Source organism: Pseudomonas sp. WC1, from assembly GCF_050586565.1.
Lineage (GTDB): Bacteria > Pseudomonadota > Gammaproteobacteria > Pseudomonadales > Pseudomonadaceae > Aquipseudomonas.
Genome location: NZ_JBOBDQ010000019.1, coordinates 1 through 57671, shown reverse-complemented (window position 1 = coordinate 57671; position 57671 = coordinate 1). Strand labels below are relative to the sequence as shown.

Annotated in this window: 44 protein-coding genes and 3 pseudogenes (1 of these 47 running past the window's edge); 24 read left to right on the top strand and 23 right to left on the bottom strand. The window is 65.0% G+C overall.

Annotation, left to right across the window (positions count from 1 at the left end; all coding sequences use genetic code 11):
* The 8 genes from ACQ4OD_RS11335 to ACQ4OD_RS11300 all read left to right on the top strand — a co-directional run.
* On the top strand, positions 1–709 hold the 3' end of the coding sequence (locus tag ACQ4OD_RS11335; RefSeq protein WP_430944311.1) for a flavin monoamine oxidase family protein. The gene continues 848 nt to the left of window position 1, outside the view; 709 of the gene's 1557 nt are visible here — the last part of the coding sequence; the start codon falls outside the window, past its left edge; its stop codon occupies positions 707–709.
* A 93-nt stretch (positions 710–802) separates the two neighbouring features.
* Positions 803–1297 (top strand): RidA family protein, encoded by a 495-nt coding sequence (locus tag ACQ4OD_RS11330; RefSeq protein ID WP_198755415.1) that lies wholly within the window; start codon positions 803–805, stop codon positions 1295–1297.
* A 56-nt stretch (positions 1298–1353) separates the two neighbouring features.
* Positions 1354–3804 (top strand): TonB-dependent receptor plug domain-containing protein, encoded by a 2451-nt coding sequence (locus ACQ4OD_RS11325; RefSeq protein ID WP_430944310.1) that lies wholly within the window; start codon positions 1354–1356, stop codon positions 3802–3804.
* Positions 3804–4754 carry an aliphatic sulfonate ABC transporter substrate-binding protein gene (locus ACQ4OD_RS11320; RefSeq protein ID WP_198755417.1) on the top strand — a complete coding sequence of 317 codons (951 nt, stop codon included), beginning with the start codon at positions 3804–3806 and terminating at the stop codon, positions 4752–4754. Before ACQ4OD_RS11325 ends, ACQ4OD_RS11320 begins: the two co-directional genes overlap by 1 nt.
* A gap of 234 nt (positions 4755–4988) precedes the next feature.
* Complete coding sequence (locus tag ACQ4OD_RS11315; protein WP_430944309.1) at positions 4989–5765, top strand: 2OG-Fe(II) oxygenase; 777 nt, start codon at positions 4989–4991, stop codon at positions 5763–5765.
* A 5-nt stretch (positions 5766–5770) separates the two neighbouring features.
* Positions 5771–6520 (top strand): tRNA-dependent cyclodipeptide synthase, encoded by a 750-nt coding sequence (locus ACQ4OD_RS11310; RefSeq protein ID WP_198755418.1) that lies wholly within the window; start codon positions 5771–5773, stop codon positions 6518–6520.
* A gap of 70 nt (positions 6521–6590) precedes the next feature.
* On the top strand, positions 6591–8135 hold the full coding sequence (locus ACQ4OD_RS11305) for an MFS transporter (RefSeq protein ID WP_430944308.1): 1545 nt from the start codon (positions 6591–6593) through the stop codon (positions 8133–8135).
* Positions 8122–9462 (top strand): LLM class flavin-dependent oxidoreductase, encoded by a 1341-nt coding sequence (locus tag ACQ4OD_RS11300; protein WP_430944307.1) that lies wholly within the window; start codon positions 8122–8124, stop codon positions 9460–9462. Before ACQ4OD_RS11305 ends, ACQ4OD_RS11300 begins: the two co-directional genes overlap by 14 nt.
* 154 nt (positions 9463–9616) lie before the next feature.
* Here the strand turns inward: ACQ4OD_RS11300 and ACQ4OD_RS11295 are convergent.
* The 3 genes and pseudogenes from ACQ4OD_RS11295 to ACQ4OD_RS11285 form a co-directional block, all read right to left on the bottom strand.
* Positions 9617–9803: pseudogene (locus ACQ4OD_RS11295) on the bottom strand (hypothetical protein); the annotation flags it as partial.
* Between the two features lie 70 nt (positions 9804–9873).
* A complete protein-coding gene (locus tag ACQ4OD_RS11290) occupies positions 9874–10860 on the bottom strand; it encodes an RHS repeat-associated core domain-containing protein (protein ID WP_430944306.1) in 987 nt (328 codons plus the stop codon).
* 111 nt (positions 10861–10971) lie between these two features.
* Positions 10972–11133, bottom strand: coding sequence for a hypothetical protein (locus ACQ4OD_RS11285; protein ID WP_277504162.1), 162 nt, complete (start codon positions 11131–11133; stop codon positions 10972–10974).
* Between the two features lie 139 nt (positions 11134–11272).
* Between ACQ4OD_RS11285 and ACQ4OD_RS11280 the strand changes: the two are divergent.
* Positions 11273–11611 (top strand): annotated as a pseudogene (locus ACQ4OD_RS11280) (maltotransferase domain-containing protein); the annotation flags it as partial.
* A gap of 141 nt (positions 11612–11752) precedes the next feature.
* Here ACQ4OD_RS11280 and ACQ4OD_RS11275 read toward each other — a convergent pair.
* The 7 genes from ACQ4OD_RS11275 to ACQ4OD_RS11245 form a co-directional block, all read right to left on the bottom strand.
* Positions 11753–12667, bottom strand: coding sequence for a fatty acid desaturase family protein (locus ACQ4OD_RS11275; protein WP_232967935.1), 915 nt, complete (start codon positions 12665–12667; stop codon positions 11753–11755).
* 88 nt (positions 12668–12755) lie between these two features.
* Complete coding sequence (locus ACQ4OD_RS11270) at positions 12756–13823, bottom strand: GNAT family N-acetyltransferase (RefSeq protein WP_430944305.1); 1068 nt, start codon at positions 13821–13823, stop codon at positions 12756–12758.
* Between the two features lie 438 nt (positions 13824–14261).
* On the bottom strand, positions 14262–15557 hold the full coding sequence (locus ACQ4OD_RS11265; protein ID WP_430944304.1) for a histidine decarboxylase: 1296 nt from the start codon (positions 15555–15557) through the stop codon (positions 14262–14264).
* Between the two features lie 81 nt (positions 15558–15638).
* Positions 15639–16388 (bottom strand): 2,3-dihydro-2,3-dihydroxybenzoate dehydrogenase, encoded by a 750-nt coding sequence (dhbA, locus tag ACQ4OD_RS11260; protein WP_110703388.1) that lies wholly within the window; start codon positions 16386–16388, stop codon positions 15639–15641.
* A complete protein-coding gene (locus tag ACQ4OD_RS11255; protein WP_258600923.1) occupies positions 16388–17254 on the bottom strand; it encodes an isochorismatase in 867 nt (288 codons plus the stop codon). Before ACQ4OD_RS11255 ends, dhbA begins: the two co-directional genes overlap by 1 nt.
* Before the next feature lie 17 nt (positions 17255–17271).
* Positions 17272–18873 carry a (2,3-dihydroxybenzoyl)adenylate synthase gene (locus ACQ4OD_RS11250; protein ID WP_430944303.1) on the bottom strand — a complete coding sequence of 534 codons (1602 nt, stop codon included), beginning with the start codon at positions 18871–18873 and terminating at the stop codon, positions 17272–17274.
* A gap of 26 nt (positions 18874–18899) precedes the next feature.
* A complete protein-coding gene (locus ACQ4OD_RS11245) occupies positions 18900–20072 on the bottom strand; it encodes an isochorismate synthase (RefSeq protein ID WP_430944302.1) in 1173 nt (390 codons plus the stop codon).
* A gap of 128 nt (positions 20073–20200) precedes the next feature.
* On the opposite strand from ACQ4OD_RS11245, the gene ACQ4OD_RS11240 reads away from it, so the two are divergent.
* Entirely contained in the window at positions 20201–24493 is a 4293-nt protein-coding gene (locus tag ACQ4OD_RS11240; protein ID WP_430944301.1) for an amino acid adenylation domain-containing protein, read from the top strand.
* An 89-nt stretch (positions 24494–24582) separates the two neighbouring features.
* Positions 24583–25902, top strand: a complete 1320-nt coding sequence (gene basC / locus ACQ4OD_RS11235; protein ID WP_198754196.1) for a putative histamine N-monooxygenase — start codon at positions 24583–24585, stop codon at positions 25900–25902.
* 375 nt (positions 25903–26277) lie between these two features.
* Here the strand turns inward: basC and ACQ4OD_RS11230 are convergent, their stop codons facing one another.
* On the bottom strand, positions 26278–28383 hold the full coding sequence (locus tag ACQ4OD_RS11230) for a condensation domain-containing protein (RefSeq protein ID WP_430944300.1): 2106 nt from the start codon (positions 28381–28383) through the stop codon (positions 26278–26280).
* A 218-nt stretch (positions 28384–28601) separates the two neighbouring features.
* On the opposite strand from ACQ4OD_RS11230, the gene ACQ4OD_RS11225 reads away from it, so the two are divergent.
* The 8 genes from ACQ4OD_RS11225 to ACQ4OD_RS11190 all read left to right on the top strand — a co-directional run bounded on the left by ACQ4OD_RS11225 (position 28602) and on the right by ACQ4OD_RS11190 (position 38877).
* A complete protein-coding gene (locus tag ACQ4OD_RS11225) occupies positions 28602–29120 on the top strand; it encodes a sigma-70 family RNA polymerase sigma factor (protein ID WP_046855607.1) in 519 nt (172 codons plus the stop codon).
* 120 nt (positions 29121–29240) lie between these two features.
* Complete coding sequence (locus ACQ4OD_RS11220; RefSeq protein WP_430944299.1) at positions 29241–31028, top strand: ABC transporter ATP-binding protein; 1788 nt, start codon at positions 29241–29243, stop codon at positions 31026–31028.
* Between the two features lie 2 nt (positions 31029–31030).
* Complete coding sequence (locus tag ACQ4OD_RS11215; protein WP_430944298.1) at positions 31031–32800, top strand: ABC transporter ATP-binding protein; 1770 nt, start codon at positions 31031–31033, stop codon at positions 32798–32800.
* On the top strand, positions 32797–33741 hold the full coding sequence (locus ACQ4OD_RS11210; protein ID WP_139671017.1) for an ABC transporter permease: 945 nt from the start codon (positions 32797–32799) through the stop codon (positions 33739–33741). The genes ACQ4OD_RS11215 and ACQ4OD_RS11210 overlap by 4 nt, the downstream gene beginning before the upstream one ends.
* On the top strand, positions 33741–34676 hold the full coding sequence (locus tag ACQ4OD_RS11205; protein ID WP_102682064.1) for an iron chelate uptake ABC transporter family permease subunit: 936 nt from the start codon (positions 33741–33743) through the stop codon (positions 34674–34676). The genes ACQ4OD_RS11210 and ACQ4OD_RS11205 overlap by 1 nt, the downstream gene beginning before the upstream one ends.
* Positions 34673–35455, top strand: a complete 783-nt coding sequence (locus tag ACQ4OD_RS11200; RefSeq protein ID WP_139671015.1) for an iron ABC transporter ATP-binding protein — start codon at positions 34673–34675, stop codon at positions 35453–35455. The genes ACQ4OD_RS11205 and ACQ4OD_RS11200 overlap by 4 nt, the downstream gene beginning before the upstream one ends.
* Positions 35452–36414 carry a siderophore ABC transporter substrate-binding protein gene (locus ACQ4OD_RS11195; RefSeq protein ID WP_139671013.1) on the top strand — a complete coding sequence of 321 codons (963 nt, stop codon included), beginning with the start codon at positions 35452–35454 and terminating at the stop codon, positions 36412–36414. Before ACQ4OD_RS11200 ends, ACQ4OD_RS11195 begins: the two co-directional genes overlap by 4 nt.
* A gap of 225 nt (positions 36415–36639) precedes the next feature.
* Positions 36640–38877 (top strand): TonB-dependent receptor, encoded by a 2238-nt coding sequence (locus ACQ4OD_RS11190; RefSeq protein ID WP_430944297.1) that lies wholly within the window; start codon positions 36640–36642, stop codon positions 38875–38877.
* A gap of 81 nt (positions 38878–38958) precedes the next feature.
* Here ACQ4OD_RS11190 and ACQ4OD_RS11185 read toward each other — a convergent pair whose 3' ends face one another.
* Positions 38959–39855 carry a LysR substrate-binding domain-containing protein gene (locus tag ACQ4OD_RS11185; RefSeq protein ID WP_139671009.1) on the bottom strand — a complete coding sequence of 299 codons (897 nt, stop codon included), beginning with the start codon at positions 39853–39855 and terminating at the stop codon, positions 38959–38961.
* Between the two features lie 121 nt (positions 39856–39976).
* Between ACQ4OD_RS11185 and ACQ4OD_RS11180 the strand changes: the two genes are divergently transcribed.
* The gene (locus ACQ4OD_RS11180) at positions 39977–41308 is read left to right on the top strand and encodes a serine hydrolase domain-containing protein (protein WP_430944296.1); all 1332 of its coding nucleotides are present in this window, start codon (positions 39977–39979) and stop codon (positions 41306–41308) included.
* Between the two features lie 35 nt (positions 41309–41343).
* On the opposite strand, the gene ACQ4OD_RS11175 is transcribed toward ACQ4OD_RS11180, so the two are convergent.
* The 9 genes from ACQ4OD_RS11175 to ACQ4OD_RS11135 all read right to left on the bottom strand — a co-directional run bounded on the left by ACQ4OD_RS11175 (position 41344) and on the right by ACQ4OD_RS11135 (position 48719).
* A complete protein-coding gene (locus tag ACQ4OD_RS11175) occupies positions 41344–41847 on the bottom strand; it encodes a fimbrial protein (RefSeq protein ID WP_430944295.1) in 504 nt (167 codons plus the stop codon).
* An 8-nt stretch (positions 41848–41855) separates the two neighbouring features.
* A complete protein-coding gene (locus ACQ4OD_RS11170; RefSeq protein ID WP_102681998.1) occupies positions 41856–42362 on the bottom strand; it encodes a fimbrial protein in 507 nt (168 codons plus the stop codon).
* A complete protein-coding gene (locus ACQ4OD_RS11165; RefSeq protein ID WP_430944294.1) occupies positions 42359–42844 on the bottom strand; it encodes a fimbrial protein in 486 nt (161 codons plus the stop codon). The genes ACQ4OD_RS11170 and ACQ4OD_RS11165 overlap by 4 nt, the downstream gene beginning before the upstream one ends.
* 10 nt (positions 42845–42854) lie before the next feature.
* The gene (locus ACQ4OD_RS11160; protein WP_158247484.1) at positions 42855–43448 is read right to left on the bottom strand and encodes a fimbrial protein; all 594 of its coding nucleotides are present in this window, start codon (positions 43446–43448) and stop codon (positions 42855–42857) included.
* An 8-nt stretch (positions 43449–43456) separates the two neighbouring features.
* Positions 43457–44200, bottom strand: a complete 744-nt coding sequence (locus ACQ4OD_RS11155; protein ID WP_102681995.1) for a fimbria/pilus periplasmic chaperone — start codon at positions 44198–44200, stop codon at positions 43457–43459.
* Positions 44201–44226: 26 nt separating this feature from the next.
* On the bottom strand, positions 44227–46704 hold the full coding sequence (locus ACQ4OD_RS11150; protein ID WP_430944293.1) for an outer membrane usher protein: 2478 nt from the start codon (positions 46702–46704) through the stop codon (positions 44227–44229).
* Between the two features lie 41 nt (positions 46705–46745).
* On the bottom strand, positions 46746–47291 hold the full coding sequence (locus ACQ4OD_RS11145; RefSeq protein ID WP_430944292.1) for a fimbrial protein: 546 nt from the start codon (positions 47289–47291) through the stop codon (positions 46746–46748).
* Between the two features lie 70 nt (positions 47292–47361).
* The gene (locus ACQ4OD_RS11140; RefSeq protein ID WP_102681994.1) at positions 47362–47916 is read right to left on the bottom strand and encodes a fimbrial protein; all 555 of its coding nucleotides are present in this window, start codon (positions 47914–47916) and stop codon (positions 47362–47364) included.
* 176 nt (positions 47917–48092) lie between these two features.
* Complete coding sequence (locus ACQ4OD_RS11135) at positions 48093–48719, bottom strand: response regulator (protein ID WP_430944291.1); 627 nt, start codon at positions 48717–48719, stop codon at positions 48093–48095.
* A gap of 199 nt (positions 48720–48918) precedes the next feature.
* On the opposite strand from ACQ4OD_RS11135, the gene ACQ4OD_RS11130 reads away from it, so the two are divergent.
* The 3 genes from ACQ4OD_RS11130 (at position 48919) to ACQ4OD_RS11120 (ending at position 54752) form a co-directional block, all read left to right on the top strand.
* Complete coding sequence (locus ACQ4OD_RS11130) at positions 48919–50130, top strand: EAL domain-containing response regulator (RefSeq protein WP_430944324.1); 1212 nt, start codon at positions 48919–48921, stop codon at positions 50128–50130.
* A 90-nt stretch (positions 50131–50220) separates the two neighbouring features.
* Complete coding sequence (locus ACQ4OD_RS11125) at positions 50221–53871, top strand: response regulator (protein WP_430944290.1); 3651 nt, start codon at positions 50221–50223, stop codon at positions 53869–53871.
* A gap of 59 nt (positions 53872–53930) precedes the next feature.
* A complete protein-coding gene (locus ACQ4OD_RS11120; RefSeq protein ID WP_430944289.1) occupies positions 53931–54752 on the top strand; it encodes a hypothetical protein in 822 nt (273 codons plus the stop codon).
* A 13-nt stretch (positions 54753–54765) separates the two neighbouring features.
* On the opposite strand, the gene ACQ4OD_RS11115 is transcribed toward ACQ4OD_RS11120, so the two are convergent.
* Together ACQ4OD_RS11115 and ACQ4OD_RS11110 are read right to left on the bottom strand one after the other, a co-directional pair.
* Positions 54766–55491 (bottom strand): methyl-accepting chemotaxis protein, encoded by a 726-nt coding sequence (locus tag ACQ4OD_RS11115; RefSeq protein ID WP_404940929.1) that lies wholly within the window; start codon positions 55489–55491, stop codon positions 54766–54768.
* 135 nt (positions 55492–55626) lie between these two features.
* Positions 55627–55806: pseudogene (locus ACQ4OD_RS11110) on the bottom strand (HAMP domain-containing protein); the annotation flags it as partial.
* Positions 55807–56662: 856 nt separating this feature from the next.
* Between ACQ4OD_RS11110 and ACQ4OD_RS11105 the strand changes: the two are divergent.
* Positions 56663–57400, top strand: a complete 738-nt coding sequence (locus ACQ4OD_RS11105; protein ID WP_430944288.1) for a hypothetical protein — start codon at positions 56663–56665, stop codon at positions 57398–57400.
* Positions 57401–57671 lie beyond the last annotated feature (271 nt).

The following is a 57671-nucleotide window of genomic DNA, read 5'->3' as shown; positions in this document are numbered from 1 at the left end:
CCAGCGCCACCTGCAGGATGTTCTGCGCCTGGGGGCCGAGGTGGGCTCGATCCGCAATTTCGAGGATCGGGTGGAGATCGGTTACCAGCAGCAGGGTCAGCCACAGCGCATCACCAGCGACTATGCGGTGATCGCCTTGCCGCTGCCGCTGCTGGCGAAGCTCGACAGCAACTTCAGCGCCCAGGTACGCCAGGCGATCGCCGCCGTGCAATTCGGCCATGCCAACAAGGTGGCCTGGCAGTCCCGCCGGTTCTGGGAGACCGACTACCAGATCTACGGTGGCCTGTCGTTCATCAATCAGGCGTCTTCCGGCCTGTGGTACCCCAGCGGTGGCTTCAACCAGGCCGAGGGCATTCTCGTCGCCGCCTACAACAACGGCGAAACCGCCCGCCAGTTCGCCGACAAGTCGGTCGCCGAGCAGATCGCCCTGTCGCGCCAGGCCGTGGAGCTGCTGCACCCTGGTCACGGCCACGAGCTGCGCAAGCCGTTGGTGGTGGACTGGGGGCGCATACCCCACAGCCTCGGGCCGTGGATCAGCCTCCCGCTGGCCGACGCTGACTACGACCTGCTCAACCAGGCTCAGGGGCGGGTGCACCTGACCAGCGATGCGCTGGCCCACAGCGGCATCGGCATCTGGCAGGAAACCGCCGCCAGCGCCGCCCGGCGGGTGGTGCGCAACCTGTGCGAGCGTGCCCAGGGCACCGCGTAGGCCCGGCAGACCGCCTGAGCAATACACACCGAAAACCATCTGCCAGGTAGCGGACCTCCGAGGCTGGCGCCTACACATCAGTGGAGCTTCGCCATGCCTTTCAAGCACACCCTTCTGGGGTTGGGGGTCCTGTTCGCCGCGGCCAGCCAGGCCGCCGATATCGAGCGCGTCCCCTCGACCTATCCCAACTCGCCGATCCTGCAGTCGGCGACCCTGCCGCCGGGCACGGCGCTGACCTTCGTCTCGGGCATCCTGCCCGACCCGGCCGACCCCAAGGCGGCCAAGGATGAACTACGCGCCAATGGCGACACCGAGGCGCAGACCGTGGCGGTGCTGCGCAAGGTCGAAGCCGCCCTGGCGCCGCGCGGGCTCGGCCTGGGCGATGTAGTGCAGCTGCGGGTGTACCTGGTGGGCGACCCGCGATTGCAGGGGCGCATGGACTTCGACGGCCTGCAGCGCGGCTTCCGCCAGTTCTTCGGCAGTGAGCGCCAGCCGTTGAAACCGACCCGCACCACGGTGCAGGTGGCCGGGCTGGTATTGCCCGGCGCCCTGATCGAAGTCGAGGCGGTCGCCGCCAAGGCCCGTTGAGCCCCCGAACCCGAGAGCGGCGGCCGGGCCATGGCCGCCACAAGGAATATCCGCAGATGCCCAAGACCTTCAAGCTTTCCCCCGTGGCCACCGCCCTGGCCCTGAGCCTGGCCGGCGAGGCCATCGCCGCCGAAGACCCGGCACTGTCCACCGTGGTGGTGACCGGCGTGCGCGGCAGCCAGCAGCGCACCGTGACCGACAGCCCGGTGCCGGTGGACGTGATCTCCGGCGAGCAACTGCGCACCAGCGGCCAGAACGGCCTCAAGGACATGCTCACGCGCCTGTTGCCCTCGTTCAACGCACCCACCATCAACGGTGGCGGCACCGCCTTCCTGGTGCGCGGCATCAGCATGCGCGGCCTGGGCGGCGACCAGGTGCTGATCCTGGTCAACGGCAAGCGCCGGCACAACACGGCGATGATCAACAACAACGCGCGTGTCGGCACGGCCGCGGTGCCGGTGGACCTGGACCTTATTCCCACCGCGGCGATCGAGCGCATCGAGGTGCTGCGCGACGGCGCGGCGGCGCAGTACGGCTCCGACGCCATCGCCGGGGTGATCAACATCATCCTCAAGCAGGACGCCGAGGGCATCACCTCCGACAGTTCCGTCGGGCAGTACTATGCCGGGGACGGCACCAGCGGCCATGAGGCGGCCAACGCCGGCTTCGGCCTGGGCGACGGCGGCTTTCTCAACCTGTCGTTCGACGCCAAGGTGCAGGAACCCTACGAACGCGCCGGCGCCGTGCGCGGCAACTTCACCACCCTGGCCAACGGCGAGCCCGACCCGCGCCTGAGCGAACGCCACGGCTGGGGCGAGGAATACGGCCTGGGCCGCGACCGCACCTACAGCGGCGCCTACAACCTGGAACTGCCCCTGGGCGAGGCACTGAAGCTGTACTCGTTCTCCACCCTCAGCTACCGCGACGGCAAGAAGGTCCTCGGCCACCGCGCGCCCACCGACATCACCGCGACCAACTGGCTGCCCAACGCGCCCTATCCGAAAGGCGGCCAGGCCACCCGCGAAGTGGAGGAGACCGACTACCAGTTGCTCGCCGGCCTCAAGGGCCTGGCCGCCAACTGGGATTGGGACCTGTCGACCACCTATGGCCGCGACAAGGCCAAGCTGTACATCGACAACAACCTCAACCTGTCCAACGACCCGTTGCTGAGCCAGCGTCGCTTTCACCTGACCGACGAGATCTTCGACCAGTGGACCACCAACCTGGACTTCAGCCGGGCCCTGGACATTGGTTGGAGCAGCCCGCTGGAAACCTCGTTCGGCGTCGAGTACCGCTGGGAGAAGTACCAACTCACCGAGGGCGAACCCAATTCCTACAACTATGGCGACTACGTCATCCCAAGCGGCCCGCTGGCCGGACGGCGTCCGGACCCCGGCCTGTTCTCGGTCAACGGCACCACGCCGGAGGATGCCGGGCAGATGATCCGCCATAGCGGTGCGGCCTACGTCGACTTTGGCCTCAACCTCACCCCGCAGTGGTACAGCGCCTTCGCCCTGCGCTACGAGCGCTACAACCAGGAGGTCGGCGAGACCGTCAGCGGCAAGTTCACCACCCGCTACGAGTTCGCTCCGGGTTATGCGGTGCGCGCGGCGGTGAGCAATGGCTTCCGTGCGCCGTCTCTGGCGCAGAACGTGTTCTCTTCGACCAGCTCGGTGACGATCTTTGGCGCCGGCGGCAGCACCAGTACCGCACGCACCAAGCAGATGCGCCCCGGCTCGCCCGAGGCCATTGCCCTCGGCGCCCAGACCCTGGAACCGGAGAAGTCGCGCAACTACAGCCTGGGCTTCACCGCCGAGCCCACCGAGCGCCTGCGCCTGACTGCCGACTTCTACCTGATCGACATCGACGACCGCATCCTGCAGACCGGCGTGCTCACCGGGCCCGCGGTGTCGCAAATCCTGGTGGCCAACGGCCTGTCGCCTGACTTGTCCGGGCAGTACTTCGCCAACGCCGCGGACACCCGCACCAAAGGCGTCGACCTGGTGGCCGAGTACCGCCAGCCGCTCGCCGAGTACGGCACCGTGCGCTGGAGCCTGGCCTACAACCGCAACAAGACCACCATCCGTGACCTGGCCGACACCCCGGCGAGCCTGTCGAGCCTCGGCGCAGGGTACGTGCTGTTCGACCGCCAGCAGCAGATCGACCTGACCAAGGCCACACCCAAGGACAAGTGGATCCTCAACAGCAACTACAAGGTCGACGACTGGACGCTGAACCTGACCCTGACCCGCTACGGCGAGTACACCGAAGGCTCGAACATCCCGGCCAACGACCGCACCTACAGCGCCAAGTGGATCACCGACATCGACGTGGCCTACGACCTCACCCAGAACATCACGGTGGCGCTGGGCGCCAACAACCTGTTCGACAAGTACCCGGACAAGATCGGCATCGTGCCCTGGGCCGGGACCTACGAGTACGGGATGTTCTCGCCCTATGGACTGGGTGGGGGATACTACTATGGCCGCGTGAGCCTGGCGTTCTGATGAGTCATTTATTCAGTGGGCGTCACATGCTGACGGGGTTGCTGTGCCTGGTGCTGGGGGGCGTTCACGCAGACGAAACCCTGCGCGTCTCCAGCCAGAAGAACTCGATGCAGGTGCTGCTGCAGGCCGCCGGCGAGCTCGACGATGTACCGTACCCCCTGGAGTTCGCCGCCTTCGGCGCCGCCGCACCCACCGCCGAGGCCCTGGCGGCCGGCGCGGTGGATATCGGTACCCTGGGCACCGCGCCGTTCGTGTTCGCCACTGCGGCCGGCGCCGGGCTCAAGACCGTCGGGGTGGTGCGCCTGCAGGTGACGCCCACGGCGGTGGCGATCGTCGTGCCCGAAGCGTCGCCATTGAGCGACGCGGCGTCGCTGGTGGGCCGGCGCATCACCACCACCCGTGGCTCCATCGGCCATTACCTGGCGCTGGCAGCGTTGCGCGCCACTGGCCACAGCGGCCGCGACGCCACGTTCGTGTTTCTCCAACCAGGCGAGTCACGCAGCCTGCTGGCCAACGGCGGCGCAGACGCCTGGGCCACCTGGGACCCGTACACCAGCATGGTCCAGCTCGAAGGCGGCACGCGGGTGCTGGTCAGCGGCGAAGGCTTGTTCGCCGGCAACATGCTGCTGGTGGCCAACCCTGCGACGATCCGCGACAAGCCGGCGCAACTGCGGGATTTCCTGCGCCGGGTTGGCCGCGCCTGGGACTGGGCCAACGCCCATGTCGAGGAGTTCTCGGCGATTCAGGCCCGCCAGAGCGGGCTGCCGCTGGAGGTGCACCTACGCTCGAACCGATTTTCACAGCCACGCCAAGTTGCGGTGGACGACGCGCTGGTCAGGGACTTGGCCGACACCGCCCGGCTGTACCAGGACGAGGGGGTGATCGGCCCGGGCTTCGTTGCCGAACAACAGGTGGACAAACAGTTCAATGAAGCACCGGAAGTTCAGTGAAAGTTATCCGCAGTACGTAACTTAAGTTGTAATTTTTATAATGTTCATGCGTATCTCTGATAATGGCTTAAGTTGTTCTGTAATATTTTGAAAAAAGTTTTGATGCTAGAGAAAAACGATATTTCACAAGTGCTTGCTGCTTGTTGAAGATGGCCTGGCGACCATCGGAAGTCGCCGGTTAGCCGCCATTCACAGGTGCAGTCAAACCGTTCAGGAATACGCGAGGGAGTGTTCATGCTGACGATTACCACGGTCGAGGAATTGACCGCCGCACAGTTAGACGATGTGATTCACGCCCGCACACTGGGCATCCTGATCAAAGGTTTCGCACCCGCCGACACCGTGGCCTTGGCCCTGGAGCGCCTGAGTCATCACGAGCTGCGTGGTGCCTTCAGCGAGCAGACCGAGTTCGTGCGCCTGGGCAAGGCCTACATCGAGATCAGGGACGAGGCCAGCCGAGCCGAGTACCACGGCCAGGCCATCGCCAATATTCGCAAGATCCGCAGCGCCTTCGGCCCGCTGGCATCGCCCATCGACCATCTGCGCCTGCTGCTCGACGAGGTCTGGCCCAAAGGGGCGCGGCTGCTGGATGTGAACGGGCGCAAGTGCTTCGTCGGCATCGCCCGCTTCCAGGGCAACAACGTCGACCTCACGCCGCATACCGATGACCTGGCCCGCAATGCCCCGGCCGACCACCAGCCGCGGCTGCTCACCCAGCTGTCGACCAACATCTACCTGCAGATCCCCGAGGACGGCGGCGAGCTGGAGATCTGGAACCTGCACCCCGACGAGGCCGAGTACGAACGCCTGCGTGGCCAGCGCGCCTACGGTATCGAGCGCCACCTGCTGCCGCCAGCGGACCTGGTGGTCAAGCCCGAGGCGGGTGACCTGATCTTTCTCAACCCGCGGTTGATCCACGCGGTGCGCCCCTCGGCCACCAGCACCCGGGTCACCCTCGGCGTATTCATCGGTTATTTCGGCGACGACCAGCCTTTGGCCTACTGGAGCTAAGCAACATGAGCAATGTGGAAGCGATCAACCTCAAAGCCTATTTCAACAAGGGCGGCGAAGCGCTGGACTTCACCGGCAAGCGCTGCGTGCTGGCAGTCAGCGTGGGCCAGGAATACCACGAGGAGCAGAAGCTCAGCTCCACCGTGCACCTGATCAACAAGTCCGGTTTCAGCCAGGTGAAGGTGGTGGTGGCCGACACCTTGCAGCGCCACAACAAGCACGGCAAGTCGCCGGGCGAGGCGCTGTCGGCGTCGATTCGCGATGGTGACGCGTGGCTGGCGCGCAACCGCAAGTACCTGGCCGGATTGGAGGCGCCGGTAAGCATCAGCCGCTGGAACCAGGAGCTGGCCTCGGACCGTTACGCCGAGCTGCGCCAGCAGGTGAACCAGCTTTATCGGGAAAGCGAGGAGCTGCGCGCCGCCATCGAAGCCACCATTGGCGTGTTCATCGAGCGTCTGCGAGTGCGTGACCCCGAGGCGGACCTGGAGCGCGCCGCCGCCCAGTGCCGCGAGTACATCCTCGAGGAAGTGCCGATCATCCTGCCGCAGTGGGCCGAGCAGGGGTACGACTACGTGATCTACCCGCAGCAGATGACCGACGCCATGGCGACCGCCCGGCGCCTGCTGGTCGAGCCTCACGCGCCAGACCGCGTGCACTGGCTGCCGCTGAAGTTCAAGAAACGCGGCATTCCGATTCCCTTCACCCTGCCAGGGGTGGTGCATCCGGCCTGGGCCGCCAGCGCCATTGCCATCTGACCTTTAGCCACGCAGGCCCCACGCCACACGGACGATGGCCTTCACACTGAAATCCGGAACAGGAGTTTCCATGGGCGTTTTTGCGCAACAGCAACGCAAATGGTGGGCTTTGCTCGGTGTGAGCATCGCCAGTTTTCTCGGCTGCGTCGACTTCACCATCGTCAACACCGCGCTGCCGGCGTTGCAGGCCGACCTCGGCGCCTCGGTGGGCAGCCTGCAATGGGTGATCAACGGCTTCATCCTGGCGTTGTCCAGCAGCATGGTGCTGGTGGGCAGGCTGGCCGACCTGAAAGGCCGCCGGCGGGTACTCAACCTCGGGCTCACGGTCTTCGGACTGGCCTCGCTGGCGGCAGGGCTGGCCAGCACCATCGATACGCTGGTGGCCGCGCGGATCGCCCAGGGCCTGGCCTGCGCGGTGCTGTACACCGCGTCGGGGGCGATCGTCGCGGCCACCTTCGCCAGCGAGGAACAGGGCAAGGCGTTCGGCGTGCTGTTCGGTGTCAATGGCATCGGCCTGGCGGCGGGGCCGGTGTTGGGCGGGCTGATTACCAGCGCCTTCGGCTGGCAATGGATCTTTCTGGTCAACGTGCCGTTCGTGTTGCTCAGCCTGGCGATCATCGCCGTGGCGGCGGACGAGTCGCGGGCCGGCGAGGACGGCGCACGGCTCGACTGGCTGGGGGCGGCGTTGCTGCTGCTGGGTTTGCCGAGCCTGGTGCTGGCCATCGTCCAGGGCGCCGACTGGGACTGGACCTCGGCCAGTACCCTGGGCCTGCTGGGGGTGGCGCTGCTTGCCCTGCTGGCCTTCGTCGCGGTCGAGTTGCGGGTCGAGGCGCCGATCATCGACTTGCGCCTGTTCGCCAACCGCCGCTTCGTCGCGGCGGTCACCGCCAGCTTCGGCCTGGCAGTGTTCTATTGCGTGGCATTTTTCGTGATGCCGTTGTACCTGGCGTTGATCCGTGGTGAGAGCGTGCAGACCAGCGGCCTGCTGTTGCTGCCGACCACGCTCGGCGTGGCGTTGCTGTCGCCGTGGGTGGGGCGCCTGGTGGACCGCAAGGGCCCGACATTGCTGGTGCAGGCCGGGTTACTGCTGTTCGTGCTGTCCGCCGTGCTGCAGGCGGCATTCGGCGAGCAGACTTCGTTGCTGCACCTGCTCGGCGCCTTCGCGGTGATGGGGCTGGGCTGGGCGTGCATCCTCGGGCCTTCGACGGTGCTGGGGATCTCTTCGGTACCGCAGCAGGTGAGCTCGGTGGCCATGGGGTCGCTGATGACCCTGCACAATGTCGGCGGTGGGCTCGGCCTGGCGGTCGGGGTGGGGCTGTACCGGGCGGTGGCGGCCGATACCTTGTCCGGCGCCACGGGCGTACCTGCGCAGACCGCTTGGCTGGCCAGGGCGGCGGCGGCGCCGGAGCAGGGCGCGGCCCTGCTGGGCGAGCACCTGGGGCAGGGCGGCGACGTCCTGCAGGGCTGGGTGCATGCCGCGTTTCTCGACGGCTACCAGGCGTTGATGGTGTTCCTCGCCGTCAGCCTGTTGCTGGTCTGGGGCACGGTGATCCTGCTGCTGCGCACGACAAAAGCACCTGCGCCTGCCCAGGAGCCCAGCCATGGCAAGGCGTGACGGCCGCCTGCGACTGGGGGCTTTTCTCTCCGGCGCCGGCGCCCACGCCGGCAGTTGGCGACACCCGCAGGCCGACGCCGATGCCTCGATCAACTTCGAGCGCTATCGACAGTACGCCCAGACCCTTGAGCGCGGATGTTTCGACGTGCTGTTCCTCAACGACAACGTCGCCGTCGGCGAGCTGGATCCACGGGTGCTGCGCAGCAGCGCCCACAGCCTGCGCTGGGACCCGCTGACCCTGCTGCCGGCACTGGCGGTGGTGACCCGCCACCTTGGCTTGATCGCCACCGCCAACACCAGCTTCAACGAGCCGTACAACATCGCCCGCACCTTCGCGTCCCTCGATCACCTGTCCGCTGGCCGCGCCGGCTGGAACCTGGTCACGGGATTGATCGGCGGCGAGAATTTCAACCACGCGGCGCACGTGTCCCATGCCGATCGCTATGCCCGTGCCGGGGAGTTCTTCGACGTGGTCACCGGGCTCTGGGACAGCTGGGCGGACGATGCCTTCCCGCTGGACAAGGCCTCCGGCACCTGGCTGGAGCCCGCGCGGATGCGGGTGCTCGACCACCAGGGCGAGCATTTTCGCGTGCGTGGCCCGTTGAATGCGCCACGGCCGTTGCAGGGCTGGCCGGTGATCGCCCAGGCCGGCTCCTCTGAAGCCGGAAGAGCGTTGGCGGCGCGCAGCGCCGAGCTGGTGTTCACCGCCCAGCAGACCTTGACCGAAGGCCGGGCATTCTACGCGGACATCCACCAGCGCCTGGCCGTGGCCGGTCGGCCGTCGCAATCATTGCTGGTGTTGCCGGGCCTGGCGCCCGTGGTGGGGCGCACGGCCAGCGAAGCGCAGGAGAAGCACGAGCAACTGCAGGCGCTGGTGGATCCGGAGGCGGCGCTCAAGGCACTGTCGTTCCTGCTGGATATCGGCATCGACCTGGAGCGGCTGCCACCCGATGCCCCGGTTGTGCTGCCGGCCCCGTTGCCAGTGACCGAACGGCACAAGAGCCGCCAGCAGCTGGTGGTGGACCTGATCCGCCGCGAACGGCCCACCGCCAGACAACTGCTGGCCAGGCTCGGCGCAGGCGGACACCGGCTGCTGGTGGGCACGCCCGGACAGATTGTCGAGGAGATGGCCTGCTGGTTCGAGGAAGGCGCGGCGGATGGCTTCAACCTGCTGTTTACCCATCTGCCGGGCGGGCTGGATGATTTTGTCGGGCAGGTGGTGCCGGAGTTGCAGCGGGTGGGCTTGTTCCGGCGCGAGTATGAGGGGCGTACGTTGCGGGAGAACCTGGGGTTGCGGTATGTGCCGAACCGGTATTTTTCGAACTGAGCGTGGCACCTGTGTGGGCTTGACCCGCGATGGCGCTAAAGCTATCGCGGGGCAAGCTGCTCGGGACTGTCAGATTTTCTGTGTGCGGGCCGGTAATGGCCTGCGTCAGGCAGGCCCTGACTCTCACCAGGTCGGCCTGATGAACCGATCTCCGTCGGGGAGAACGCCGGGTGCGCCAGGATGCGGCGCAGGAAGATAATGTTGGTCTTCAGCCCCCCAATGGCGAACTCATCAAGCATCGCCAGCAGTCGCAGGCGCGCCTGTTCGTGGTCCTGGCCCCAGGCGATCAGCTTGCCCAGCATCGGGTCGTAGAACGGCGATACCACGACGCCCTCGCTGACTAGCAGCTGGCGCATTTTGGAATCGGATTTCCATAGTGTGAGTAGGGTCGTGTTTTAGAAGTATTGAAGGCTAGCTAAGAAAGTTTCGTAACCGATCCATGAAGTCGCTGATGAAATTTCTCAATCCCTGCCCGAAACGAGGATAAAAGGTTATCGGTTCAGGGTTCGGGTGGGGTGCCGTACGAATTGTCATAGAGACGAGATTCCCCTGTGAGTCGAACGCATGACTGACTGGTACCTGTTTTTGGTAAGTAGTTACTGGCCTGTTGGCTAGCCGGGCTAGAACCAATCCTGGGGGCTTGACAGGATTGAAGTTATGATCCTCATACCAACTACCAGCATGGCAGCGAATGAGATGTATCGGTCCATTGGATAGTTCTATGTTTTCTCTCTTCATTTCTGCTAATAGCGCTTTGGGTTCGAACCCTCCAATTGTGCTGGTTCTAGGGCGCCCATGTCCGGCGATTACTGTCATGTTATCGGTGTTGTGAATTATAGTGATGGCCCTAGCCTTAGGCGTTTCGCCAGTCAACTCTCCAAGGTACCGCACCGAGCCATCAGTCTTCTGAAAAGGAATAATGTGCGGTTTTCGCCGATGCCCTGAAGGGTCGCTGAAATTTATTGGATCCCCGGATGCAAATGCGTAGCTGTTGATCCCCCCTAGATCGAAAGGGCTTTCACTGTCCGGGCTACAAAATCTCATCAGAGTTGGTACATAAGAGCGCTGCCCCTTGCCAAGTAAATAATGGAGAGTAGGTTCCTCGGGGCGCTCACCCTTGAAAGCGATCGGTAGCAGTTCCTCGCGTCCAGCTGTGCCATATACGCTGAACATGCTGGATTGGACCCTGGCCACATAAAATGTTCGCATGGGAGTGTGTTGCAAATCGCAGGCGGCAAGGTTGACGAAATTTTTATCGGCTGTAGTGACTAGCCAACCAACCGGTAAGCCACCGTGGCTTAAAATTGAAGTCTGACGTTCTTCCTCAAGAATCGTGGTGCGATTGTTATCAAGGTAAAAGAATCGCTTCACATGAAGCTTCCTGTCGACCATTGGCATACCCTGACTTCTCAATTAGTTTTCTTCGATAGGACATTTTTGCCGTAACTCATAATCACGGCATGTCGTGGGGCTATCAACTGGCAAATTTATCAGTTCTCCGGTCTATCCTTAGGCGTTCACCGGCGGCTCCAGGCTCGGCGGGTCGCCCACCGTAGGCGGCACGGTCGGCTTGATCGGCAGCTCGTCCGGGTCCTCCTCGGGCACCGGCGGCGGCAAGGTCGGATCGTCGATGTTCGGGTCGGGTGTCTCCGGTGGAATGGGAATGTTCATGGGCCTGGCCTCGCGGGATGAATGAAGAGGTGTCGCAGGATTTGACCGGGGCTTGCGCCCTGCGCTCATTCTTTTTGAACCCTCGCGCTTGCGCACGGCTCTGAACTCTTTCCGCCACCAGCCCAAGGGAGCATGGTCGATGTCTGGTAACGAGCCGTTCGAAAGCGTGCCCATGGCGGGCGATCACCCGGACCAGGCCCCCAGCCGGCGTTTGCACTGCGTGGTCATGCATTCGCCGGGCAACGACCTGTGGCTGGCCGACTTCACCCCCACCGAGCTGGGCCTGCACCTGTTCAGCATCGAGGCCTAGATCGGCCCCTGGGCCACCTATTGCCAAGAAATACAAATTGTTGCTGCACCCCGACGCCGCACGTCTGATGGGGAGGCCGAGCACCGCAGCTACCTCACCCGCAGTCGCGAATTCCCGCTGGACGTGGACCGCGAGGCGACCCAGTTTGCCAGCTGGTATGAGCTGTTCCTTCAGGTTCGCGCGCAGAGCGTGTTGGGGCTGCGAAGTGCCAGGCGGTAGCAGCGATCTTGAAATCGAGCGCCGCCCGCGCGGCGCATCGCGGGGCAAGCCCGCTCCCACGCAGCCCCGTGCTACTTCAGAGGGGGCAGCTCAACCCCGCTGATCGAAGAAATGCCCCATCAGCTGCAACAACGGCCGGCGTCGGTTCTTCACCGCGAACTCCCATTCATGCGTCTGCGACGGCGCATGGCCGAGCTCATGCTCGCCCAGCAGCTTCTGCACCTTGGCCAGGCGGTACCAGGGCACCGAGGGGAAGGCATGGTGGACGATGTGCAGGTTGAAGTTGAGGATCACGAAACGCGACCACAGCGGCAGGCTCTTGCAGTCGTGGGACACGCCGTCCTGCTCCCAGAACTGCAGGCGATCGGCATCGCGGGCGAGCAGCGGGGCCTCGGCGTGGTGCGGCAGGTTGAGCAGCTCGACCATGAAGAACAGGAACACCCAGGTGATCAGGTAGAACAGCACCAGGTCCAGCAGGTGCCCCAGGCTCCAGGCCAGCACGGCCGCCGCCAGGTAGCCGGCCAGGTACAGGCGGGCGAAGCGGATCTCCTTGAGGATCCGCGGCGAGCTGTCGCCCTTGGCCTTGGCGATGAAGGGCGCGCGCCAGTTGAGCAGGAAGTGGTTGGCGGCGATCATCGGGATCCAGTGCTTCCAGACGAACTCCAGGGTGCGCTCCTGCTTCTTGGTCATCACCGAGAAGCGCTCGATCATGCCGCGGTTCTCCGGATCGTTCAGCGGGTGCGCGGTCCAGGTGTGGTGGGCCATGTGGAAGCGCCGGCGGACCAAGAACGGCAGGGCGATCAGCCAGCCGTTGCAGTGGCCGATGAAGTCGTTGAACCGGCGGTTGGCCGAGGCGGCGCCGTGGGTCGCCTCGTGCATGATCAGGTAGAGCTGCACGGTGGCCAGACCGGCCAGCGCCAGGCCCAGCAACTGCAGGGCAGTGGAGTCGGCGAGCCAGAGGTTCCAGGCCACCGCCAGCAGCAGCAGGTCGGCAAACCACAACATCACGGTCCAGGGTTCCCGGGCACCGTCGGGGATCTGTTTTCTTACACTAAGCCATTGGTCCTTGGTCACTTGCTGAAACTCCGATCGGTTAGCTGGCGGCCCGGGAAGCCGGGGCCGCGGGTAGGCTGCAGAGGTTGTTGGCCAGGTGCGCGTAGGCCAGGTCGAAGCGGGCGATGTCATCATCGAAACCGTGGCTGCGCGGCGCCACGGCGAAGTCCTGGAACACCAGCTGGATGCAGTCGTAGCGGCTGCCGTTCTCCAGGTGCCAGGCCGGCAGGTAGGCGGTGATCGCAAAGCCCAGGCGGCGTAGGCTGGCCAACAGCTCCAGCTTGTCGGCCAGGATCACCAGGCCGACGTACTCGGCCTGGGAATATTGACGCAGCAGCGCGCCCAGCTCGGTCAGCACGGCGTGGGTCGAGGCATAGCGGCCGCACTGGCCCGACAGCATCAGCGCGGCGGCCTGCGGGTCGTGGCTGTAGCTGAGCTGGCCATGGCGTTCGGCGCCGATCGGGCCGCTGAGGTAGGTGTCCGGGTAGCTGCCGGGGGCAACGGCAAGCTGCAGGGCGGGGTAGAGCAGCCTGCGGATATAGTCGGCGGCGCGGGTGGTCACGTACCAGGGGGCGACGTGCGCAAAGCGGGCCTGGGGGACGGGGTGGATGGCGGTCAGGTGATACTCGCGCAGGCCATCGACCTTGTCCGGGCCACCGTCATGGCCCACCAGCACGGCGGGGCGGATCTTCTTCATGACGCCGTGGCTGGCGATGTTGCGGGTAATGTAGAAGCCCAGTTCCATGGGTGCTGGCCGGTGCGTCTCGAAACCGAGGCGGACCAGGCTGGAGATGGCGCCGGTCCTGCGCGCGTCAGGGTGAATCACACCGTGGCACACCTCCCACGACTGGTTCCACGGGCGGCGGGCGATGCAGCAGCAGCCGACCAGGTTACCCTCGGCCTCGGCGACGAACCACTGCTGTTGCCCGCTGCTCATCGAGTAGCGGATGTAGGACGAGCTCTGGCAGGGGTGGGTGGTCTGCCCATAGACCTGCTGGAACAGCGCGGCGAGGGATTCGATATCGGCGGGGTTGGCTGGGCGATAGCGTAGTGTTTCGGTTTCCGGCAACGGCGCAACGGCCGTTTGCGGTGAACGGGTCGCAGTCATGACGCACCTATTGTCTTTATTGAAGGCGAACGAAGGCAGTGACCGCCCAGGGCAGGTCACGGGTACGTGTCGTTTTTGGCGCTGCGGTCAGTGGCGAGGATGTCGTCGGTTGACGGCGGGGCTGGCGGGGGCGAGCAAAAGGCAAGGCAGGGCGGGTTTGAACGGAGCGTCATCCGTGAGCGTGGCCATTACGCAACTCCTGTACATGGCGGGGTTCTTGTCCGAGGCAAACAGAAATCCTTCCCGTTGCCAAGAAACCGACTATAGAGCCATGCCATGGGCTGTCAAACGCGCACGGAGGGTCGCCTGCGCGGTGGCCTGTGCGGGGCGGGCAAGGGGCGGATCAGCCCGCCCCCGGTTTTTCGGCACGCCAGGTTCCAGGGTCATGTGTTGTAGGCACAGGCTTACATGCTTACGCCCGAAATGACGACTCGGCGTTCAGCTATCGCTGCCCTTGGGATGGGCGATGTTGCGTTGCGGTTCAGGTTTCCCCAGGCCCGGTGCAGGCACGCGCAGTGGCTGGCCGGCAGTGCTGTAGACCTGGGTGCGAGTGGCCAGTCCGTCGACCAGGGCGCCTTGCAACGGTTGCCTGGCCGGCGGCTTGCCACGGGCCTTGAGGTCGGCGATCACCTCGTCGACCAGGGCATCTATCTGCGTGCTGTCCCGGTGGTGGGCGGTGGTGATCAGGTGCGCGGTATCCCCCGAGGTGGCCAGGCAATGCCGCTTCCACACGCTGGCCGAGGGGCATGGGAACACCACGGTGATCGAGTTAGGGTTGCGCCAGGCCTCGATGCCGGCTGCCCGCAGCCGGTCTACCGCATGCTGGGCCAGGTCCAGGCAGCGCTGGATGCGCTCCCGCCAGTCGTCCATGGAGCGGCTGCGCAGGGCGGCCCACATCATCAGCGGCGTATGGCCGTTGCGCGAGCCGCTGATGGTCTGGTCGCGGGCGCTGATGTAGTCGACCTCCACCGAGATGCGCTCGACGTTGGCGCGCCGGGCCACGACGATGCCGCAGGGCATCGGCGAGCCGATCATCTTGTGCCCCGAGACACAGATCGAGTCGATGCCGTCGGCGAACGAGTAAGGCTCGGGGGCGTCGACGAAGGGCAGGATCATGCCACTGAGTGCCGCGTCGGCGTGCAGGTAGTAGTCTTCGCGGCGGATGCCGGCCCGGGCCAGACGCTGCTGGATGGTGGCGATGTTGTCAGTGGCGCCGCGCAAGGTGGTGCCGATGTTGGCGAAGATGATCGGGTGGTGCTCGCCGTCGGCCGTGATCCGTGCGACCAGGTCGTCATAGTCCATCTCGCCACTGGCCTGGGACGCCACCACCTGGGCCTTGATGCGCAGCAGGCGGACGATCTTGGCCACCGAGTAGTGGGTGTCCTGGGAGTAGTAGAGCGTGGCGTCGGGGAATAGCTCGCGGGCCAGGTAGCAGCCGAACATGTTGCCTTCGGTGCCGCCATTGGTGACATAGCCCCAGCTGTCCTCGAAGGGGATGTGGAACAGTTCGGCGAAGAAGCGCATGACCTCGCGCTCGAAATCGAAGGAGTTGAGCAGGTAGTTGCTGTACTCGTTCCAGTCGCCGCAGTTGTTGATGGAGAAGCGCATGAAACGGTGCAGCAGGCTGTAGTCGAAATCGGCGGATTCGGGGTAGCCGACATTGAAGTACTGGTGGGTGAGGCAGTAGCGCCAGAACCCCTCGAGACGTGCGTGGTCGGCAGGTGAGAATGTCATGTCCAGCTCCATGGAGCGCGCCCGGCCGACCTGGGCCGGGCGCGTTGCGGGTGAAAGTCCTTGTCGGTGGTCGTGTCGGGCTCAGGCGGCCAGGGTGGCGCCGCCGTCGACCACGATGTCCTGCAGGGTCACGTGGCCGGCCTGCTCGGACGCGAGGAACAGCACCACATGGGCGATGTCTTCGGGCGTGGCGATCTTGCCCAGGGGCACGCCGAGCTTGAATTGCTGTGGCAGGCCGTCGATCAACTGCCGTTCTGCCGCCGGATCGCCCAGCATGCCGGCCAGCATCGGCGTGCGCGTCGAGCCCGGCGAGACCACGTTGCAGCGCACGCCGTAGGGCGCAAGCTCCAGGCCCACGCAGTGGCTGAGGCTGACCAGCGCGGCCTTGGAGGCGCAGTAGGCGGCCATGTTCAGGCGCGGCACATGGGCGGCGTTGGAGGCGACGTTGACGATGGCGCCGCGGCGCTGGCGGCGGAACACCGGGGTCCATTGGCGCATCAGGTAGAACGGCGCGCTGGCGTTGACGTCGAGGCAACGCTGCCAGTCCTCGCAGGACACCTCGTCGCTGAGCCCGAGCCGCAGTACGCCGGCGACGTTGACCAGCACATCGAGATACTGCGCCTGTTCCTTGAGCCGGTCGCAGACTCGTTGCACGTCGGCCGGATCGGTCAGGTCGACATGCAGCAGCGGGAACGGCACGTCGGCCTCCTCGCAATCCAGGCCGATGACCTCGGCGCCTTCCTCGACAAAGCGCTGCGCCACGCAGCGGCCGATGCCGCTGGCGGCGCCGGTGACCAGCACGCGCCGTCCAGTGAAGCGGGCCATGGCCATCAGGCAGCCCCCCGCGCTTGTACCAGCGACCACCAGCCGTCCAGGGTCGGCGCGTTGGCCAACTCCTCGAAGCTGACGGCGATGCCGCGCTGCTTGAGCTCGGCCGCCAGCTTCATCACCTGCAGCGAGTCCAGGCCGTAGAAGATCAGGCTTTCCTGGGGATCGAGCTCGCTGTCGTCCTCGATCATCTGGCGCACCCGGCCGTGCAGCCAGTCGCGGGTGGTCACGCCCGCCGGCTGGGTCAGCAGGGTGGCGGTGTCGGTGACATGGCCACAGCGGGTGGCCACGTACTTCAGGGCCAGGCGGTGCTCCTCCTCGGAAAAGTCGGCCACCGCGTCGCCCACCAGGAAGGCCTGGATATCGTTCATGAAGGCATCGGCGGCGGTGATCATGCAGCCGATATGGGCGTACACGCCGCCGATCAGCAACTGGTCACGCTGCCAGCCACGCATGCGTTCGAGCAGGTCGGAGCGCTGGAAAGCGCTGTAGCGCCACTTGGTCAGCACGGTATCGCCCGGCTGTGGCGAAAGCGCGTCGATGATCGGTTGCTGCTCGGGGTTCGCCGCCGGCAGGCCCGGGCCCCACATGGCGTTGAGCAGGGCGCGGTCTTCCGGCGGTTGTTCATGGGGCTGGGCGGTATAAACCACCGGGATGCCCTGCGCGCGAGCCCACTGGATCAACCGCGACAGGTTGTCCACCAGCGCGGTGAGCAGGGCGCCGTCCGGCTGGTAGAAGCGCAGGAAATAGCGCTGCATGTCGTGGATCAGCAGCACGGCGCGGGTCGGATCGGGTTGCCAGGTGGTCTTGTTGGCCGGGTAGCTGGCCGGTTGCGGCATGGGGTAGTCGTGGATGGTTGGAATGGTCATGTCGGGTCCTTGGACGGTCAGGCGGTCGGGGCGACGGCGAGCAGTGCGCGCAGTTGCTTCTTGTCGATCTTGCCCACCGCGGTCAGCGGCATGGCATCGATCAGCCGGATGCGGTCCGGGAGCTTGTATTCGGCGATGCCCAGGCCCATCAGGTGGCGGCGCAGGGCGATCGGCTTGAGTTGCGGGTTGCGCGAGACGATGAACGCGCAGCTCTTCTCGCCGAGCAGTTCGTCGGGCAGCGCCACCAGGGCGGCATGAGTCACGTCGGGGTGCATGACGATCAGGTTCTCGATCTCCTCCGAGGCGACCTTCTCGCCGCCGCGGTTGATCTGGTCCTTGACCCGCCCGACGACCCGCAGGTTGCCGTCGGCGCTGCGCTGGACGATGTCGCCGGAGTGGTAGAAACCGTCCTGGTCGAACACTTGGGCGTTGTGCTCGGGGCTTTTGTAGTAGCCGCAGAAGGTATAGGGGCCGCGGGTGGCGAGCATGCCGGGCTCGCCGTCAGCGACCGGCCGGCCCTGTTCGTCGAGGATGCGCACCTCGTCCAGTTCGCTGATCGGCCGGCCCTGGGTGGTGAACACCTGTTCGTCGCTGTCGTCCAGGCGGGTGTAGTTGACCAGGCCTTCGGCCATGCCGAAAACCTGCTGCAGCTTGCAGCCCAGCACCTCGGGAACCTGGCGCGCCAAGGCCTCGGCGAAACTGGCGCCGCCGACCTGCAGCAGGCGCAGGCTGCGCAGCTTGGCGGCGTGCCCGGGGGCCGCCTGCAGCCATAGGGCCACGGCGCTGGGCACCAGGGCGGCCATGGTCACGGCGTGGCGTTCGATCAGGGCGAAGCAGTGCAACGGCTCCGGGTTGGCCGCCATGACGATGCAGCCGCCAGCGTGCAGCACGCCCAGGCCACCGGGGGAACTGAGGGTGTAGTTGTGCGCCGCTGGCAGCGCGCAGAGGAAGCGCGTGGCGCTGTCGAGGGCGCAGATCTGCGCGCTGGCCCGCACGCTGTAGGCGTAGTCGTTGTGGGTACGCGGGATCAGCTTGGGGGTGCCGGTGCTGCCGCCGGACAACTGGAACAGCGCCACCTCGCCGGCGGCGCTTGGGGTGTAGTGGGTGCCGCGCACATCGGCGCTGGCGCTCCAGTCGTCGAGGGCATCGAGCATCAGCGTCAGTTTCGGGCGCAGGCCTTCCTTGGCCAGGTCGTCGAGGAACGCCTCGTTGCGGAATACCTCATGCTCCGCCGAAGCGATCAGCAGGGCCGGCTGGATCTGCCGGGCGAAAGCGCCCAGCTCGTGCTGGCGGTGGCTGTACAGCGCGTTGACGGGGGCGATTCCGGCCTTGAGCAGGGCGAACAGCACAATGTAGAACTCGGCGACGTTGGGCAACTGCACCAGTGCCGTGTCGCCCTGGCCAAGGCCGTGGGCGGCCAGGCGCGACGCCAGGTTGGAGGCGCGGCGGTCCAGTTCGCCATAGCTGATGCGGCGTTCGCCGCAGAGGATCGCCGGGGCTTGCGGCTGCACGGCGGCGCGGGCGATCAGCAACTGGCTGAGTGGCTGGTCGTTCCAGAGGCCGGCGGCGCGATAGCGTTGCGCCCGGTCTGTGGGCCAGGGGGTGAATTCGATGGTCATGGGCATCTCGGAAAGCCGGTTTGAGGTCAATGGTCCAGGCCGCATGCACGCAGCATGGTGCCGAGCTTGGTCTGCACTTCGTTCCATTCGCTGTCGGGGCTGGAGGCCTCGACGATGCCGGCGCCGGCGAACAGGCGCACGCGCTGGCCGCTGAAGGTGCCGCAGCGGATGGTCACCACCCACTCACCGTTGCCCTGGGCGTCGCACCAACCGACCATGCCGGTGAACAGGCCACGCTCGAAGGGCTCGACGAAGCGGATCAGCTGGCGGGCGCGCTCGGTGGGGTAACCGCAGACGGCGGGGGTCGGGTGCAGGCGGCAGGCCAGTTGCAGGGCGTCGATATCGGCCGAGGCCAGTTCACCCTCGATACGCGTGGACAGGTGCCACAGCGCCGCAGTGCTGATCAGCGAGGGCCGCTCGGGGACCTGCAGGCGGCTGCACAGCTCGCCGACGCGCTGGGCGATGTCCTCGGTGACCAGGCGGTGCTCGTAGTGGTCCTTCTCCGACGCCGCCAGCCATTGCGCATTGGCGCGGTCGGCCTCGGGGTCGGCCATGCGTCGCACGGAGCCGGCCAGCGGGTTGCTGACGAAGGCGCTGCCTTGCTTGTGCACCAGCAGTTCCGGGCTCACCCCCAGCAGGGTGGAACCGTCGGCCAGGGGTACGCGGAAGTGGTAGCCCTCGCGGTTCAGTGCCTTGAGGTTGGCCTGCACCTGGGCTGTGTCCACGGGCGCGGCAAAGTGCAGTTCGCGCTGTACCGAGAGCACGGCCTTGCGCACATCGCTGTGCTGGAAGTTGACGATGGCGTGGCGCACGGCGCGCTTGAAACCGTGTTCGTCGGGGATGTTGGCCTGGCTGAGCAGAGCAGGCAGCGAGCCGGGCTGTACAGGAGCCGCGGTGCGCGCCTGCCAGGTATAGGCCTCGGGAACGTACAGGCTGGAAGCCTGGGTGGTGTCGAAGGGGATCGCGCCGACCACGATGGGATTTTCCTGCCCGGCCTGACGGGCGCGTTCGAAGGCCTGGTCGATGCTGCGCCGCAGTGCGCCACTGGCCAAATGGCTGCCGTGAGCCGGGGTGTCGATGCGTTCGCGCAGGCCGCTGACGCTCAGCTCGCGCTCGCCGGATGTGAATGAAAAGCTCGAATCCTCTTGGTTGAGCGGCATGGTGTCCCTGTCTTGCAAACGCAGGGTGCCTGTCTTCATGGGTTGCCTCCTTGGCGATGGGTGAGAAAGAAAACCTTGAAATATAATCATTCTCGTTAGTAAATATGAGGACGCGAAACACATGGATTTGTCAACTACGCGGGTAAGCGATGAGAGAGTTAACTTCGATGCAGGCCGCCTGTTGGATCGGGCGGGATGCACATGCGGCACTGGGTGGCGTCAGCGCGCACCTGTACGCCGAGTTCGATGGCCGGGCCATCGATGTGGCGCGCCTTGCCGGCGCACTTGAGGAGCTGTACCGGGCGCATCCGATGCTGAGCCTGCGCATCGACGGGCAGGGGCTGCAGACCATCGACGTAGCACAGCGCGCCCAACTGGAGCTGGAGGATTTCAGCGATCTGGATGGTCCAGCCGTGGAGCGGCGCCTGCTGGAGAAACGCCAGCAGTGGAGCCACCAGCGCCTGGACCTGAGCATGGGCCAGGGTGCGCGCTTCGGCCTGAGCCTGCTGCCGGGCAATGCCAGCCGGCTGCACGTGGACACCGACATGATCGCGGTGGACCCGTCGAGCTTCCGGGTGCTGATGGAAGACCTGGCCCGCCTGTACGACTCGCCTGAAAGCGTTCTGCCGACCACGCCGAACTACTTCGACTGGCTGGACCAGGTGCGTGCCGATGCCGACCTGCGTGCCGCCCGCAGCCGCGACCGCGCCTGGTGGCGAGCGCGCCTGGCGCAGATCGCCCCGGCGCCCTCGCTGCCCTTGCTCCCTGCGGGGCCGGCACGCAGCGAGCGCTTCGCCGCTCGCCTTGAACCTGCGCAGTATCGTGCCTTGCAGCACGCGGCGCGCGCACAGCGGATCACCTCGTCGGCGTTGATGCTCGGGCTGTTCGCGACCGCCCTGGGTGAGCACACCGGCGATCGGCGCTTGCGCCTGAACGTCCCAGTGTTCTGGCGCGAACCGCTGCTGGAGCCTGTGCAGCGCATCGTTGGCGAGTTCGCCAACCTGGTGCTGGTGGATGTCGACTTCACCGGAGTCGCCAGCCTTGCCGCGCTGTGCCGGGATCTGCATCGGCAACTGCTGGAGCGTCTGGCGCACAGCGCCTATCCGGGCGTGGACCTGATGCGCGACCTGTCGCGCCATCACGGTACGCCGCAACTGGCACCGGTGGTGTTCACCGCAGGCCTGGACCTGCCTGGCGGCGAGCTGTTCTCCGAGCGGGTGAGCGGGGTGTTCGGGCCGATGGACTGGGTGATCTCCCAGGGCCCGCAGGTGGCCCTGGACGCACAGGTGGCGCGGGCCGACGGCGGCCTGCTGATCAATTGGGACGTGCGCCTGGACGCATTGCCCGCTGACTGGGTCCAGGCACTGTTCGAGCGCTTCATCGCCCTGGCTGTGGCGGTGGCTGCCGACACGGGCGCGCTGCACCAGCCATTGGCGATTGCGGCGAGCCGGGATCGACCACTGAACGCTCTGCAACAGGCTTATCTGCTGGGGCGTGGCGAGCATCTGCCGCTGGGCGGCGTGGCCATGCAGGAGTTCCGCGAGTATCGCGGGGGCCTGGACCTGGCGCTGCTGCGCAGCCGCCTCACGGACATGGTGCGCCGCCACGACAGCCTGCGCACCCGTATCGATGCCCAGGCATTGACCCAGTCGATAAGCGACCAGGTGCAGGTCAACCTGGAGGTGATCGACCTGCACGGGTTGACGGCCGAGCAGGCCCAGGCGCAGCTTGAGGTCCGTCGCGAGGACTATGCCCATGCGCTGTTCGACCTGGCCGGGCCGCCCTGGAATGTGACCGCCTTCCAGTTGCCACAAGGCGAGTTGGTGGTGTTCGTGCGCTTCGATGCGCTGATTCTCGATGGACGCTCCATCGCTACCTTGATGGTCGAGTTGTTCGACGGTCACTGCCAGCCGCTGACGGCCAGCGAGCCCACGGCGGCTGTCATCGACCAGAGCGAGGTGCGCAAGGCCGATGCCGAGTATTGGAAGGCAAAGCTGGCCGAGGTCGACGGCGCACCAAGGCTGCCGTGGCGCCAAGCCTTGGACAAGGTCGGCGTGGCCCGATACGCCCGCCAGCGTCAGGTAATCTCCGCCCAAGCGTTCAAGGCATTGAGCCGCGCCGGTGCGCGTGAGGGGCTGTTCAAGAACTCGACGATCATGGCCGTGGTGCTGGAAGTGCTCGGCCACTGGCTCGACGAAGGCAGCCTGTGCGTGGCGGTGCCGGTGGCGCCGCCCCAGGACGGCGCATTCGCCAACCGCTCCAGCTTCATCGCCGTCGATTGGCAGCGCGGCCTGCCCAGCCTGGCCGAGCGCGCCAAGCGCCTGCAGGCCGATGTGCTGGAGGGCTTGCAGCATCTGGCGTTCTCCGGCGTGGACCTGGCCCGCCTGCTGTACGACAGCAACGGCCCAGGCCCGGCGCTACCGGTGGTGCTGACCAACGGCCTGTCCTGGCCAGTGGGCGCGGTCGATGGCCCGATGACCCTCAGCGCGGGCCTGACCCAGACGCCGCAGGTGGCCATGGACATCCGATTCTGCAACACCGCCGAGGGCGGGCTGGCGTTCGAGATCGACTATGCCCGTGAAGCGGTCGATGGCCGCTGGGTCGGGCAGTTGTTCGCAGCCTTGAACCAGGCGGTGGCGCAATTGGCCGGGCAGGCTGCATTCGAAGTCCACGCACGGCAGTTCATCGACCTCGGCCACTACCGCCTGAACAGCAGCGAGGCGCAGGCCGAGCCGGTCGATTTCCTTGGGCGCATCGCCCACAACCTGTTCGGCCCGGACAATGGACGCATCGCCTTGCTGCATGGCGAGCGGCGTATCAGCTATGCCGAACTGGGGGAGGGTGTGAAGCGCATTGCCGGGGCATTCCAGGCCCGCGGGCTGCGCCCCGGCCAGGTGGTCGCCATTTGCCTGCCACGCGGTCCTGAGCACACCATGACGGCCCTGGCCTGCGCCCTGAGCGGGCTGGTCTGGGTACCGATCGACGCGGCGGCGCCCGAGGAGCGCCTGCGCTATCTGCTGGACAACTGCCAGCCGGCACTGGTGGTCGACGCCGTCGCGCCACTGCTGGCCAGCCCTCCGGCAGCCCTGGACCTGACGGGGCTGGCGGCCTTGTCGGCGAGCACCGCGCCGGCCTACTACCTGTACACCTCCGGCACCACCGGCAAGCCCAAGTGCGTGGTGCTGAACAACCGCGCCACCGCCAATGTCATCGGCAGCACCTTGGCGCAGTGGCAGGTCAGCCGCGATGATGTGTTCATCTCGGTGACCCCGCTGCACCACGACATGTCGCTGTTCGACGTGTTCGGCAGCCTGTGCGCCGGGGCGGCGCTGGTACTGCCCGAGGCTGGCGAGGAAAAGGATGCGCTGCGCTGGAACCAGTTGGTCAGGCAGCACGGCGTGAGCCTCTGGTGCTCGGTGCCGGCCATCCTCGAAATGCTCCTGGCCTGCCGTCAGGGTGATGGTCTGCGCAGCCTGCGCCTGCTGGCCCAGGGCGGCGACTACATCAAGCCGGCGGTGATCGCCGAACTACGCGAGCAACTGCCCGAGGCGCGGCTGGTGTCCCTGGGTGGCCCGACCGAGACCACCATCTGGAGCATCTGGCACGAAATCGGTGAACAGGACCGCGCCAGGGTGCCCTATGGCCGGCCACTGCCGGGCAACCGCTACTGGCTGCTGGACGAGCACGGCGCGCATTGCCCGCAGGGCGTCGCCGGGCGTATCCACACCAGTGGGGTGGGCTTGGCCTTGGGCTACCTGGAGGACGGCAAACTGGTGCAGAACGACTTCGTCAATGTGCTCGACGAGCACGGCGCGCCAGTGCGTGCCTTCCGTACCGGTGACCGGGGCCGCTACCGCGAGGACGGGGTGCTGCTGTTCGACAGCCGGGTCAATGGCTATGTGAAGGTGCGTGGCGTGCGCGTGTCGCTGCCGGACATCGAGATCGAGCTGATCCGCCATCCGGCGGTGCAGCAGGTGCTGGTGGTGGACTATGGCGACACGCAACAGGGCGAGGCCTGCATCGGTGCGCTGTATGTACGGCGCCATGGTGCGCCGCCCGGCGCCGTGGCGTTGCGCGAACATGCCCGGGCCCTGCTGCCGCAGTCCCACGTGCCCACACGGTTTGTCGAGGTCGACGCCTTGCCGTTGACCGCCAACGGCAAGCCGGACCGCAGGCTCGCCCGCGCCTTGCTTGAAGGTGACACCGAGCAGGCGCCGATACCGGCGGCTGTGCCCAGCGACCCGCAGCGTCATGCCCAGGTGCTGGCGATCTACCAGCAGGTGCTCGGCGCGACACAGCCGGCCAGGGATTTCCTCGCCATGGGCCTGCGGCCGCAGCACCTCAAGCCGCTGGCGGCGCGCCTGGGCGAAGCCTTCGCGGTGCGCCTGTCGCCCGCGCAGTTGCTGCCGTGCCGCACGGTGGAAGAGGTCGAGCGCCTGCTCGTCAGCGCCCCCGTGTGAAACCACCGGCCTGAATCAATCGGCCTGAATCAATCGCCCTGGGCCTGGCCCGGGGCGCCAATCATCGTTCTTGGGAAATCATCGAGCATATGGACATCGCACACCTGGATATCGCCGGCATCGGCATCGGACCGTTCAACCTGGGCCTGGCCGCGCTGCTGTCGCGCCACCCGCACCTGAACTGCGCGTTCCTTGAGCGCAAGGCGCAGTTCCGCTGGCACGAGGGTCTGCTGCTGCCCGGCACCACCTTGCAGGTGCCGTTCCTGGCCGACCTGGTGACCCTGGCCGACCCCTGTCACCCGCTGAGCTACCTCAATTACCTGCACCAGCATGATCGCCTGTTCCAGTTCTACTACTACGACCATTTCCAGGTGCCCCGGCGCGAGTACGACCACTATTGCCGCTGGGCGGCGGGCCAACTGCCGGGCTGTCATTTTGGCGAGGAGGTCACGGGCGTGCGTTACGACAACGCCAGCGAACGCTTCGTCATCGACAGCGTGTCGGTGTCGGGCCTGGAGCGGCGCTACAGCAGCCGCGACCTGGCCATTGGCCTCGGTACCCGGCCATGGTTGCCGGCCTGGGCGCGCACCCGCACCCAGGCGCCGTTGCTGCACTCGGCAGAGTTCGGCAAGCGTCAGGGCGAGCTGGAGCAGTGCCGGCGCGTGGTGGTGGTCGGTTCCGGACAGAGCGCCGCAGAGTGCGTGCTGGCGCTGTTCAACGCGCTGACCCCGGAGCAGGTGGAGGCGGGGGCGTCGATCCACTGGATCACCCGCTCGGGAGGCTTCCACCCCATGGAGTACTCCAAGCTCGGCCAGGAGTGTTTCACGCCGGCGTACATGAACTACTTCCACACCCTGGCGCGGGACAAACGTCGGGAGATCGTCGCCCAGCAGGGCCTGTTGTACAAAGGCATCAGCTTCTCGACCATCGGCGCGATCTACGACCTGATCTACGAACGCTCCATCGGCGGGCGCGAACCTGGGCTGACGCTGTTGTCCAGCTGTGACGTGGAGACGGTCGAGGAGCTGGGCTCGGCGGGGCTGCGCATGACCTTCCGGCACAGCCAGCTGGAGCAACGGGCAACGCTGGAAGCCGACGCGGTTGTCGCGGCGACCGGCTATGCCCATGCCTGGCCGCAATGGTTCGAGCAGCTCAAGGGTTCGGTGCTGGCCACCGACGCGCACGGCGACTGCATCGTCGGCGAGGATTTCACCGCGCAGCGTTGCGATGGCGGCAGTGGCCGGGTGTTCGTGCAGAACGCCGAGATCTTCCAGCATGGTGTCGGCTCGCCGGACCTGGGGCTGGGGCCGGTGCGCAATGCGGTGATCGTCAACCAGTTGCTGGGGCGGGCGCAGTACCGGGTGCCGCAGCGCTCGTCGTTCCAGCGCTATGGGTTGCCGGAGGGGTGATTGGCGTTTGGGCTGCGAGGTGTTCGCCGGGAGGGATGTTGCGCCTATGAAATCGAGCGCCGCCCGCGCGGCGCATCGCTGGCAAGCCAGCTCCCACATCTATTTCGGGCCAGTCTGTCCTGTGAAGTTGTCGCTGTCCGCCTTGGTGCATGCCTTGAGACAAGTGGGACGCCAGTGATGCCCACGCTGAGACCGTGTCGTACCCACAAGGCGTACAGCCGCGGCGGCGCAGGCATAACTGGCCCGAAACAGATGTGGGAGCTGGCTTGCCAGCGATGCGCCGCGCGGGCGGCGCTCGATCTTGAGGGCGCTGAACCTCTTTCGCCAAACACATAGCAGGCGACGCTCAGTCCCAGAAGCGCCGCCCACCTTGAACTACAACACCACCGCAGCCAAAGCCCGCCGGCCGCCATCCACCTCGGCCAACACACAGAACGCCGCCGAAATCATTGCGCACAGGCGCTCGACCTGAGCACCGCTGTAGCGATCGCTGCGGTAGGTGATCACCAGGCGCAGCGAGCGCTGGCCATCGAACACATCTTCCATGATCTCGAACTGCAGGCCGAACATCGACTCGCTCTTGTCCGGGTCGATCTGCTTGTAGCGGATAGCCCGGCCATCGGGTGCCTGCAACGCGCCATTGAGGGCGTTGTTGGCGTGGATCTGCACATACACATCGAACATCAGGCCCTCGGCGGGGGCCATGCCCAGCGCCTGCTGGATGGTCTCCATGGGCACGTCGGCATAGGCCATCGAGTCGTTGATCATCCGCGTCACCTCGCCTAGCAACCCGGCCAGCGACTGTTCGGGGGCGAACTGCACGCGGTGGGCGACCATGGTGGTGAAGTAACCGACGGTGTCGAAATACGCAGGGTCGGTGCGCCCGGACGCCGAGGTGCCGATCACCAGGTCCGAGAGGTTGCCGAGCTTGTGCAGCGACAGGGCGATGGCGGTGTAGATCACGCTGAACAGCGATGACTGATGCAGCCGGGCGCTGGCGCCCAGTTGCTCCAGCATGCCGGGTTCGGGACGCAGCTCCAGCCAGCGCGCACGCGTGGACGCCTGGTCGGCGGGCAGCAGCGTGGCGTCATCGCAGGCGGGCAGGGCGAGACCGCGGGTGGCGTCGCGCAGCAGCTCGGTCCAATATGCCAGGTGGCGCGGGTTCGGGCCCTGGGCACTCTGGGCCAGGGCGAATTCGTGGAAGGTGCGCGCCGCCGCGGGCCATTGCGGCGCCCGGTCCTGGGCGCGGGCCAGGTAGGCCTCGGCCAGTTCGGCCATGATCACGTTCAGCGACCATTCGTCGATGGCCATGTGGTGGACCAGGAACGACAGCACCTGGTGGCCACTGTGCGGGTCACGCAGCATGCGCAACCTGAGTGGCAGTTCGCGGGCCAGGTCGAAGCGGTGCTTCGCCTCGCTGGCCAGGCTCGCGCTGGTGCTTTCGGCGCTGTTCCAGAACCACTTGAAACGGCCCAGCTCGGCCAGCGGCACGATGCGCTGGCAGGCGTCGTCGCCCTCGCCATGGTAGGTGGTGCGCAGGCTGGCATGGCGCTCCAGCAGGTCGGTGAAGGCCTGCTGCAGCAGCGCCTCGTCCACCGGGTCGTGGAAGTCCAGGGCAAAGGGCAGGTTGAAGATAGTGCCGTAGTCGAAGGCCGCACAGGCACGCCACAACGATGCCTGGGCCAGGGCCATCGGCGCCTGCTGGATATCCACGGCCTGATCGCTGGCCTGGCTGGCTTGCCCTTGGCTCAGCTTGGCGCGTGTGGCCAGCGCCGAGGCGCTGGGCGAGGCGAAGAAGTCGCTGAAGCGCAGTTCGATGCCATGCTCGCCCTGCAAGCGCCCGATGATCCGGGTGGCCAGCAGCGAGTGGCCGCCCATGTCGAAGAAGTCATCGTCCAGGGTCATGCCAGGCTCCGCCAATGCCTGGCGGAACGCGTCGAGGATGCGTTGCGCGATGTCCGTCGAAGGCGCCTGCGACAACGGTTCGAGCACCAGTGGCTGGTCGCCGGCCTGGGCGTCATAGGCGGCGCGGATGCGTTCGAGCAGGGTTTGCGGCGACTGACGCAGCACCGCATGGCAGAGCAGACCGAGCGCAGCCTGGCGATCGCCGGCCAGCAGCAGGGCCTCGAACGGCGGCTGCGTGGTGGAATCCCAGGGCGCCGCCTGGCGCGTCCGCAGCAGGGCGTCCATGCCCTCGGCCGCGCTCCGTTCGATACGCAGGCACGGGTACCAGCCGGGTTCCTGGGTCTTGTACAGGTCGCCATCGTCGCTGAAGTGGTAGCGGCTATTCAGGCCCGGCGTGGCTTCGACCACCGCCTGCACGGCCAGGGCCAGCAGCGACAGGTCGGCCGTGGGCCCAAGGCGCCAGGCGCCCAGTTGCCGGTGCAGCTGCTCGGGTTGCTGTTGCTGGGCGAACCAGGCGAGTTCTTCGTGTTCATCCAGGGCCTGGGGCGAGGGTAGGGTGGTGTTGCGTTCCAACATGGTTAGCTTCCTGCTGTTCGATCGATCAAGGCCCGCGTCGGCCTTCACTGCCATCCGTGGATCGCGGTGAGTGGCCGCGCAGAGGGTTCGCACCACCGGGGTGCATTGCGTGAATCCCGAGGATTCGTTATGGTGAGAAAGATGCAAATAATTATCATCTAGATTGGCGCACGTCAAAGGAAGCCGTCTGGAATGCACCACGCTCAGGGAGAGGTACCGTGGACAACGGAACGTTCGCGCTTCGTCAACAGCTGCAACAGCTGTATCAGGATCATCACGGCTGGTTGTGCGAGCTGCTGCGCCGCAAGCTGGGCAACGCGGTGGACGCGGCGGACCTGGCCCACGATATCTACCTGCACCTGATGAACAAGGGCCAGGTGCCGACGGCGGAACAGTCGCGCTGCCACCTGACGCAGATCGCCAACGGCAAGGTCATCGACCTGTACCGCCGCCGCCAACGTGAAACCCGTTACCTCGAGGACCATGGCCTGCAGCCCGAGCCGCGGGTGCCGTCGGAAGAGGCGCGGGCGCTGGTGGTCGAGGCCCTGGGTGCGATCGACAGCGCCCTGCAACGGCATTCGCCCAAGGCCCGCCAGGCCCTGCTGCTGTGCCGGCTCGACGGCATGGCCCATCGCGCCATCGCCGCCGAGTTGCGGGTGTCGGTGTCCTCGGTCGAGAAGTACATCGCCGCCGGCGTGCGCACCTGCAGGCGCTACCGCATCGGCAGTGGCGCCTGAGCGTGGGCATTTCTTTTTGCGGGTTTGCCCGCCTCGTGCGGAATACAGGTTGAGAAGGACTGGCGGGCTGGGCGCCCAAGTGGCTGCCCGGCCTGCTCCTCGTGCTGAAAAGGAGCATTCATGAGTGTTGAACAAGGGGTGGCGGTGCAGCAGCCCGCCAAGGGGCCGGTCGCCGCAGTGCTGGCGCCGATTCGCGGGCGCTTGATCATCGCCGGGTTGCTCGCCGCGTTGGGCGCCATGCTCAGCCTGGCGCCCCTGGCCGCGATCGCCGAGGTCGCCCGGCTGGCGTTCGCCGAAGGGCAGGGCGTCGCGCAGGCCTGGCCGGTGATCGTGCTGGGGCTGGGCTGCCTGTTCGTCGGCATGGCCCTGATTTCGCTGGGCGACCTGGTGGCCCACCTGGCCGACAACCACATCACCGGCACGCTGCGCCTGGCAATCATCCGCCGCCTGGCACGGGTGCCGCTGGGCTGGTTCACCAGCCGCGCCTCCGGCGAGGTGAAGCAGGCCATGCAGGACGATATCGGCATCCTGCACAGCCTCACCGCGCACTTCTACACCACCCTCGGACGCAGCGCCGGGGCGGTGCTGGCGTCGATCGTCTACCTGTTCGCCATGGACTGGCGCATGGCGCTGGTGTCGATGCTGCCGTTCCCGCTGTTCTTCCTGTTCTTCGCCCGTGCCCACCAGGCCAGCGCCCGCAACATGCAGGCCTTCGGCGCCGGCATGGGGCGGATCAACCAGGCGGTGGTCGAGTTCGTCAACGGCATCCCGGTGGTCAAGGCCTTCGGTGGCCAGCGCAAGGCCCATGGCAGCTACCGCGAGGCGGTGGACGCCTTCGCCGCAGCCTTCACCGACTTCACCCGGCCGCTGGTCAGCGCCATGGCCAATGCCAACGCGATGATCGCGCCGGTATCGGTACTGGGCGTGGTGCTGGCGTTCGGCACGCTGTTCGTCGGCCTGGGCTGGATCACCCCGGTGCAGGTACTGCCGTTCGCCCTGGTGGCGCCGGGCATCTGTGCGCCGCTGCTGTTGCTGGCCTATATCACCCACGACCTGAACAACGCCACCGGTGCCGCTCAGCGCGTGCAGGCGCTGCTGAATACGCCGGTGCTGGAGACCGACGGCCAGGGCGCCGGCGAGCTGCCGGCCGATGCACGCATCGAGGTGCAGGGCCTGGGCTATCACTACGACCCGCGCAATCCGGTGCTGAGCGAGGTGTCGTTCACCCTGGAACCGGGCACGGTAACAGCGGTGGTCGGCGCCTCGGGCGCCGGCAAGTCGACCCTGGCGCGCCTGCTGCTGCGCTTCTTCGATCCCAGTGCCGGGCGTATCACCCTGGGCGGCGTCGACCTGCGGCAGATCGACAGCGCGCAACTGTACCGACGCATCGGCTTCGTCCTGCAGGACGTGCGCCTGATCCATGCCAGCGTGCGCGAGAACATTGCCCTGGGCCGGCCTTCGGCGAGCCAGGAGCAGATCGAGGCGGCGGCGCGGATCGCCAATATCCACGAGCGCATCCTCGCCCAGCCGCGCGGCTACGACGCGGTGATCGGCGAGGACGTGCAGTTCTCCGGCGGCGAACTGCAACGGCTGAGCATTGCCCGCGCGGTGCTGCTCGACCCGCCGGTGCTGGTGCTCGACGAAGCCACCGCGGCGGCCGACGCCGAGAACGAAGTCAAGCTGCAACAGGCGCTGTCGCGCTTCGCCCAGGGGCGCACGCTGCTGGTGATCGCTCATCGCCTGGACACGGTGATGCACGCCGACCAGATCCTGGTGCTGGACCAGGGCACGGTCGCCGAGCGCGGCAATCACGACGAACTGCTGGCCCGTCGCGGCCTGTATGCCCGCTTGTGGGCCGCCGGCGGCTATGCGAAGACGCGGGCGACCGCGCAGGTGGAGGAGCACTGATCATGTTGGGGATTTTCGTTCGACTGCTCGGCGACGACGCCGTGTTCCTGCGCCGTTACATCCGCCTGGCGCTGGTGTATGGCGTGCTGTGCGGGCTGACCATCGTCACCCTGGTGCCGATCCTGCGTCACCTGCTGGGCAACCAGCTGGAGGCCGCCGGCCAGTGGCTGGCACTGCTGGCCCTGGGCGTGGTGGTGTGCTGGTACCTGCGGCGACGGGTGGAGAAGGCCGGCATCGCGGTGGGCATTGCCGTGCTGCGCGGTGGCCGCCAGCGCCTGGGCGAGCATGTCGGCACGCTGCCGGTGGGCTGGTTCAATGCCGCCAACACCGCGCGCCTGAGCCATGTCACCACCCAGGGCATGATGGAGATCGCGCAACTGCCGGCCCATGTGTTCACGCCGCTGTTCACCGGGGTGGTGACGCCGCTGGTGATCCTCGTTGCGCTGTTGCTGGTCGACCTGCGCCTGGGCCTGGTGGCCCTGGTCAGCCTGCCGCTGCTGGCCTTGGTGATGCTTGCGACAATGCGCCTTGGCCAGCGCGCCGACCAGCGCTACCAGCGCGACACCGCGCAGACCAGCCAGCGCATGGTCGAGTTCGCCCAGGCGCAGTCGGTGCTGCGCGCGTTCAATGGCGAGCAGGGCGGCACGCGCTTCCTGGAGCAGGCCGTGGCCCAGCAACAGCAGGCGGCGCGCAAGCTGATCCAGCTGTCGGCGTTGTCATCGGTGCTCAACGTCTGGGCGGTGCAGGCCAGCTTCGCCGCCTTGCTGGTGGTCGCCACGCTGTGGCTTGGCGAGCAGGCCGGCGCAGGCTTCGACAACGCAACGGTGATCGGCACCCTGGTCGCGCTGGTGCTGGCGACCCGCTTCATCGACCCGCTGCTGGACGTGGCCGGCTACAGCGAGGTGCTACGCGGCACCCGTGGCCAGCTGCAGGCGGTGGCCGAGCTGCTGGCCGTCAAGCCGCTGTCCGAGCCCGCCGCACCGCAGGCGCCGGTCGACGGTTCGGTGCAGCTGGAGCAGGTCGGATTCCGCTACGGCGACGACCAGCCCGAGGTGCTGCGCGAGGTCAGCCTGGACATCGCGCCCGGCAGCATGACGGCGCTGGTCGGCGCATCGGGCTCGGGCAAGACTACCCTGGTGCGGCTGATCGCCCGTTTCTTCGACGTCACCCGGGGCCGGGTCAAAGTCGGCGGGGTGGATGTGCGGCAGATGTCCGCCGAACAGCTGGCCGGGCAGATCAGCCAGATCTTCCAGGACGCCTACCTGTTCCAGGGCAGCATCGCCGACAACATCCGCCTGGGCAAACCCGACGCCAGCGAGGCCGAAGTGCTCGAAGCGGCGCGACTGGCCGGGGTGCAGGAGATCCTCGAACGCCTGCCCGAAGGTTTGCACACACAGGTGGGCGAGGGCGGTGCACGTCTGTCCGGCGGCGAACGCCAGCGCATCTCGATTGCGCGGGCGCTGATCAAGGACGCGCCGATCCTGCTGATCGACGAGGCCACCGCGGCGCTGGACGCCGAGAACCAGGCGGCCATCGCCGAAGCGCTGGCGCGGTTGCGCGGCAAGCGCACGCTGATTGTCATTGCCCACCAGCTGTCGACGGTGGCCATGGCCGACCAGATCGTGGTGCTGGACGAAGGGCGCATCCGCGAACAGGGCGCCCATGCCCAGCTGGCTGCCGAAGGTGGGTTGTACGCGCACTTCCTCGAGCAGCGCCGGGCCGCCAAGGGCTGGCGAATCGGTGAGGCCGCAGGCGATGGAGTGACCGCTTGAGTCGGGTGCTGCTGCCAACGCTGTTGTTGCTCTTGTGTGGTGCTTCATTGATGGTCGGGGCCAGCCAGATGTCCTGGTCGGCCTTGCTGTCGGCCTCCGACGATGCCTGGCTGACCCTCACCGCCAGCCGCTTGCCACGCCTGGCGGCACTGGTGCTGACGGGTGTCGGCCTGTCGATCTGCGGGGTGATCCTGCAGCAGATCGTGCGTAATCGTTTCGTCGAACCCGCCACCTGTGGCGGGCTGGATGCGGCCAAGCTGGGCATCCTGGTGGCCCTGACCGTGCTGCCGGGAGCCGGGGCTACCGGGCGCATGCTGTTCGCCCTGGTCTTCTGCCTGCTGGCGAGCCTGGTGTACGTGGCGATCATCCGCCGCATCCGCTTCACCAACCTGGTGCTGGTGCCAGTGATCGGCCTGATGTACGGCAGCGTGCTCAGCGCCATTGCCGAGTTCTATGCCTATCGCCACAACATCCTGCAGAGCATGCAGGGCTGGCTGCTGGGTGACTTCTCGCGGGTGATCGAGGGCAACTACGAGATCATCTACCTGATCCTGCCGATCGTCGTGCTCACCTACCTCTACGCCCAGCGCTTTACCGTGCTGGGCATGGGCGAGGGCATGGCTACCAGCCTCGGCCTTAACTACGCGGCCACCGCGATCCTCGGTCTGGTGCTGGTAGCGGTGACCGTGTCGGCCACGGTGATCACCGTGGGCGCGATCCCCTTCGTCGGCCTGGTGGTGCCGAACCTGGTGGCGCTGCGCTACGGCGAGAACCTCAAGCGCACCTTGCCCATCGTCGCCATGTGCGGCGCGGCGTTGCTGCTGGCCTGCGACATACTTGGCCGGTTGTTGATCCACCCCTACGAAGTGCCCATCGGCCTGACCGCCGGCAGTGTCGGCGGTGTGCTGTTCCTGGTGCTGATCCTGTGGAAATGCAAATGATGCGCCGCGCCGCCTGGTTGTTGCTGCCGGCCCTGGCGCTGGCGTTCCTGTTGCTGGGCTCGGGCCTGGACTTCAGCTACGTGATCCCCAAGCGCCTGGTGCGCCTGGGCGCGATCGTGGTGGCCGGGGTGTGCATCGCCTTGTCCTCGGTGATCTTCCAGACCCTGGCCGGCAACCGGGTGCTGACCCCAGCGATCATGGGCTACGAAGGCATCTACCTGTTGTTCCAGGCCGTGCTGGTGCTGTGGCTGGGCACCGGCAGCGTGGCGCTGCTCGGCGCGCAGGGCAACGCGTTGCTGTCGATCGCGTTGATGCTCGGTTACTCGTGGCTGCTGCAGCGCTGGCTGCTGCGCGAAGGGCGCGGGGATGTCTACCGCCTGCTACTGCTGGGGCTGGTGCTGACCATGGTGCTGGGCACCTTCACCCAGTTCATCCAGCTCAAGACCAGCCCGGGGGAATTCTCCATCCTGCAAGGCTTGGGTTATACCTCGTTCAACCGCGCCCAGCCGGCCCAGGTGCTGTACTCGGGCCTGCTGGTGGCGGCAGTGGCAGTGCTGGTGGCGCGCGGCACACGGGTGCTTGACGTGCTGGCGCTGGGTCGCGACCAAGCCATTGCCCTGGGCCTGGACCATGGGCGCTGCCTGCGCCTGCAGATGGCGCTGATCGCCGTGCTGGTAGCGGTGTCCACCAGCCTGGTGGGGCCAACCGCATTCATGGGGGTGTTCGTCGCCAACATCGCCTATGCCCTGGCGCGCAGCGCCCGGCACCAGGTGACCCTGCCACTGGCCTGCGCCGTGGCCATCGGCATGTTCCTGCTCGCCCAACTGCTGGTCGAGCATCTGTTCAACTACCGGACCAGCGTGAGCATCCTCGTCAACCTGGTGTGCGGCGCGTACTTCCTCGCGCTGATGGTCCGTACCCGAGGCACCCCATGATCACCCTCGAACACCTGCACAAGGCTTATGGCGACAAGACCGTGCTCGAAGACGTGAGCCTGACGTTCCCGGCCGGCCAGGTTACCTCGCTGATCGGCCCCAACGGCGCCGGCAAGAGCACCTTGCTGATGTGCATGGCTCGGCTGCTGCCGGCCAGCCGCGGGCGCATCCTGCTCGACGGCCTGGACATCGGCCGCATCGCCATCGCCGACTACGCCCGCCGCGTGGCCACCCTGCGCCAGGTACTGGACTTCAACCTGCGCCTGACCGTCGAGGAACTGGTCGCCTTCGGCCGCTTTCCCTACAGCCGCGGGCTGCTGACCGCCGACGACCACCAGGTAATCGACGAATCCCTGGATTTCCTGGGGCTGCAAGCGCTGCGCCGCGCCTACCTCGACGAACTCAGCGGCGGCCAGCGGCAGATGGCCTTCCTGGCCATGACCATCGCCCAGCGCACCGACCTGTTGCTGCTCGACGAGCCGCTGAACAACCTCGACATGAAGCACGCGGTGCAGATCATGCAGGCGATCCGCAGGCTCTGCGACGAGCAGGGGCGCACGGTGATCCTGGTGGTGCACGACATCAACTTTGCCGCCAACTATTCCGACCATATCGTCGCCATGAAGCAGAGCGCGGTGCACAGCCATGGGCCGGTCGCCGAGGTGGTCACCGAGGCCAACCTGCGCGCGCTGTTCGGCCTGGCGTTCGAGATCCTGCCGAGCGCGCACGGTTTCGTCTGCAACTACTTCAACCCATCACTATCGAGAGAGCTGGTATGAACGGAATCTGCAAGATACTGCTGGCCGCCGCCGTGGCGGCCACGTTGCCGGGCTGCGACCAGGCCCCGCCGGAGCAGGCGCGCGCCGCCAGCGCCGACTACGCCCCGGTGAAGGTCGAACACGCCCTGGGCACTACGCTGGTCGAACACCAGCCGCAGCGCGTGGTGGCCTTCGACATGAGCGAGCTGGACACCCTCGACCAACTCGGCGCGCCGGTGGTCGGCATCGCCAAGGACTATGTCGCGGGCTTCCTGGCCAAGTACCGCGACGACCCCAAGGTGGCCGACGTCGGCACCACCATCCAGCCCAACCTTGAACGCCTGCATGCGCTCAAGCCCGACCTGATCCTGATCTCGCCGCTGCAGGCGCAGAGCTACCAGGAGCTGAGCCAGATCGCCCCGACGGTGCACTACGACATCGACATGGACAACCGCCAGGGCAATGTCATCGACACCGCCAAGCAGCACCTGCTGACTGTCGGGCACATTCTCGGCAAGGAAGACTTGGCCCGGGAAACCGCCGCGCGCATCGATGCCAAGGTGGCCCAGGTGCGCAAGGTGACCGACGGGCGCCCGGAAAAGGCGCTGGTGGTGCTGCACAACAACGGCGCGTTCACCGCCTACGGTGTGCGTTCGCGCTACGGCTTCATCTTCGACACCCTCGGGGTCAAGCCGGCCAGCGACGACATGCAGGCCGGCCTGCACGGCCAGCCGATCTCCAACGAGTTCATCCACCAGGCCGACCCGGACATCCTCTATGTGATCGACCGCACCGCGGTGATGGAGCGCCGGGCGGCGCTGGACCGCGAGACCCTGGACAACCCGCTGCTGCGCCAGACCAAGGCGTGGAAGAGTGGCCATGTGGTGTTCGTCGATCCGCAGACCTGGTACCTGTGCACCGCCAGCGTGACCTGCCTGGAGCGGGTGGCGGACGAGGTGGTGAAGGGGTATCAGGGCTGACTTCCTGAAAGGGGGCTGCTGCGCAGCCCATTCGCCGGCAAGCCGGCTCCCACGGAAACTGCAGCCAGGCGCGATTCCTGTGGGAGCCGGCTTGCCGGCGATGAGGCCGGTACAGATGTGAAACCGATAGTGGCCATTTGAGTGTAATTTCTGTTGAGGGATTCGCCGATTCGTACGGAATGACTAATGAGAAACATTACCATTCTGTCCCGAAAGGAATCCCTCATGCCTCCACTGCAACATCCCCAGGCCCCGAAACTGCCCCGCAGGGCCTTGCGCATGGCCGTGCTGCTGGGCATGGCCGCCATCGCCGGCAATGCCTTCGCGCAACCGCCACGCAGCACCACCTCGGCGCAGCAGCAGCCCCCCGATGTGAAGGAAGAGGGCCTGACCCTGCCGGAAACCCTGGTGCAGGAAACCCGTGACGCCCTCGGTGCCCCGCCACCGGAATATGCCGGGGGCCAGGTCGGCTCGGGCAGCCGGGTAGGGCTGATGGGCAACAAGGACTTCAGCGAAACCCCGTTCAACGCCATCAGCTACACCAAGGAATACATCGAGAACCGCCAGGCCCAGGACATCGGCGCGGTGATCGGTGCCACCGATCCTTCGGTCTATGTGCCGAGCAAGCGCGGCATCTTCGAGACCTTCTTCATTCGCGGCCTGTACAGTACCGGCAACGACATTACCTTCAACGGCCTGCCGAGCATGGCGCCGAACATGCGCGGCTCCACCGAGCTTGCCGAGCGCATCGAAGTGCTCAAGGGCCCGTCGGCGCTGCTCAACGGCATGCCGCCAGACGGCAGCGTCGGCGGCAGCATCAATATCGTGCCCAAGCGTGCCGGCGACGAGCCCCTGGCCCGGTTGACCGCCTCCTACGAGTCCGATGGCCTGGCTGGCATGCATGCCGATATCGGCCGCCGCTTCGGCGACCAGAAGCAGTTCGGCGTGCGCTTCAATGGCGTCTACCGCGACGGCGACACCCCGGTGGACGACCAGCAGCACCGCATGCAGCTGTCGTCCCTGGCCCTGGACTGGCGCGGCGAGCGGGCGAGGGCGTCGCTGGACTACTACCACCAGCGCGAACGCATGGACGGGGTCAACTATTTCGGCATCGCCTCGATCAGCCCCGGCGTGACCCACCTGCCCAAGGCCAAGAAGGGCGATCACTCGCTGGCCCCGGAGTGGGGCTACACCGTCAACGACACCGACACCGTGGTGCTGCGCGGCGAGTACGACCTCAACGACTCGCTCACCGCATTCGCCGGCTGGGGCCATCGGGAAGGGGGCTACAACGCGCTGATGACCAGCGGCATGCTGCTCAATGATGCCGGCGACATCTCCGCCACACCGATCCGCTCGGCTCGTGATGGTGAGCAGAAGTCCGGCGAGGTCGGCCTGCGCGGGCGCTTCGCCACTGGCCCGGTCGACCACGCCTGGTCGCTGGCGGCCACCCGCTACGACTCCGAGAACAGTTTCAAGGACAAGCGCCTGCCGACACGCATCCTCACCAACTACTACAACCTGGACTATGGCCCGCGCCCGGAGATCGGCGAGTACGGCAACGTCACCTCGCGCATGCGCGCCCGGCTGAGCAGCGAAGCCTTGCTCGACACGATGTCGTTCCTCGATGACAAGGTGCAGTGGACCGTCGGTGCACGCCACCAGAACGTGCGCGCGTCGAACTACAACGGCAACCACCAGCGTACTTCCAAGCCCTACGATGAAAGCCGGGTTTCGCCGGCCACAGCCTTGCTGGTAAAGGTCACCGACGAGCTGTCGCTGTACGGCAACTACATCGAAGGCCTGAGCCAGGGCGGCATCGCCCCGGACAACGCGCGCAACGCCGGCGCGATCATGGCGCCGTACCAGACCAAGCAGTACGAACTGGGCGCCAAGCTCGACCTGGGCACCTTCGCGCACACGGTCAGTGTCTACCAGGTGAAAAAGCCCAGCGCCTATACCGATCCGCTCACGCAGATCTACGGCGTGTACGGCGAGCAGCGCAACCGTGGCCTGGAGTGGTCGTTCTTCGGCGAGCTCGAGCCGGGCTTGCGCCTGCTTGGCGGTGCGTCCTACACCAAGGCTGAGCTGACCCAATCGATACGCAAGGAAAACGAAGGCAACCAGGCCACCGGCGTGCCCAAGGTGCTGGCGAAGCTCGGCGTCGAGTACGACCTGCGCGAGATGCCCGGGCTGACCCTGACCGGCAACGCCAACTATGCTGGCCGGCGCTACGCCACCGATGCCAACAACCTGTCGCTGCCGTCCTACACGATTTTCGATCTCGGCGCCCGGTACACCCTGAAGGTCTCGGACAAGCCGGTCACCTTGCGTGCCACCGTGCAGAACGTGACCAACAAGGCCTACTGGATCGGCTCGTGGAACGGCGGCGACGGCAGCGGCCTGTCCGGAGGGCTGGGCACGCCGCGGTCGTTGTTGTTCTCCACCTCGGTGGATTTCTAGCCAACCCCACACTGGCTGCGTGGGAGCGGCGGCGAGCCGATGCGACTTGCCCCGCGACCACCAGCGCAGCCGGTGCCAGACTCACAGCGCATCCGGAAACTCCTCGCGCAGGCTGCCCCCCAGCCAATCCATGAACCACAACGCATCGGCACTCGGCGGCTGAGTCGGCGTCAGCAACTGGTAGCTCTCCAGCGCCACGGCCTGTTCCACGCAACGCACCAGGCTGCCTTCGCGCAGTTCACGTCCGACCAGCACTTCGGTGGCCAGGGCGATGCCGTGGCCGCGCTGGGCCAGGTTCAGCACGATATCGTTGCTGATATGCGAGGTATCGGCCTTGACCCGCACCCTGAGGCCATTGGCCGCGAACCAGCTGTTCCACCAGGTGCCGTCATCGACATGGATCAGCCGCAAGGCGGGCAGGTCGGCAGCGCTCAGCCCTGCGGGCAACTGCGCCAGGTAGCTCGGCGCGCATACCGCGAACACCTTCGGGCGGATCAACACCTCGCGTACACCGTTCAGCTCACCCGGCAGGCCGAAGGCGATGCCCAGGTCCGCCTGGCGGGCATCCACGCTGGTGAACGTGGCATTGGGCTCGATGGCGATCCTCAGGTCCGGGCGCAGGCTGCGCAAGGTGTCGATGCGCGGTGTCAGCCAGCGTGAAGCGAACGCCGGCACGCAGAGGATCCGTAGCCAGCGCTCGTCTCCCCGTTGCGCCAGGCGTGCACCGGCATCGGCAAGGATCTGCAGTGCTTCGGCTGCGGCCTTGTAGTAATGGGCGCCGGGCAGGGTGAGGGTCACGCCGCGGGGGGAGCGCTCGAACAGGCGCACGCCCAGCCAGGCCTCGAGGTTCTTCACATGCCGACCGATCGCCGGCTGGGTCACGTGCAACGCCTGGGAGGCCGCGACATAACTACCCAGGCGGGCGGCGGCCTCGAAAGCACGCACGGCGTTGAGCGGGGGCAGTCGATCTTCGGCCATGGGCACTCTCCTGGCTGTTAGTTTTTTTAATAGTGAAGGCAAATTTATTGTGCTTTTCCCGCCCGCTCAAGTTGTCGACACTCGGGACGGCGTATTTCCGCGCTTTACGAGGAGCCCTCCGATGCGGCCAACAACAATAAATAAGTCGTTCAACGGTCTTTCCATCCTGGCCCTGACGCTCGCCGCCCTGGCTGGTGCGGCGCAGGCGGCCGACAACAAGGGGGCCTGCGGCGTGCCAGAGCTTGAACCCTGCCCGCAGCCCTTCGACAAGGTGCTGCCGGCTGCCAGGGATATGCTCACCTGGGACCAGGACACCCGGGTCGTGGGCTTTCGCAACACCTACCGCCTCTACGGTGGCGATGTCTTCGCCCCGAACGGCGCCACGCCATTTCCCTTGCCGCCGGCCAGCCACACACTGACTGACGTGCAGTATCAGTTGGGCGGCAAGACGCACAACCTGGCGCAATACCTGGCCAACCAGAGCGTGACCGGCCTGCTGGTGCTCAAGGACGGCAAGATCGCCTACGAGTACTACGGCAAGGGCAACACGTCGCAGACCTTGTGGACGTCCCGCTCGGTGGCCAAGTCGGTGGTCAGCGTGCTGGTCGGCATCGCTGTCAAGGAAGGCAAGATCCAGTCGCTGGACGACAGAATCAGCCGCTATGTTCCGGAACTGGAGGGTTCCGAATGGCAGGACGTAACCTTGCACCAGCTGTTGCAACACACCTCGGGCGTAATCTGGGACGAGAACTACGCCTCCAAGGATTCGGACTTTTCGCACATGACCCAGTGCGAGGCCACCGCCGATCCCTATCACTGCGTGCTCGAACTGGTGAGGTCGGTCAAGCGCAAGCCCGGGGTCAAGCCGGGCGAGGTCTGGTCGTACAACACCGGTGGCGCCTGGCTGGTCGGTCGGGTGCTGGAGAATGCCACCGGCATGACCATTGCCAAGTACCTGCAGAGCCGCGTGTGGAGCCGCTACGGCATGCAACAGGCCGGGGTCTGGCATGCGCTGGTGCCCGGCAAGGTGGACATGGGCGGCCACGGCTTCAATGCCACGTTGCGTGACTGGGGGCGGTTCGGCCAGTTCGTGCTGAGTGGCGGACAATTGCCAACGGGCGACAAGCTGCTCCCGGACGACTGGATCGCGCGCTCCACCCACTGGACCCAGGCCAAGGGCTCAGTGACGGCCGCCGCACCCAAGGGTCAGTACGGCTACCAGTGGTGGTACAACGCGCCGGCCCCAGACAGCGATGCCGAACCCAAGCGCACCGCCACCAGCGGCCAGACGTTCTGGGCGCTGGGCATCTTTGGCCAGAGCATCGCCATCAACTCGGCGGAGCGTCTGGTAGTGGTGCAGTGGTCGACCTGGAAGAACGCCGAGAGCCCCGGCTCGCTGTATGACGAGCAGGCGGTATTCGTCAACGCGGTGGGCAAGGCGTTGAGCAAGTAGTACCCACCGAAGACAGGGTGCCTCGAGGCGTCCTGTCATTCGTAGCTGAGTGAGAAGGTGACCGTCCCTTCAAACCTGCCTGGCTGCAGGATCTGCCCTGCCAAGAGGTCGCGTTGCAGGTACGCATTGAAGCCGATCAGATTCTCGCCGTTGACCAAATCGCCCATCGGATGGGCCTTGTTCAACGCCAGGGCTTGTCCATTGCCGCGCTCCAGGCCCACCAGCAAACCTTCGGCAACCACGAGCAGGCCAGGGTGTTCGATGCTCTCGGTGCCATGCAGGGTGATGCTGACGCCTTTTGCGCCCACCTCTGGCGTGCAGTTCTGCAAGCGCAGGACGACTGGTTCGCCGCGGGTACGCCCATTGAGGTAGAGCGCCTTGTCGACGATGTTGCCGAAGTCGAGCGTGACCGCTTCAGACTCAGTGGCCAGCACGCAGGGCTCATTGACCAACGTGCCTGAGAAAAACAGGTTGTCCTCGTTGGCCTGGGCCTGCCCGACCAGGCAGGCCGTCATACAGACTGCGATGATCTTGTACATGGACGCTCCTAGTAGAGTTCGGCGAGCAGTAAGGCCGAGGCGGTGAAGTCCTTGCTCTGCAGCACAGCGTCGCGGCGCTTGACCGGGACCGCCTCCAGCAGCGGCAGTGGCGAACCGTTGGACACCTGGAGCGGGCGGGAGATACCCACCACAAGGTCGGCACCGTCCAGCAGAACCTTGATTCCCAGGTCGGGAATCGATGTCTGCAACGCCGCCGGATCAAAGGCTGTGGGGTCACCCACCAAGGTCAGGCGCATGCGCCAGGCAATGCCCGAACCCGCCGCGCCGGGGCAGTCGAGCTGATAGGGGATCGGCTGACGATACTCATGGCCATCGATGCGATTGATGGCGATGTTGCGTTGGAAGCGCACATCGATACGGCCGCCTTTGTCACTGAGGGTGCACAGCGGCGTGGCGATCAGGTTGCCACTGAACTGCACGTTGTCGGCAGCCTTGCCCGAGAGCGCAAGGGCGAGCAGTAAAAGCGCCAGGAGCGCACGGTAGAGTCTGTTCATCGATAGTCCACGACCAGGGTCGCACTGGCCTTGAATGCGCCGGATCCGATATCGCTACCCGGTTGCTTGACCAGCACTGCCTGAAGCAGGGGCACTTTGCCGGAGTCGAAGTCGCTCCAGGTATTGACGCCGAGCCTGGCGTTATCCTTCTTCAAGGCAATCCCGAGACCGGGACGGCCAGGCACGAGCAGCAACTGCGGATCGAAGCCCGCGATGCTGCCCTTGATCTGCAGGCGCAACTGGTTGGTGCCGGCTCGTTTGCAATCGAGGGTGTAGTCGAGGGTGATGGTCTTGTAGACGCCATCGATGAACGCTGTCTGCACGTCACCGAATGCCGCGTCGATCGGCTGGTCGGCATTGATCACGCAGGGAATCGAAGCGAGGACCGTGCCCTTGATGGTCAGTACTTTGCGTTCGTCCGCGTTCACGGTCGACAAGCCCCATAGCAGGGCAATGGAGACCGCCACCTTCAACACCCTCATCGGTCTACCCTCAGTCATATGTCAGGTTCACCCAGAGACTGGCGCGGAACGCGCCGGGTTGCAGCGCCGCCGAGGTGCGCTCTGGCCGCAGATAGAACGTCAGCTGGCTGGCGCCCGGAGAAACGAACCAGGCAGGTGCGCTGTTGCCCAGCCGGACATCCTGCCCATGCACGTTGAGCAGACGCAGGCCGAAACCTGCGGCGCCAGCCACCTTGATCAGCTCCGGCGTATCACTGTCGGCAACGGCGCTGAATGTCACCGTGGCCACCGGCTCGATGGCACTCCAGCTCAGTGTTCCAGTCTGTTCATCACGGCGGCCACCCTCACTGCGCACGCAACCCTCGAGTTTCAGGCGCAATGGGACGGCAGCGCCCCGTTCACCCAGGCGAGCCAGTGTGCGGGTGTCCAGCGCCCCCAGCGCAATGGCCTGGTATGCCGAGTCAGGTGCCAGATAGCAGGCGCTCTCCAGCAACACCCCCGTGACCTGGAACTCGGCTGTCTGCAGATCGCGTGCGCTTGCCAGGAGCGGCAACAATGCATTGCCGGCGCAGAGCAAAACCGTCAGGCGCACGTTGAATGTCTTGCTCATCGACCAATAGTGCATGGCAAGGCTCATTGACTGCCGGCAAGCGGGCTGGCGGTGCAGGTGTCCCCAGCGCAGGTGAAGCTCAAGCGTGGGCGACCGCCATAATCGTTCACATACGTAAGCACCGGGCTATCGCCCAGCTGGGTACGGCCCAGCCCAAGGTCCTGTTGCGCGCCCGGGGCGACCATCAATGGCTTGAAAGCACTCACGGAGCCGGCTTTCGCATCACGGGCAGCGTCGATAAGCGTGACGTAGTAAGGGGTGGGGTTGTTTACCCGATAGGCATCCCCCTGGCGAATCAGCGTCAGACGTTCCTGCCAGGGTACCTGGCCCATGCTGGCCTTGGTGGCGATCGCGGCGGGGCGATAGAACAGCTTCACTCGCGTCTGCAAGGCGATCTGCAAGGTGTTCGGCTTGTCACTGCGCGGCGGAATTTCACGCAGGTTGAAATAGAACAGTGATTCGCGATCCTGCGGCAGTTCGGCAAGCGCGGGCAGGCCCTGGATCTTCACCTGACTGTTGCTGCCGGCCTCCAGACGCTGGATAGGCGGGACGACGACCAAGGGGCTGCCGATTTTCTCGGCATGTTCATTCTCGAGCCAGGCCTGCGCCAGGTAGGGCAGTTGAGCATTCTGGTTGCTGATACCGAGGCTCACCGACTTGTCCGCACCGGTGAAGATGACCCGGGTGCGGTCCAGCGATACTGCCGCGAGGGTCGTTTGAGCGGTGCACAAGGCAAGCATGATGCCCAGAGGTTGCAAGATGTTCATGGGTGCGTTCCTGTTTCGTGAAAATATCAAGCAGCGGTGCCGACAGGCTGGCAGGAGAGCTCCAGCGCTTGCTGCGGGCTGGTCAGTTGCGAGGGCAGGGTGAAGCGGCAACGTTCGGCGCCGTCCCAGTGCAAGGACATGGCTTCGCCGGGTTTCATGCCGCTCAGGTAGGTCGCACCGTCCTCGCCGACGATGCCGGTTTCCTGGCCGCGCAGGTTCTGCACCGTGGCGCCGAACGGTGGCGTGCCGTGCTCGCCCAGGCGAATGACGACCATGGCTTTATGTCCGGCAATCACATCGAAGCGCCGATAGCCGATAGCCCCCTCGGTCAATGTGGCCTGGGTCACCGAGCGAGTGGCTTCGACGTCGTCAGCCAGGCTGTCCAGCTCGATGCTGGCCTGGTTGCGGTAGTAACTGTTGACATCGGTGACCACGGCTTTGCCGAAACGGTTGGTACGGGTGACCGCGCCATTGCCACGTACCGGCACACCCGCCACACCCTGGGTATCTAGCAGCAGCCGGGTGCCACCCATCACGCTGCTGCGGTGCAACGCGGCGCCTTGGCCGGTCAGGGTCGCGCCGCCTTGCAGTGAAAGTCCCGCCGAGGTGTATTCGCCTGCCTGATGGCTGGCGCTGGCGACCAGTTGCATCTGATCGCCGTCACGGGAATAGAAGCCACCCAGGCTCTTGCCGCCAGCCGCTGTGCCGGCGCTGAGCATGTAGTGGCTGCGTTCGTCGATGCGGTCGTAGCCGCTCAGCGTGTGGGAGCTGTCGCCACCACTGGTCGAGGAGTTGAGACTCAGCGAGCCCGTCCCGCCCCAGGGAACGGTGAGCGACAGGTAGGCACCGTCTTCGGCGGTACCATTGGCCGTGTTGCGGTACGCCGTCAGCGACAGGCTGAGGTTCTTCAGGTTACCTGTATCGAAATAGCGCGACAGTGACAGGCTGTAGCGATCACTGGGCCGACTGTTCCAGTAGGTCTGGTGGTTGTAGTTCAGGTAGGCGCTGAGCCCGGCGTCACGGAACTGCTTGCTCAGTGTGGCGCTGTACAGTTCCTTGCTCTGGTTGAATGGGTTGGCGCCACGACGTGCCTCGACGAACTCGTTGATGCTCATGTAGTTGCGCTGGGAAAACCGGTACCCGGCAAAGGTCACCTGGCTGTCATAGGCATCGAAGCGCTTCGAGTAGCTAGCGCGGTAGGACTTGCCGCTCAGGGCATCTTCCCCGGGCAGGTTGGCGCGAGACTGGGTCACGTCCAGCGACAGGGCGCCGAACGCCATGAGGTCCCGGCCTGCGCCCAGTGCAAGTGCGTTGTAGCCCGCTGCGCCGAGGGCACCGCCATACAGCGACCAGCCATTGCTGACGCCCCAGGAAAACTCGCCTGTGGCGAAGCTTGGGCCATCGAGGCGATGTTCCCAGTCGGAAGGCTGACCCGCGGCCAGCTTGTAGCGCACGCTGCCTGGGCGTGCGAGGTAAGGAATGCTTGCCGTGTCCAGCTGGAATTGCTGGACATGACCATCCTGTTCCTCGACGCGTACGTCGAGTTGGCCACTCACCGCATCGTTCAGGTCCTGAATGCGAAACGGCCCTGGCGGTACCTGGGTGTCGTACAGCACACGGCCTTGCTGGCGGATTACCACGCGTGCGTTGGTATTGGCCACGCCGCGCACTTCGGGGGCATAGCCCCTGAGGTTCGGCGGCAGCATGTTGTCGTCGCTGCCGAGGTTGACACCGGTATAGCGCAGGCTGCCGAACAAGCCGGAGTCCAGGTAGTCTTCCCCCACGACCAGGTTCGCACGCAGGGAGGGCAAAGGCCGCAGCGCATGGATCCGGGCCCAGGTGAATTGCTGGCTGGAGGTTCGGTCGCTGCCACGCTGCGCCTGCGCCTGCCAGTCACCTCGCAGGCGCCAGGCGCCAAGGTTGACACCCGTGGTGCCGTTGCCACTCAAATTGTCACCGCGCCCTCGTTCTCGCTTGCGCCAGCGGCTCTGCAGGTTGAGGTTGTAGTCGAACAGCAAGCCGTCGATACCGTGGTCCCAGCGCGAAGGCGGGTCCCAGTTGCTCGCTGTGTATTCCAGAGAGTCCTGGGGAATGCTCAGGTTCAGGGCCGAGGCTCCCAGGTCGCCGTGCGCCTGCATGCCCGGCACGCTGGTGAGATCCAGGCAGGCGCCATCATGCCACCAGGCCAGATCGTCGAGCCGCTGCTCCTTTAGCCCGATCTGTTCCACCAGTGACGGGGCAAGACAGGCGACGCTGTCCTTCGGATCGCCGTTGCGGGCGATATAGGGCACCTGGAATTCGGCCAGTGCCTGCTGGTTCACGCGGACCATGAGCGTGTACTCCCCGGGCATGATGAAGTTGGCCGACGCAAACACACCCAGATCCAGGTGCTGGCGATCCTTGACATCCAGTACGTCGGTGTTGAACTGAAACTGCTGGGCAGCACTCGCCCATGACGCGAGGCAGGACAGTGCCGCGATTGCCGATACCTTGCGATGAGTCACGAATGCGTTCCTTGAAAGCTGTAGCGCCAATGGTGGCGTGATCAGAGGTGCTGAATGACCAGTCTGACCGTGGCGCGGAACTCGCCCGATGCCAGGGTGGCGCCGTCGCCCACCAGTGCGAGGACGTAGTCCAGGGTCAGTCGGTCGACCGCAACGTGACTGCCTTGCAGCACCGTTCCGGGGACGATCGGCTTTCCGTTGCTGTCCCGGATTTGCAGGGCGACGCCTCTGGCATCGCCCTGGGTGCTGAAATAGCCTTCGCTGCCCTCACCGTCGAACACGACCCGCATCAACTGCCGTGGATCGGCCTGGTCTTGCGCGGACATTGCGAAGCAGCCGCTGATCTCGATGCGCAGCGGTTGCTGCGAAATACCATCGCCGCGTAGCAGTCCTTGCAAGGCCGTGGCCGGCAGGCTCACCGTCTGGTTATCGCTGCCAACGCGAATGGAGCAGCCACCAACCACGATGCTGCCCGTCAGTTGCACGCGCCCTTTAGGCATCAGGGCCCTCGGTTCGGCCGTCTGCGCACAGCTCAGGCCTGTCCAGAGGCACAGTGCGGCGAGCCGTACCTGGGTCCAATGACGCATCGGCGTCTCCTCATGCGCCCCGCGGCAAAGGCGATTGCCGCGCCGCGGAGCGTTCCAGTGGTGCGCCGCGTTACTGGTAGGCGAGGGTAAAGTTGGCGAAGGTCTCGAAGCTGCCTGGGGTGATCTCGGCAGCTGCGTCAGGGTTGCCGTTCTTCCCGGCGACCATGTCGCCTTGCAGGTAGGCATTGAACAACAGCGAGGTATCGCCATCGGACAAGCTCTGTGCCGGCGATTCGCTGCCAAGCTTGATCAACGCGCCGGTGTGGTCGGCAATCGCCAGGCTGGCGCCGGTGGCCGAGCCTTTGATTGCCAGCAGTTCGGGGTTGGCGGCAGGCGAGCCGGTGAAGGTCGCGGTGGCGCTCTTCAGGGCGCCAAGGTCGCAGCCTCGCAGCTCGATCTTGAATGGCGTGAGCCGGGACTTGCCGCCGTTCTTCAGGTCTGCGTTGGCGATCTGGTCCATGTCGATCGTCTGGTATTGCGACTCCTGGGCGATGGAGCAGGGCGCGTCGATAATCGCACCCTTGAAGGTAATGACACCGTGCCCCTGATCCTTGGCGACACTCGCGGTCGACAACGTGGCCAAGCTGACTGCCATGATCGCGCCGGCCAAAGTACTGACTTTCATTTTCACACTCCTGTATTGACGTAGACGTCCTCGAAGGGGGTTCGATGGAACATGCTCGAAACGCAGACCAGCAACGTTCGAGGTGGCGCCAGTCTAGGAATGGGAGGGGAGGAATGGAGTAGGACGTTGCCGACGCACCCATAGGAAACTTCCTACAGGCGAGGAGGTGGAGTCTGTCAGGGAATCAACGCATTGCGCTTGGCGAACTCGGCCAGGTCCACCAGTGATGGAACGCAGAGTTTCTGCAGAAGACGTGTCTTGTAGGTGCTGACGGTCTTGTTGCTCAGGAACAGCATTTCACCGATCTGCTTGTTCGAGTATCCCTGCGCGAGGTACTGCAGCACGGTCATCTCTCGATCGGTCAGCGCGCGGATCTGTTCCAGCTCGGTCAGGTTTTCCGCAGGGTTGACACTGTCAGAGGGCAACGACGGGTAGAAGGTGTAACCCGAGTCCACGGCCTTGATCGCGGTAATCAGGCTGTTCAAGTCCTCCTCCTTGTTGACGAACCCCCGGGCGCCCAGCTGGATGCAGCGGCGACACACGGCATCGGCGGTCTGCGAAGTCAGCACGAGGATCTCGCTACGTACCCTCAACGCTTTGATCCGGGTAATCACGCTCAGGCCGTCAAGCTTCGGGATACCGATATCGAGCACCACTACCTGCGGCGTCAACTCACGCACCATCCGCACCGCATCGAGGCCGTTGTCTGTTTCGCCAACTACACGCATGCCGTGCTTTTCCAGCAATACCCTGACGGCAAGGCGAATGACCGGATGGTCGTCAACAATCAATACACTGTGCATCTTTCTAACCTTCAATACCCATGCAGGATGGTGCGGTGGCGTTTTGCTTGCACAGGGTAGCACTATCGGCTGCGCGAGAAAGGGCCGAGGTTTGTGGAAGTACAGTGTAGGAATTTTCCTAAAAAAACTTAGGAAAACTCATATGGAGATGGTGATCAGCCGTTCTCAGACTGGCTTTCCCCCTGCAGGAATGACGGCAATGCAACCTCTAAGCATTTTGGTGCTGGAAGATGAACCCTTCCAGCGCCTGGTTACTGTGACCGCGCTACAAAAGCAGTTCTGCGGCCCGATACTGCAAGCCGCGGACGGCGAACAGGCCCTGGCGATACTCCACCAGAGCAGCGGTATCGACATTGTGCTCTGCGACTTGCGAATGCCGGGCACCGACGGCCTGGCATTCCTGCGCCATGCCAGCCTCACCGGCAAGGTGGGGGCGGTGGTGCTGTGCAGCGAGCTGGACTCAGTGCTGCGCCGGGCCACGGTGGCGATGATCCACTGCCTGGGCCTGCCGTTCCTTGGCGACCTGGGCAAACCTTTCAGTCTCGAGGGGTTCAGCGGGTTGCTCGGACGTTATCGCGCGTATCGGCAGAGCACGGCCGCCCCCCTCGAGGCCATCGAACTGGCCACGTTGCGGGATGTACAACAAGGGCTGGACAACGGCGAGTTCGAAGCCTACTACCAGCCCAAGGTGAGCTTGCCCGGGCAACGGGGCATGGGCGCAGAAGTACTCGCTCGCTGGGCCCATCCCCGCTGGGGCGTGCTGACACCCGCACATTTTCTGCCGGTGATGGAGCAGAGCGGCCTGGTTGATCAACTTTTCTGGCAACTGCTCAGACAAGGTCTGAGCCTGTCCCGGTTGCTGGCGGCGCATGGCACGCCGGTCAACCTCGCCTTCAACCTGCACCCCGCGCAACTGGCCTGTGACTGCCTGAGCGAACGGATATCGGCGCTGCTCAAGCAGTTGCGGGTACCGCCGGCGCAGGTAACTTTCGAAATTACCGAATCCAGCCTGATCAGCGTTCCGGCAAAGAGCCTGGAGAATCTGCTGCGCCTGCGCATCATGGGCTGCGGATTGGCCATGGATGACTTTGGTGCTGGCTACTCGTCCTTGCAGCGGCTCGGCGAGTTACCCTTCAGCCAGATAAAGCTCGATCGCAGCTTTGTGCAGCGAATGCAAAGTCTGCCTCAGGGAGAGGCAATCATCAGTTGCGCCATCGCGCTGGCTCGCGCCCTGGATCTTTCGTTGGTCATCGAAGGCGTGGAAACGTCCGAACAGTTGGCGCGCCTGATCGAACTCGGTGCGACCTTTGCCCAAGGTTTCCTGTTCGCCCGACCTATGCCGGAGCGGTTGTTCATCGAGTACTGGGGAAGTGCGCGGCAGGCAGATGAAGCCGACGACTGTGCGCTATGATTTGTTCAGTCAGGAAGACCGATCAACGGCTCACAGCCATCATTGATGAATCCCCTTCAATCCATTGCTCCCTTCGGTTTTCTATCCCCCATGCTTCCACGGTTTCCATGGCTGTACCCATGCCTGATGCTGTTCTGCGCCCAGCTGACGGCAGCAACGCTACCTGTGCCGCAAGCGCTCACGGGGTTGCTTGCCGCCGAACACTATCCCGTCAACCTGGCGGCCGAGGACTGGCAATGGTTGCGTCAAAAGGCTGAACTCAGGATCGGTGTTTCGCCCAGCGAGGCGCCACCTTTTTCAGTGAATGCCGAAGGCCATCGTTACGAAGGCATTAGCGCCGATGCGACGGCCCTGGTTGCGCAGTTACTGGGGTTGCGGGTGAAAGCGGTGACGTATGCCAGCGACCAGGATGCCCTGCAGGCACTACAGGCCGGTACCATTGACGTACTCAGCCGTCATGCCAGCCCAGCACCATCCGACACGTTGATCTTCAGCGCCCCTTACGCGAATGATCGCCTGGCGGTGTTCAGGCCCAGCGCCGAACCTCGGCATTCGCCGCCCGACCTGGCCGGGCTGCAGGTGGCCGTGACAGACGAGCATGTCGAGGCATTACGCGAGCGCTTTCCCCGTGCGCAGTTCAAGGTGAGCGCCGACCCGGGCCAGGCAATCGCGGCAGCGGCGTTCGGGCAGGCCGATGTCTATCTGGACGATCTGTATAGCGCCTATTACCAGATCAACCGATCCTATTACGACTATGTGCGCTTCGAACGCTTTGTCGATGTGATCTCTGCTGACTACCGCTATGGGCTGCGTGCGGACAACACACGTCTGCAGCGACTGCTGGACACTGCCATCCATGCCATTGGCAATGAGCGGATGGGGGCCTTGGCCAAACGCTGGGTTGGCAACAGTTTCATTCCCGGTGAGACGCCACTGGAGCTGACCTCGGAGCAGCGGCGCTGGATCGAACGTCATCCCGTCGCACGGTTGGTGATCAACGATGATCTGGCACCTGGTGCCTATTTTGACGCCAAAGGCGTGTTCACCGGTGGTATAGCCGATCTGCTGGAAGTCATTACCCTCAGTACCGGGCTGCACTTCCAGGTAGTCTCGCGCGGAGGTGGCTTCCCTGAGATCATCGATGCGGTCCGCCAGGGTGACGCGGACCTGGCGATCATGACCGCCAGCCCGACACGTGAGGAGCACCTGCGTTTCTCGCGCCCTTTGCTGGGTGGCCCGTTCGTGTTGCTGCGCCGTGCCCGGGAGCAGGCCTCTGCGATGAGCTTGGCCGACAAGAAGGTGGCCATTCCCACTGGGCATGTCGCTATTCCTCGTTTTCGTGCGACCTTTCCGCATGCCAGGCTGATCGAGGCAGGCGGATCATTGGACTCGATGAACCTTTTGTACCAGGGCAGGGCGGACGCCGCGGTGGTGTCCTTGCCAGCTGCGCGGTACTACAACGAGCGCCTCTTCGATGGCCAACTAGCGATCGAGCGCGCGCTCGATATCGGCCCGGCGACCGTCAATTTCGCCATGCGCCGAAGTGATGCAGAACTGCAGTCGATCATCGACAAGGTCCTGCGCGACGTGGCGCCCGATGAACTCAATGCGATTTCCAACCGTTGGCGCTCCCCGCCCGGCATGAGCGGGGAGACCTGGGTCGATTACCAGTGGCTGATCGTCGAGATCATCACCGGTGCCGCGCTGTTGCTGGGGCTCTCCCTGGTATGGGTGGGCTACCTTCGTCGCCAGGTCAGGGCCCGGCTGGTCGCCGAACGGCAGCTCGGCGACCAGTTGCAATTCGTCCAGGCCCTGACCGACAGCATGCCGCCGCCGTTGTATGTTCGCGATGTAAAAGGGCGCATGCTGTCGTGCAACCGCAGTTACCTTCAGGCCGTTGGCCTGTCTGCTGCCCAGGTACTGGAGCGCAACGTGCGCCAATTGCCGGCAGGGCACTTCGAGCGCTCGGGTGATTTCCAGCGTAACTACCTCAAAGCCATGCGTGATGGACAAACCGTCGAGACGGTCTGCACCTTCCAGTTGCAGGGCCGGGAGGTGTGGGTCAACCACTGGATCCAACCGTTCCATGATTCAAAAGGTGTCACCAAAGGAGTCATCTGTGGCTGGCTGGACATCACTGAGCACCGCCAGCTGGTGCGCCAACTCGAAGAGGCCAAAGACAGCGCTGACGCGGCCAGCCGCGCCAAGACCAGTTTTCTGGCGACAATGAGCCATGAGATCCGCACGCCGATGAATGCGGTGATCGGCATCCTGGAGCTGGCGCTCAAGCGCGCCGACAGCACGCCGATCGACCGTGCCAGCATCGAAATCGCCCATGGTTCGGCCAAGAGCCTGCTGTCCCTGATCGGCGACATCCTTGACATCGCACGCATCGAATCCGGCCATCTGAGCCTTTCGCCCAAACGCGCCAACCTGCGTGAACTGGCCGAGTCGGTGGTCCGGGTGTTTGAAGGGCTGGCGCGTCAGAAACGCCTGAACCTGTCGCTGGATGTCGACTCCAGTATCAATTGCGATGTACTGATCGATGGCCTGCGCTTCAAGCAGCTGTTGTCGAACCTGGTCAGCAATGCCATCAAGTTTACAGAGGAGGGGCGCGTCAGCATCCGCATGGGTGGTGTGCTGGTCGAGGATGCTGTACTCCGGGTAGCTCTTGTGGTGGAAGATACTGGCGTGGGTATCAGCCCAGCCGAGCAGAGCCGGTTGTTCCAGCCCTTTGCTCAGGTCAAGCGCAATGTTCAGCATCTTGAGGGCTCCGGGCTTGGCCTGGTGATCTGCCGCTCGCTGTGCGAAATGATGGGTGGCCAGGTAAACCTGAGCAGTGAGCCCGGCCGTGGCACGCGAGTGGCGGTTGACCTGCGCCTGCAGGTGCTGGAGCGCATGAGTGGCGCTGTCGCGCCATCGCCCGAGCCGCCTTGTCAGGTCTGCTGTCTGCAGGTGTTGGTGGTGGATGATCACCAGGTCAATCGCCAGGTGCTGCACCAGCAACTGCAGTTCCTCGGCCATGAAGTCATCCAGGCGCAGGATGGCCAGCAGGCCCTGGCATGCTGGAGCGCGCAAGCCTTCGATATTGTCATCAGCGACTGCCACATGCCTGTCATGAGCGGTGTGGAACTGGCGCGGGAGATTCGCCGACAGGAACAGGAGAAAGGGCTTGAACGCACCGTGATCATCGGTTTGACTGCCGATGCCCAGCCTGAAGAAATTGAACAGTGCATACAGGCCGGCATGGATGATTGCCTGATCAAGCCTATAGGACTGGATGAGCTCGGCAGACGCCTCGCTGCCTTGGGCACATCTGGCGAGCCTTCAAGCATGCCTGGACCTGTGCCACTGTCGATGCGGCACGCTGAGAGCCCATTGCTGGATCTGGGGCCTCTTGAGGTGCTGGTAAGCAATCAGCCAGCCAAGTTCCGCGAGATTCTTGACAAGCTGGTTGGCAATAACCGTCGGGATAGCCAAGCGCTTGGCCGATTGCTGGAGGAGGGGGCTACCGGGGCCCTGGCCGAGCTTGCGCACCGGATCAAGGGCGCCGCACGTGTAGTCAAGGCGCAGCAGGTGGTAGAGAGTTGCCGGCAACTGGAGTGGCTGTGCCAGAGCACCGATATCAGCGTTGCGCGCCTTGCGCAGGCGGTCGAGGACGTACAGTCCGCCATCGATGCACTGGATCAGGCGCTCATGTATCTTCGGAAATTTCCTAGTGATGGCTCGGATACTGCCTAGGTAATCACAGCTAATTGCCTACGTACTCTGTACGTCCAATGTGCCAGGCAAAGATTGTGATGAGCAAGTCGACAAGGTACTCCCGCTTCGCCCTGGCCATCATCGTCGCGACGGTGATCGGCAGGGCGCAGGCGGTCACCATCGTTTCGGATGAAAGCCGCATCGAACCGGGGGGAACCCGTTACTATTTCACGGTCACCGACTGGAACAGCGGGGGCGGAGCGTACTGTACCGATCTCAGGGCGGTCAGTTGTAACCTGAGCATCCATGGTGTTCACGGAGCAGGCAACTACATGAGGATGATCTCCAGTGGAAACTACTGGAGGTTGACGCCCTCAACCTCGATGAGCAGCATCTACAGCCAGTTGAGCACTCAGGGCTTCAAGATCCCTTTCCATGGATCGGTACTCGTCCCCAAGACCACGACCATCGATGACCGGTTCTGCATCTCGTTTACCGAAGGTTATTCGTACGAAGGCACTGGTGGCTTCGTGGTTCCTGTAGGCCCCTGTACCAAAGTCAAGAAACCTGTGGTGCAGTGCCAAATCAATGGTTCTCCGCTCATTGATCACGGCACTGTGAAAGACACAGAGGTCAATGGCCACGAAGCGACGACACAACTGCAACTGGCTTGTACCAATGTATCCAGCGTCACTGTCACGTTGAGCAGGGATGGCTCGAAGGGTGTGCGCTTGAGGTCCGACAACAGCCTGTACTCGCAGCTCACCATGAATGGCTTGGACGCCTCGGCAGGCCTGCCTGTCGCGGTGGAAGAGGGCAGTCCTGCGCGGCTCCTGATGAAGTCAAGACTGGTTGGCAGCGGCTTGGTCACTCCGGGAGAGTTTTCCGGCTCTGCGGTAATGACCGTTTCCATGCCCTGAACCACGGTACCCTTCACACCCGAAAGCGCGACACACTGGCCTGCATGCCCTGGGCAATCTCGCCCAGCCGCTGCGCCGCCGAGGCCAGCTGCCGCGTGGTGTCGGTGCTGTCCCGCGACATGCGGGCGATCAGCTCGACCTGCTGGGCGACATCCTGGCTGGCCCGAGTCTGCTCACCGATGGTCTGCGAGATTTCTTCGACCACCGACGCGGCGCGGCGGGCGCCTTCACGAATCTGCTGGATCGACGCCCCGGCCTGAGTGGCCAGCTCCACGCCGGCGCGCACCCGGGTGACACCGGTCTGCATGCTGTCGACGGCGTTGCCCGTGCTTTGCCGGATACGTTCGATCATGCCGGTGATCTCCCGGGTCGACTGCGCCGTGCGCCCGGCCAGGCCCCGCACTTCGTCGGCGACCACGGCAAACCCGCGCCCGGCCTCGCCGGCACGGGCGGCTTCGATGGCCGCGTTCAAGGCCAACAGGTTGGTCTGCTCGGCGATGGTGTTGATCACCTGGATGATCGAGTGGATCTCTTCCGAGCTTTGCCCCAGCACGGTGATGGTTTCAGAGGAACGGTTGACCGCTTCGTCGATCCCCTGCATACCGCCAACCACGTTGAGGATGACCTCGCCGCCGTCGCTGGCCAGGCGCTCGGACTGCCCGGAAATGGCCTGCGCATCGCGGGCGTGGTCGGCGATCCGCGCCAGGCTGGCGATCATCTGCTCGGTGGCCGAGGCCATGCTCACGGCGCTGTCGGACTGCTGGCTGGTACGCTGCACCAGGCTACTGGAAGCCTGGCCCAGTTCATCGGCCACTTCGCGCAGCAGCAGGTTCTCTTCATGGATGGCCTTGATCATGTTGCCCAGGCTGTCACGCATGTCCGCCAGCGAACGCAACAGATGCCCGGTTTCGTCACGGTCGTGGACCTCGATCGCGGTGGTGAGGTCGCCCTGGGCGATACGCTCGGCAACCGCCATGGTCTGGCTCAATGGCCGCAGGATCGAGCGCAGCAGCAGGAAGGTGCACAGCACCAACGCCAGGGTCGCCAGGATCATCCCGGCCACCAGCACGCTGATGCCCTGGTGCAGGGTGGCGGTGCTCTGTTCGCGGCTCTTGTCGGCATTGCCGGCGATCAGGTCGCTGAGGGTGCTGTTGCGCTGCTCCAGCTCCTTGAAGGCGGCGACGAAGGCCGGCAGCTGCGCCTGGGCCTGTTCAGGCGACTGCAATGCCAACTGGATGATCGAGGTGGCGCTGGCGATGTAGTGGTCGAGGAGGGGGCCCAGGTCGTTGATGGCCTGGTGCAGGTCAGTGTCCAGGGGCAGCTCCAGGTTGCTTTGCACGACGCTGCGGAACCACTTGGCGTGCTCGTCGAGGTCGGCCAGCACCTGGTTGGCGGTGTCGGTATCGCCCGGCTTGACCAGCAGGGCGGCCAGCACATCGGCGCGCAGCGCATCGTGCATCATGTCGCCTTCCATATGATTGCGCAGGGCCGCCATGCTGGCCTCGCTACGTTGCAACGCCTGGTTCTGGTCATGCTCGGCGAGCAGGCCGCTACCGCCGAGCAACAGGGCGGCGAGGATGCTGACCAGACCGAACCCGATGGTTTTCTGGCGAATGTCCATTTTCGAACAGGCTCCGTGGGGTGGGTCTGGTGAGCATAGATGGTTGGAGGTATTTCGCTGGCCGGAACAGGTCTGTGGAGGAGGGTAGGCAGTAGGCTCATGCCACGGCTTCAGAATTTCCTGGCTTATGTATATAACTCAACTAAATATTTATTTAGTTGAGTTATACTTTCTCGTTATTAAAAGCTGAGCAGGGCGAAGGGCCGTGTTGCAGGAATCTATCAAGCGTGTGAAGTTTTCGCCCAACTCGCTTACCTTGGCAAAAACATCAAAGGAATGAGACACCTTCATGCGTCGATTCGCCGTGTTACCGCTGTTGCTTGCCCCCATGATCGCCTGGGGCGATTGCACGCAGCACCTGCAAACCTGGGCCCAGGACCTGCATCCAACCTTGGAGCTCGCCACCGAGTTTGTGGTCTGCAAGGTCAATCCCGCAGACGCCAGTCAGGTGCTGGCAGTCTTGCCTTTGATGGTGAACGTCGATGAATACGGGCAAGGCGATTACGGCCTGGATGTGCTGGTGGCCGATGCCGTCAGCGGCAAGGTCATAGCCCACAGTTACCAGGAGGCTGCGATCGCTTCCGACGCGGTGCGGTTTTCAGGCCTGACGCTGGACACCGCACGTTACCAGGTCGCGCCCGGACTGCGGGCATTTGGCGTGCGCATCAGTCATACAGGCTCGTCACGGGTCAATCCGTTCGGCAGCGAAACCCTGAATCTCTACGTAACCGACGGTTCGCAGTTGCGGCAGATCATGGGGCAGTTGGTTGTAAGCGAGAGCAATGGCGAATGGGACGGTGTCTGCGCCGGTGAATTCGGCGAGACAAAGCGGACCCTGGCGATTGGCAAACCTGGCAAGGATGGATTCAGCCGATTGCGGGTTACCGAGGTTTCGACTGGCAGGCAGGCCGTTCTCAAGGGCGAGGATGACTGTGAAGAAATGGAGGTCAAGTCGAGGACGAAGACGTTTAACCTGGATTATGACGGCGCTCGGTATGGAGTACCGAAGGAATTGACGTACCAGTGAGCTGGACGGGCAATGGGGCTTTGATGGAGGCTGAAATCTGGCCTCCCTCTGGGCATGGTGCTTAATACAAACCTACGCATAATGTATATTATGTTAAATGACGTATCAAGGGAGGTGACCTCCTGTGTCTGTCTCTAGCCAGTTTCACCATTCACCGGCAGCGTTTTCAGCGATCGCCGGTTCCCTTCCTTATCAGTGAGCTAGCAGAGAAAGCTCGACCACGACTCCAAGCTTATTCACCATGTAGTGGTCAACTCATCCCGGACACGGC

Excerpts from the sequence above, each read along its gene's own strand:
- ACQ4OD_RS11330 (WP_198755415.1), top strand. The coding sequence starts at position 803 with ATGCCTTTCAAGCACACCCTTCTGGGGTTGGGGGTCCTGTTCGCCGCG.
- ACQ4OD_RS11325 (WP_430944310.1), top strand. The coding sequence starts at position 1,354 with ATGCCCAAGACCTTCAAGCTTTCCCCCGTGGCCACCGCCCTGGCCCTG.
- ACQ4OD_RS11320 (WP_198755417.1), top strand. The coding sequence starts at position 3,804 with ATGAGTCATTTATTCAGTGGGCGTCACATGCTGACGGGGTTGCTGTGC.
- ACQ4OD_RS11315 (WP_430944309.1), top strand. The coding sequence starts at position 4,989 with ATGCTGACGATTACCACGGTCGAGGAATTGACCGCCGCACAGTTAGAC.
- ACQ4OD_RS11310 (WP_198755418.1), top strand. The coding sequence starts at position 5,771 with ATGAGCAATGTGGAAGCGATCAACCTCAAAGCCTATTTCAACAAGGGC.
- ACQ4OD_RS11305 (WP_430944308.1), top strand. The coding sequence starts at position 6,591 with ATGGGCGTTTTTGCGCAACAGCAACGCAAATGGTGGGCTTTGCTCGGT.
- ACQ4OD_RS11300 (WP_430944307.1), top strand. The coding sequence starts at position 8,122 with ATGGCAAGGCGTGACGGCCGCCTGCGACTGGGGGCTTTTCTCTCCGGC.
- ACQ4OD_RS11290 (WP_430944306.1), bottom strand. The coding sequence starts at position 10,860 with ATGCCAATGGTCGACAGGAAGCTTCATGTGAAGCGATTCTTTTACCTT.
- ACQ4OD_RS11285 (WP_277504162.1), bottom strand. The coding sequence starts at position 11,133 with ATGAACATTCCCATTCCACCGGAGACACCCGACCCGAACATCGACGAT.
- ACQ4OD_RS11275 (WP_232967935.1), bottom strand. The coding sequence starts at position 12,667 with ATGTTGTGGTTTGCCGACCTGCTGCTGCTGGCGGTGGCCTGGAACCTC.
- ACQ4OD_RS11270 (WP_430944305.1), bottom strand. The coding sequence starts at position 13,823 with ATGACTGCGACCCGTTCACCGCAAACGGCCGTTGCGCCGTTGCCGGAA.
- ACQ4OD_RS11265 (WP_430944304.1), bottom strand. The coding sequence starts at position 15,557 with ATGACATTCTCACCTGCCGACCACGCACGTCTCGAGGGGTTCTGGCGC.
- dhbA (WP_110703388.1), bottom strand. The coding sequence starts at position 16,388 with ATGGCCATGGCCCGCTTCACTGGACGGCGCGTGCTGGTCACCGGCGCC.
- ACQ4OD_RS11255 (WP_258600923.1), bottom strand. The coding sequence starts at position 17,254 with ATGACCATTCCAACCATCCACGACTACCCCATGCCGCAACCGGCCAGC.
- ACQ4OD_RS11250 (WP_430944303.1), bottom strand. The coding sequence starts at position 18,873 with ATGACCATCGAATTCACCCCCTGGCCCACAGACCGGGCGCAACGCTAT.
- ACQ4OD_RS11245 (WP_430944302.1), bottom strand. The coding sequence starts at position 20,072 with ATGAAGACAGGCACCCTGCGTTTGCAAGACAGGGACACCATGCCGCTC.
- ACQ4OD_RS11240 (WP_430944301.1), top strand. The coding sequence starts at position 20,201 with ATGCAGGCCGCCTGTTGGATCGGGCGGGATGCACATGCGGCACTGGGT.
- basC (WP_198754196.1), top strand. The coding sequence starts at position 24,583 with ATGGACATCGCACACCTGGATATCGCCGGCATCGGCATCGGACCGTTC.
- ACQ4OD_RS11230 (WP_430944300.1), bottom strand. The coding sequence starts at position 28,383 with ATGTTGGAACGCAACACCACCCTACCCTCGCCCCAGGCCCTGGATGAA.
- ACQ4OD_RS11220 (WP_430944299.1), top strand. The coding sequence starts at position 29,241 with ATGAGTGTTGAACAAGGGGTGGCGGTGCAGCAGCCCGCCAAGGGGCCG.
- ACQ4OD_RS11215 (WP_430944298.1), top strand. The coding sequence starts at position 31,031 with ATGTTGGGGATTTTCGTTCGACTGCTCGGCGACGACGCCGTGTTCCTG.
- ACQ4OD_RS11205 (WP_102682064.1), top strand. The coding sequence starts at position 33,741 with ATGCGCCGCGCCGCCTGGTTGTTGCTGCCGGCCCTGGCGCTGGCGTTC.
- ACQ4OD_RS11200 (WP_139671015.1), top strand. The coding sequence starts at position 34,673 with ATGATCACCCTCGAACACCTGCACAAGGCTTATGGCGACAAGACCGTG.
- ACQ4OD_RS11195 (WP_139671013.1), top strand. The coding sequence starts at position 35,452 with ATGAACGGAATCTGCAAGATACTGCTGGCCGCCGCCGTGGCGGCCACG.
- ACQ4OD_RS11190 (WP_430944297.1), top strand. The coding sequence starts at position 36,640 with ATGCCTCCACTGCAACATCCCCAGGCCCCGAAACTGCCCCGCAGGGCC.
- ACQ4OD_RS11185 (WP_139671009.1), bottom strand. The coding sequence starts at position 39,855 with ATGGCCGAAGATCGACTGCCCCCGCTCAACGCCGTGCGTGCTTTCGAG.
- ACQ4OD_RS11180 (WP_430944296.1), top strand. The coding sequence starts at position 39,977 with ATGCGGCCAACAACAATAAATAAGTCGTTCAACGGTCTTTCCATCCTG.
- ACQ4OD_RS11175 (WP_430944295.1), bottom strand. The coding sequence starts at position 41,847 with ATGTACAAGATCATCGCAGTCTGTATGACGGCCTGCCTGGTCGGGCAG.
- ACQ4OD_RS11170 (WP_102681998.1), bottom strand. The coding sequence starts at position 42,362 with ATGAACAGACTCTACCGTGCGCTCCTGGCGCTTTTACTGCTCGCCCTT.
- ACQ4OD_RS11165 (WP_430944294.1), bottom strand. The coding sequence starts at position 42,844 with ATGAGGGTGTTGAAGGTGGCGGTCTCCATTGCCCTGCTATGGGGCTTG.
- ACQ4OD_RS11160 (WP_158247484.1), bottom strand. The coding sequence starts at position 43,448 with ATGCACTATTGGTCGATGAGCAAGACATTCAACGTGCGCCTGACGGTT.
- ACQ4OD_RS11155 (WP_102681995.1), bottom strand. The coding sequence starts at position 44,200 with ATGAACATCTTGCAACCTCTGGGCATCATGCTTGCCTTGTGCACCGCT.
- ACQ4OD_RS11145 (WP_430944292.1), bottom strand. The coding sequence starts at position 47,291 with ATGCGTCATTGGACCCAGGTACGGCTCGCCGCACTGTGCCTCTGGACA.
- ACQ4OD_RS11140 (WP_102681994.1), bottom strand. The coding sequence starts at position 47,916 with ATGAAAGTCAGTACTTTGGCCGGCGCGATCATGGCAGTCAGCTTGGCC.
- ACQ4OD_RS11135 (WP_430944291.1), bottom strand. The coding sequence starts at position 48,719 with ATGCACAGTGTATTGATTGTTGACGACCATCCGGTCATTCGCCTTGCC.
- ACQ4OD_RS11130 (WP_430944324.1), top strand. The coding sequence starts at position 48,919 with ATGCAACCTCTAAGCATTTTGGTGCTGGAAGATGAACCCTTCCAGCGC.
- ACQ4OD_RS11125 (WP_430944290.1), top strand. The coding sequence starts at position 50,221 with ATGCTTCCACGGTTTCCATGGCTGTACCCATGCCTGATGCTGTTCTGC.
- ACQ4OD_RS11120 (WP_430944289.1), top strand. The coding sequence starts at position 53,931 with ATGAGCAAGTCGACAAGGTACTCCCGCTTCGCCCTGGCCATCATCGTC.
- ACQ4OD_RS11115 (WP_404940929.1), bottom strand. The coding sequence starts at position 55,491 with ATGGCCTCGGCCACCGAGCAGATGATCGCCAGCCTGGCGCGGATCGCC.
- ACQ4OD_RS11105 (WP_430944288.1), top strand. The coding sequence starts at position 56,663 with ATGCGTCGATTCGCCGTGTTACCGCTGTTGCTTGCCCCCATGATCGCC.